This is a genomic window from Curtobacterium sp. MCLR17_042, assembly GCF_003234695.1.
Classification (GTDB): Bacteria; Actinomycetota; Actinomycetes; order Actinomycetales; family Microbacteriaceae; genus Curtobacterium; species Curtobacterium flaccumfaciens.
Map to the genome: position 1 here is coordinate 1 of NZ_QKTD01000020.1, position 47500 is coordinate 47500.

Below are 47500 nucleotides of genomic sequence, written 5' to 3' on the forward strand. Positions count from 1 at the left end.
CGAGAGGGAAACGCCCGGTCACATTCCGAACCCGGAAGCTAAGCCTCTCAGCGCCGATGGTACTGCAAGGGGGACCTTGTGGGAGAGTAGGACGCCGCCGGACTTAACGTAGAAACACCAGGGAACCCCTGACCATTCGTGGTCAGGGGTTTTCTGCGTTCACGGCCCGTTCGGGGTCCTTGTCGAAGGGGTCCGGTGAGGCCGTAGGATCAGCCGACGACGGAGGAACGATGACCGAAGCCTGGCCGGCCCTGCCCGATGGCTCCCGACTGGCGCTGCGGGAGATCCTCATCCACGGGGTGCTCTCCCGCGCCGAGATCGCCCGGTCACTCGGGCTCTCGCGGGCGAGTCTCACGCGGGCCATGCGCATCCTCGTGTCACAGCGGCTCGTGGTCGAGGTCGGCACTGATGTGCGCGGTGCCACCGGTCGCCCGTCGGAGCTCCTGCAGGTGAGCAGCGGGCAGTGGGAGTTCCTCGGCATCAAGCTCACGAAGGACCGCCTGTACGCCGCGGTCACGGACCTGGGCGGACGGGTCCTCGCCCTGCACGAAGAGGCGATCGACGACACCGCCGCCGAGCCGCTCGCGGAGCAGATCACCCTGGTGCTCGCCCGGCTCCGGGATGCGCACCCGGCCATCTGTGCGATCGGAGTCTCCCTGCCCGGCGACGTCATGGTGCGCGCGGGGGAGTCCGTCGTCGCGGCGTCGGTGTTCCTCGGGTCGCACGAGGTGCCGTTCGCCCGGATGCTCGAGGAGCGGACGGGGATCGCCACGTTCACGGCGAACGACGTCCACGCGCTCACTGCGAAGGAGCACTGGTTCGGTGCGGGTGCCGGTCGCGGGTCGATGGTGCTCGTGACGGTCGGTGAGGGTCTGGGCCTCGGGCTCATCGCGAACGGGCAGGTCTCCACGGGGGAGCACGGACGGCTGGGGCGCATCGGGCACCTCCCCGTCCTCGGAGGCGGTCCGGACTGTGGTCTCGGTCACGCCGGGTGCGCCTCGAGCTACCTGCCGAGCCCGGTCATCGTGCGGAACGCCGGCCATGAGGGGAAGACGTACGACCAGGTGGTCGAGCTCGCCCGGGACGGCGACGAGGGGGCCCTCGCTGCGTTCGAGGATGCCGGCCGCGCCCTCGGGGTCCTGCTCGCCACCGCGGTGCACATCGCGGACCCATCGGCGATCGTGCTGACTGGTGACGGGCTGCCCGTGTACGACCTGGCGCGGGCGACCGTCGACGAATCGATGCGAGCCGCACTGGCGCCGTACACCGAGCCGGTCACGGTCGAGGTGCAGCCGTTCGAGTTCTCGGAGTGGGCACGTGCCGGGGCGGTCCTCGCCATCCGTCGGCTGCTGGGGGAGTGAGCGGTCGAGGGATCAGGCAGAGGTTTCGACGCGTTAGTTACACACGTTGACAAACGCCGACGCAGACGGGAGGCTTGAGCGGTCCACACCATCGAAGGAGATGCCGTGACCGCTGCCCCCACCGTTCCGTGGCCGACCGACGGCCTGTCGTTCGGCGGCGACTACAGCCCCGAGCAGTGGCCCCGGGAGACCTGGCTCGACGACGTTCGCCTGATGCGCGAGGCCGGGGTGAACCTGGTCACCGTCGGGGTGTTCTCGTGGGCACTGCTCGAGCGGTCGCCGGGGGACTTCACGTGGGAATGGCTCGACGACGTGCTCGCACTGCTGCACGAGCACGGCATCGCGGTGGACCTCGCGACGCCGACCGCTGCCCCGCCGAACTGGCTGCTGACCGCACACCCGGAGATCCTCCCGGTGGACGCCACGGAGCGGCGAGAGCGACCGGGTGGACGACTCGGGTGGTGCCCGGCCTCCGAGCTGTTCCGCGAGCACGCGCTCCGCATGGTCGACGCGCTGGCGGAGCGGTACGGCCGACACCCCGCCGTTCGGCTCTGGCACGTGAGCAACGAGCTCGGCGGCGGCAACGGCCGGTGCTACTGCGAGGAGTCGGCAGCGGACTTCCGGCACTGGCTCGTCGCGAAGTACGGCGACGTCGAGGCCGCGAACGATGCCTGGGGCACGGCCTTCTGGGGGCACACGTACACCTCGTTCGACGAGGTCTCGCCGCCGCGCGGGGTGGGCGGGGCGCCGAACCCCGGGCTCGCGCTGGACTTCGAGCGGTACTCGTCCGACGCCCTGCTCCGCCACTACGACGCCGAGAGGGCCGTCATCGAGCAGCACTCGGACGTGCCGGTCACGACGAACTTCATGGTGGGCGCCGGGTCGCAGGTCGTCGACTACGCCGGGTGGGCGAAGCACGTGGCGATCGTCGCGAACGACCACTACACGCTCGTCGACGACGCCCGCCGCGAGCAGGACCTCGCGCTGGCCGGTGACCGGATGCGCGGGATGTCGGCGGACCGCCGTCCGTGGCTGCTCATGGAGCACTCGACGGGTGGCCCGAGCTGGCAGCAGCGCAACCGCGCCAAGGAACCCGCGGAACTCGTCCGGAACGCCCTGGCGCACGTCGCGCACGGGTCCGACGGGGCGCTGTTCTTCCAGTGGCGGGCCTCCACCGCGGGCGCGGAGCAGTTCCACTCGGCGATGCTCCCGCACGCCGGCACCCGCACTCGCATCTGGCGCGAGGTGCTCGCCCTCGGCCGGGCACTGCAGGCCCTCGCACCCGTCCAGGGCACCCGCGTCGAGCCGGCCCGGGTCGCGATCGTCGTGGACGAGGCCTCTGGGTGGGCCGTGCAGTCGGGGCTCAAGCCGCACCGGGGCCTGCGCTACGGTCGGGAGCTCCGCGCCTGGCACCGCGCGTTCCACGACCGGCAGGTGCTCACGGACGTGGTCCCCGCCGACGCCGACCTGGACGGCTACGACGTGGTCGTCGTGCCGACGATGCTCATCGTCGACGACGCGACCGCCGCGCGGCTGTCCGCGGTGGTGGACCGCGGCGCGACCCTGGTCGTCACGTACCTGTCCGGCGTCGCCGACGAGACCGCACGCATCCGCACCGGCGGCTACCCGGGCGCGTTCCGCGAGGTGCTCGGCGCCTGGAGCGAGGAGTTCACCCCGCTGCAGCGCGACGAGCGCTGGACCCTCGACGACGGCGAGATCGTCACCGACTGGGCCGAAGCGGTCGTACTCGAGGACGCCGAGTCCGTGCTCCGGTACACCGACGGCCCGCTCGCGGGCCGGCCCGCCGTCACGCGCCGCGCCGTCGGCGGCGGCGGCGCCTGGTACGTGTCCGCGATGCTCGCGGACGACAGCATCCAACGGCTCGTGGACGGGGTGATCGCGGAGCGGGGGATCCTGCGGACGGTCACCGGGCCTCCCGGCCTGGAGGCGGTGCGTCGCGTCGGCGACGACGGTTCCGCCTTCCTGTTCCTCGTCAACCACCGCGCTGACGACGTCACGGTCGTCGCGTCCGGCACGGACCTGCTCGACGGGTCCGGCCACGGGCCGGACACCGTCGTACCGGCCGGACGCGTCCGCGTGCTGCGCGAGGAGCGGGTCTCGTGACCGTCGTGGAGCGCGAGTCGACAGCCGTCGGTGCAGGCGATCGACGCGTGCACGTGCTGCGAGCAGCCGGGGTGTCGCTGGTGCTGGCGTCCGCGGCGGACGGACTGCCCGAGGTGCTGCACTGGGGGCGGGACGTCGGGCCCGTCGCGCCGGACGACGCGGCCGACCTGCTGCTCGCACTCGGCCGGCCGCTCGGACCGAGTGCGCTGGACGCGCGGTGGCCGCTCACGGTGCTGCCGACCGAGCGCGACGGGTGGGAGGGGCGACCGGGGATCGCCGGGCACGTGGACGGGATGCCGCTCGTGCCGCGGTGGCGTGACGTGGTGGTGATCGGTGACGACGAGCGGATCGTCGTGACCGCCGGGTCGGACTCGTTGGCGCTCCGGAGCGAGTTCACGCTCGACTCCGCGGGGGTGCTGCGGGTGCGACACACCGTGACGAACACCCACGCCGAGGCCGTGCACGTGCAGGCGCTCGAGGCGACGCTGCCCGTGGGGGAGCGGATCACCGAGGTGCTCGACCTGGGCGGACGGTGGACCCGTGAGCGCACACCGCAGCGCCGGGCGGCGACGGCCGGGAGCCACGCGCGGGAGAGCCGTCGCGGGCGGACGGGCCACGATTCGCCGACGTTGCTCGTGCTCGGGACGCCCGGGTTCTCGGACGCCGAGGGCGAGCTGTGGGCGGTGCACCTGGCCTGGAGCGCGGACTCCGTGTACCGGTACGACCAGCTCGCCGAGGCGCGACCGCTGCTCGGTGCCGGAGAACTGCTGCGTGCCGGCGAGGTCGTGCTCGGCGAGGGGGAGTCGTTTACCGCCCCCGACGCCGTGTTCGTCTGGAGCGACACCGGGATCGACGGGCTGTCCGACCGCCTGCACGACTCGTTGCGCAGCCGCCCGGGGCACCCGCGACGACCCCGGCCCGTGGTGCTCAACACGTGGGAGGCCGTCTACTACCGGCAGGAGCTCGAACCCCTGGTGGCGCTGGCGGAGACGGCGGCGGACATCGGCGTCGAGCGGTTCGTGCTCGACGACGGGTGGTTCCTCGGCCGGCGGTCGGACTCGACCTCGCTCGGGGACTGGCGCGTCGATCCGACCGTGTGGCCGGACGGGCTGGCACCGCTCGTCGACCGGGTGCGTGCGCTCGGCATGGAGTTCGGCCTGTGGTTCGAGCCCGAGATGGTCAGCCCGGTGTCCGAGCTGGCGGAGGCACACCCCGAGTGGATGCTGCAGCGCCCCGAGGACGACGTCCGGACGTGGCGGAACCAGTACGTGCTCGACATGGCGAACCCACTGGCCCGGCACCACGTGCTCGAGAGCATGTCCCGGGTGATCGGTGAGCACCACGTCGACTTCGTGAAGTGGGACCAGAACCGGGACATCGTGCACGCGGTGCACGCGGGACGCGCCGGCATCGACGCGCACACCCGCGGCGTGTACGCGTTGATGGACGAGCTGCGTGCGCGGCACCCGTGGCTCGAGATCGAGGCGTGCGCGAGCGGCGGTGCCCGGATCGACCTCGGCGTGCTCGAGCGCACCGACCGGGTCTGGCCGTCGGACTCGAACGACGCCTTCGAGCGACTGCCGATCCAGCGGTGGACCGAGGCACTGCTCCCGCTCGAGCTGATCGGCTCGCACGTCGGGCCGGAGATCTCGCACACCACGGGCCGGCACCTCGACCTGGACTTCCGGATGGCGGTGTCGCTGTTCGGCTCGGCCGGCATCGAGACCGACATCACGAAGCTGTCGCCCGAGGAGCTCGACCGGCTCCGGGCCTGGACGGCGCTGTACCGACGGGAGCGCGGGCTGCTGCACTCCGGGCGGCTGCGGCACCTGGACCTCGGGGACCCGGGGACGATGGCGACGTCGGTCGTGGCCACCGACCGTTCGCGGGCGCTGGTGCGGGTGGCGCGGACGGAGACGGGGCCGAGGTCGTTGCCGGTGCCGCTCCGGGTGCGCGGACTCGACCGGTCGCGGCGCTACCGGCTCGCTCCGGTGTCCGGGCTCGCTGTGCCGCGTGGGCTCGACATGGTGCCGCCGGAGTGGCTCGTGCGCGGACACCTGGAACTGACCGGCGCCGTGCTCGAGGACGTCGGCGCACGGCTCCCGCTGCTCGCACCCGCGACCGCGATCGTGCTGGAGCTCCGCGCGATCGACTGAGCGCCGTCAGCCGCGCTGCTTCGGCGGGAGAAGCGTTTCCTGACCGGCGACGTGACGGTTCCGGTTCGCGAACCCGGGGGATCGTGAACCGGAACCGTCAGCGGCGCCAGTGTCAGGGCAGGAGCGAACCTGCGTGGCGGAGGACGAGCGGGTGGACGAGCTCCTGTGCGGCGATGCGCGGCGCGCCCGTCACCGTGAAGGTCACCGACTCGCCGGGGAGCAGGGACACCAGGCCGTCGTCGACCCGGGCGGCCGCATCCACGCGGTCGGGGAACAGCGAGACGTCGCGCGCGTACCCCGTCGCCGTCACGGTGACCGTCGCGCCGTCGTCCGTCGCCGACACGACCGTCGACAGGGGCGAGGGGTCGAGTGCCTGGTCGACGACCTCGGCGAAGTCGTGCACGGTGCGGGTGCCGGCTCCCGTGACGACGAGGACCTCGGAACCGGCGTCGCCCGGCACCGCGAGTGACGACGGCAGCGGCACCCGGTCGGCATCGGCGGGGGCGGCTGCGAGCGTGAACGACGACGACTCGTGCACGGTGCCGTCGAAGGCGACGCGGGAGACGGTGACCTCGTCGGCGACCGGCGCCCCGGACGCATTGACGAGGACGACGTCGAGACCTCCGTCGCCGTCGCCGCCCTGGGCAGCGGACGACGGCTGCACGGTGAGCAGCACGGGCTGGTAGGCCTGCCGGACGGCGTACCAGACGGGCTTCCGTATGCCGGCGTGGTCGACGAGGGCCCACGACACCACGGGCCAGTCGTCGTTGAGCTGCCAGACGACCATGCCGGTGTTGTCGGGTGTGCGGGAGCGGAACCACTCCATGCCGAAGCGGATCGCGTGCGCCTGGTTGAGCTGTGCGGCGAAGTGCCAGTCCTCGATGGAGGTCGGCTCGGGCAGGTGCCCCCGCATGCCGTCGGCGAGCTTCCGGTTGCCCTGGTCGGCCTTCTGGTGCACGAGCATCTCGTGGCCGTCCGGGTCGAGGGGCTCGTCGTGCACCACCGCGGTCAGGGTCGACCACGCCGGCGGACCCTGGAACCCGAACTCGGCGACGAACCGCGGCTCCCAGTCGGCGTAGGCGCGGTAGTCGAGCCGGTTCCACACGTCCCAGATGTGCACGCTGCCGTTCCGCTGGTCGTTCGGCGTCAGGTACTCGTCGAACGAGAACGGGCTGCCCGGCGTGTACGGCCGGGTCGGGTCCAGCTCGGCGACGACCGCCGGCAGCAGGGAACGGTAGTAGCCGTTGCCCCAGGTCCGGCCGACGAGCGACTGCCGCCAGCCCCACTCGGCGTAGGCGACGAGGTTCTCGTTGTTGCCGTTCCACACCACGAGCGAGGGGTGCGGGCTGAGGCGGGTGACGGCCTCGCGGACCTCGGGCTCGACCTCGTCGGCGAGCCAGGGTTCCTCGGCGTACGCGGCACAGGCGAACAGGAAGTCCTGCCACACCAGGACGCCGAGCTCGTCGCACCGGTCGTACAGGTCGTCGGACTCGTAGATGCCGCCGCCCCAGATGCGGAGCAGGTTCATGTTCGAGTCGATCGCGTCCTGGATCCGGTCCGCGTACCGCTCGGGCGTCATCTCGGTCAGGTAGGCGTGGTCGGGGATCCAGTTCGCCCCGCGCACCATGACCGGACGGCCGTTGACGCGGAGCAGGAACGGCGCCCCGCCGGCGTCGGCGGCGGTGTCGAGCGTGACCGTGCGGAAGCCGACGCGGCCGGTCCACACGTCGTCGCCGACCTCGACCCGGACGTCGTACAGCGGCTGGTCGCCCTCGCCGCGAGGCCACCAGACGGCGACGTCGGGGACCTCGAGGCGGACGGTCGCGGCGCCGTCGACGACGGGGCGCGCCCCGACCACCCGGCCGGCGGTGTCGGAACCGGTGTGTCCTGCGGACGCGGGGTGCGGGGCCAGGGTGATCCGGGCCTCCAGGCCGGTGCCCGCGGAACCGTCCGCGGACGCGACGGGCGCGCTGCCGATGGCCTGCGAGAAGGCGCCCGTGGAGCCGGCGTGCTCGACGTCGACGTGGGCCGTCAGCACCCCGGTGGTGCCGTCGAGGTCGACGAGCGGGCGGACGGCCGCGATACGGACGCCGCTCCAGGACTCGATGCCGATCGACTTCCAGATGCCGCTCGTGGCGACGTCGACGCCCCAGTCCCACCCGAAGTTCGACGCGTTCTTGCGGAGCGCGTTGTAGGGGTGGTGGTTGACGTGCGGCAGCTCGCCGCCGTGCAGGGCGGACAGGCGCTCGGCGGCGGGGACGGGCGCGTCGAACGTGACGACGAGCTCGTTCGCGCCCGGTCGGAGCAGGTGCCCGACGGGGAACCGGTACGAGCGGTGCTGGTTGGCGGTGGTCGCGACGACGATGCCGTTGAGCTCGATCGTGGCGAGGGTGTCGAGGCCCTCGGCGACGAGGTCGTGGCGGGTCTCGTCCGGCGCGGTCCACTCGAACGTGCGGCGGTAGCGCCAGACGGTGTCGCCGATCCACTGGGTGGCGGCCTCGCCGTCGCCGTCGAACGGGTCGGGGATCCGGCCGCCCCGCAGCAGGTCGGTGTGCACGCAGCCGGGGACCTGCGCCTCGATCGGTTCGCGGTGCTCCGCCGACTGCTCGGGCCCGGTCACCGCCTCGAGGGTCCACGTGCCGTCCAGGGTGGTCCGCTCCATTGCGTCTCCTCATCGTTACGGGGCCGTGACCCGACCCCTTGACCGCCTTAGTTTACGCGTGTAACAATCACGCTCACAACGTGGACCCTGCGACGACGCAGACCGAGAGGACAACGATGTTCAACCCAACCCGTTCACGGCTCGCCATCGGCGGCGCCGTTCTCCTCGCAGCCGGCCTCGCGCTCAGCGGCTGCAGCTCCAGCGGCACCGCCAGCACGAACGACGCCGCTGCCTCGACCCTGGTGGCGTACACCGGCCAGTCCGGCGACTACCAGATCAACTTCAACCCGTGGTCGCCGTCCAACATCGGCGGCGTCGGCACGATCTACGAGTCGCTCTTCTTCATCACCAACGTCAACACGAAGGACCCGAAGCCGCTGCTCGGCAAGTCCTCCGAGTGGAACGACGACGGCACGCAGCTCACCATCACGCTGCGCGACGGAGCCACCTGGAGCGACGGCGAGCCCTTCACCTCGAAGGACGTCGTGTTCACGCTCGACATGCTCAAGAAGCAGAAGGCCCTGAACTCGATCGGCTACGACGGAACCGCGAAGGCTGACGGCGACGACAAGGTGGTCGTCTCGTTCGACAAGCCGTCGTTCGTGCTCGGCCCGAACCTGCTCGGCAAGACCTGGATCGTGCCCGAGCACCTGTGGAAGGACATCGACCCGACCACCGACGTCGTGCGCGAGCCCGTCGGCACCGGCCCGTACACGCTCGGCACCTTCAAGGCGCAGGCGTTCACCCTCGAGGCGAACAAGAAGTACTGGGACGGCGCCCCGGCCGTGAAGACCATCCGCTACCTGTCGCTCTCCGGCAACACCGCCGGCGCCGACGCACTGAAGCAGGGGTCGATCGACTGGCAGACCGGCCCGGTGCCGAACATGGACGACATCCCCGCCAACTACAACGGCTACGACGGCATCACCGTCGGCCAGAACCAGATGGCCCTGCTGACCTGCGCGAACACCGACCTGGGCTGCGCCGGCCCGCAGACCGACCCGGCCGTCCGCCACGCGATCGCCGACGCCATCAACCGCAAGCAGCTCAACTCGCTGGCGTTCGAGAACACCGCCAGCGAGATCTCGCCGACCTTCGCGCTCACCACGACGCAGAAGGACACCATCTCGAAGGACATCGAGCCGGCCGTGATGCCGGAGACCGCCGACACCGACGCGGCCGCCTCGACCCTCGAGGACGCCGGGTGGAAGAAGGGCTCCGACGGCATCTACGCCAAGGACGGCAAGAAGCTGTCGCTCACGGTCGAGGTCGTCACCGGGTGGACCGACTACATCACCGCGATCGACACGATGACGCAGCAGCTCAAGGCCGCGGGCATCGAGCTCAAGGCGCAGCAGTCGTCGTGGAACGAGTGGACCGACAAGAAGACCAAGGGCAACTTCGAGCTCGCGATCGACTCGCTCGGCCAGGGCCCGACGGCGAACCCGTACTACCTGTACAACAACTACTTCACGACGGCGAACACCGCGAAGGTCGGCGAAGCAGCCCCGATGAACATCTCGCGGTACAGCAACCCCGACGTCGACAAGGCCATCGCGAAGCTCGCCACGATCAACCCCGAGGACACCGCGGCGACCCAGCCCGAGCTCGACACGATCCAGGAGCACATCGTCGAGGACCTGCCCTACATCCCCGTGATGACCGGCGGCACGACGAGCGAGTTCCACGCGGCGAAGTTCACCGGCTGGCCGACGGAGGACGACCTGTACGCGTTCCCGGCGGTCTGGGCGAGCCCGGACAACGCCGAGATCTTCAAGGCGCTCAAGCCGGCGAAGGGCTGACACCGATGGGATCGCGACCGAGGGGCACTCGACGATGACCTACTTCCTGCGCAAGATCGGCTTCTACGTCGTCGCACTGTGGGCGGCCCTGACGCTGAACTTCATCATCCCCAGGCTCCTGCCCGGCAACCCGGTGGACATCCTGCTCGCCAAGCTCCAGCAGCGCGGCGGGCAGGTGACCCCGGCGACCCGGGAGGCGTACGAGCTGCTCCTCGGTGGCGATTCCTCGGAGCCGCTCATCTCCCAGTACGGCCACTACCTGGTCAACGTGTTCCGCGGTGACCTCGGCGTGTCCGTCAGTTACTTCCCGGCACCCGTCACCGAGGTGATCGGCAGTTCGCTGCCGTGGACCATCGCCCTGGTCGGGATCGCCACCATCGTGGCCGCGATCATCGGCGTCGGCCTCGGGGCCTTCGTCGGGTGGCGGCCCGGCACCTGGCTCGACTCGTTCGTGCCGGCCACCACCCTGCTCGCCGCGGTGCCGTACTTCTGGCTCGCGCTGATCCTGGTGTACTTCTTCGCCACCGGGCTCCACCTGTTCCCGGCGCAGGGCGGCTACGACGTCATCCTGACGCCCGGGTTCAACTGGGACTTCATCGTCTCGGCGGTGCAGTACGGGGTGCTGCCGGCGGTGACGATCGTGCTCGCGTCGCTCGGCGGCTGGCTGCTCGGCATGCGCAACATGATGGTGTCGACGCTGTCCGAGGACTACATCACCACCGCGCAGGCCAAGGGCCTGTCGGACGGCAAGATCCTGCGGAACTACGCCGCCCGGAACGCCGTGCTGCCGTCCGTCGCCGGGTTCGCGATCTCCCTCGGGTTCATCGTGTCCGGCTCCGTCGTCACCGAGCAGGTGTTCTCGTACCCGGGCATCGGGTCGAAACTGCTGTCCGCCGTGACGAACAACGACTACGCGCTCATGCAGGGCATCTTCCTGTTCATCACCCTGGCGGTCCTCGGCGCGAACCTCGTCGTCGACCTGCTGTACGGACTGATCGACCCGCGCACGCGGGCCCGGAGCTAGGGGAGGAGACGACCATGACCAACATCCAGCAGGAGACCGAGCCCACCATCGGCGCGCTGACCGAGGAGGCCGACAGCACCACGTCGATCGCCACCCGGCGCGCGTCGAAGGGCGGCATCCGTCGGTTCCTCCCCACCCTCACCCCCTGGCTCGTCACGGGCATCGCGCTCGTCGCCGGCGTCACGCTGTTCGGGGTGATCGGACCGCTGCTCGTCGGCGACCCGACCACCATCCGCGACACCGGGCTGCAGGGACCGAGCGGCTCGAACGTCCTCGGCACCACCCAGACCGGTCAGGACGTCCTGGCCCAGCTCGCCTTCGCCACCCGGGGCAGCCTGCAGATCGGGCTCATCGTCGGTGTCCTCGCCACGGTGCTGTCCGCGTTCTTCGGCATCCTCGGCGCCTACCTGGGCGGGATCATGGACGAGGCGTTCTCGCTGTTCTCGAACGTGTTCCTCGTCATCCCCGGCCTGCCGCTCGTCATCGTCATCTCCGGCCTGGTGCCGCGTGAGGCCCGCGGGCTCTGGACCATCGCGGTCGTCCTGGCGATCACGTCGTGGGCCGGGTCCGCCCGGGTGCTGCGCGCGCAGACGATGTCGATCCGCAACCGCGACTACGTGTCCGCCGCCCGGGTCGCCGGCGAACGGCCCTGGCGGGTCATCGCCGTCGAGATCCTGCCGAACCTGCTGCCGGTGCTCGCGTCGCAGTTCGTGTTCGCGGTGATCGCGGCGATCCTCGGGGAAGCGGGGCTGTCGTTCCTCGGGCTCGGGGCGTCGAACTCCTCGACGCTCGGCACGATGCTCTTCTACGCCCAGAACGGCTTCGCGCTGGCGAACGGCGCCTGGTGGTGGTTCGTGCCGCCGGGCCTGCTCATCGCCCTGCTCGGCATGGGCCTGTCCCTGGTGAACTTCTCGATCGACGAGGTCATCAACCCGCGACTCGCGAACGTGCGTGCGCAGCGACGGCGCGACCGTCGTGCGAAGCGTGCGGCCCGCTCGGGAGGCCCGGGCCGCGTCGCCACCGCCGGTCACGACACGAAGGGGGTCGCCCGATGAGCGCCACCGACACCGCACGACCGGTCACCTCCGGCGCCACGGGCGACGGCCGTCGGCCGGCCGTGCTGACCATCGACCACCTCGACGTCGTCTACGAGACCGAGCACCCCGTGCACGCCGTCAAGGACGTCTCGCTCACCCTGGCGCCCGGCGAGATCCTCGGGCTCGCGGGGGAGTCGGGCTGCGGCAAGACGACCCTGGCGTACGCCATCACCCGGCTGCACCGGCCGCCGGCGAAGGTCTCGTCGGGCAGCATCACGTTCCACGACCGCGACGGCACCGACGTCGACCTGCTCGGCCTGCCGCACGAGCAACTCCGGGCGGTGCGGTGGTCGAAGCTGTCGATGGTGTTCCAGGGAGCCATGAACGCGCTCAACCCGGTCACCACGATCCGCGCCCAGCTCGACGACGCCCTGGTCGAACACCGCAAGGGCATGCCCCGCAAGGAACGACGGGCCATCGCCGAGGACGCCCTGCGCCGCGTCGGCGTCGACCCGTCCCGCATCACCGCGTACCCGCACGAACTGTCGGGCGGCATGCGGCAGCGCGTGATGATCGCGATGGCGATGCTGCTCGAACCGCAGATCATGATCATGGACGAGCCCACCACCGCGCTCGACGTCGTGGTGCAGCGGGAGATCCTGCGCGAGATCGTCCGACTGCGGGACGAGCTCGGGTTCGCCGTCGTGTTCATCACGCACGACCTGCCGCTGCTGCTCGAGATCAGCGACCGGATCGCGATCATGCTCCGCGGCGAGGTCGTCGAGTGCGACCGTGCCAGCGTGATCCAGCACGACCCGCAGCACCCGTACACGCGGAAGCTGCTGCAGTCGTTCCCGAGCCTGTCCGGAGCCCGCGGCGCGTTCATCCGCACCGGGGTCGAGGACGGCGCCGAACCCGAGACCGACACCCGGGCCGTCGTGGTCCAGGCAGCACAGGAGACGGACCGATGACCAGTGTGACCGTCAGCCACCTCGGCAAGGACTTCCACACCCGCAAGGGCCTGAAGCGCACCACCCTGCGGGCCGTCGACGACGTGTCGTTCGACCTGCTGCCCGGCCGGACCGTCGCACTGGTGGGGGAGTCCGGCTCGGGCAAGTCCACCATCGCGCGGATGCTCGCCAAGCTCGAGACCCGGACGCGCGGCTCGATCGACGTGCGGCTCGAGGACGGCACCCCCGTCGAGGGCAGCATGTACCGGCGGCACGTGCAGATGGTGTTCCAGGACCCGTTCGCCTCGCTCAACCCGTTCCACTCGATCGAGCACCACATCGCCCGACCGCTGCAGCTGCACCACCGGGCCCGCGGCGCCGACGAGACCGCCGACAAGGTGCGGGAACTGCTCGGCCGGGTGAACCTCGACGAGGACTTCGCGTCGCGGCGGCCGCACGAGCTCTCCGGCGGGCAGCGGCAGCGAGTCGCCATCGCCCGCGCACTCGCCCCGGGCGCCCAGGTGCTCATCGCCGACGAACCCGTGTCGATGCTCGACGTCTCGATCCGCCTGAGCGTGCTCAACCTGCTCGGCCGGCTGCAGCGCGAGGACGAGCTCGCCGTGCTCTACATCACGCACGACCTGGCGACCGCGCGGCACTTCTCCGACGAGATCCTGGTGCTCTACCGCGGCCGGGTCGTCGAGCGGGGACCGTCGGACGCCGTCATCCTCGACCCGCACCACGACTACACCCGGCTGCTCGCCGAGGCCGCCCCCGACCCGGAGCGCACCGAGCGCCGGATCACCGCGGGGCCGCCGCTCGACCGGACGAAGATCGACAACACCACCTGCTACGACCACACGGTCGGGGACTGGTTGTCGAGCGAGCCCGCACCGGTCGGGGCGCGATGAGCGACGGGCCGACGTTCGTCGACTGGGTCACCGACGGGTTCGCGGCACGGTTCCGGGTCGGTGCGGACCTGCCCGCGGCGCTCGTGTCGTTCGTGCCGGCCGGTGGCACGCTCGCCGACGGGCCGGACGACCCGCAACCGCTCGTCGAGCTGACGACGATCGGGCACGGGCGGTTCCCGGGCGGGTTCCGGCACGTGGACTCCACGATCGGGGCGCGACTGCGCCCCGTGTCGCACCACGTGCACGACGACGGGACCGACCTCTGGTTCCGGATCGTGCAGGCGGACGCGACCACGGGCCTCCAGGCCGAGTCGGTGTTCCGGGCGCGCGCCGGCGTGCCCGCGTTCCAGACGTGGACCGAGGTGTCGGCCGAACGCGGTGAGCACGTCGTGGACTCCGTGTCGTCGTTCGCGACCGGGGCGTTCCTGACCGACTCGGGCGCCTCTGTCGACGAGCTCGCCCTCGTGCACGCCGACAACGACTGGGCAGCGGAGAGCCGGTGGCGGACCGATCCGCTGCGGTCGATCGGGCTCGCGGCGATCGACCGGGACGCCCAGCACCACCCGCCCCGCAGCCGCGCCGTCGTGCAGAACCGCGGCTCGTGGTCGACCGGCGAGGCGCTGCCGATCGGGGTGCTGCTGGCGGAGCACGCTGTGTCGCTTCCGTACGCGCTCGTCTGGCAGGTCGAGCACAACGGGCCGTGGCTGTACGAGCTCGGCGAGACCCGGCGGCACGCGTACCTGCTGCTGAGCGGCCCCACCGACCAGGAACACCAGTGGACCACCGTCGTCACACCGGAGCGGCCGTTCACCTCGGTGCCGGTGTCCGTCGGCATCGCCGGGTCGATCGACGACGCCTTCGGGGTGCTCACCCGGCAGCGTCGGGCGTTCCGGCACGTGCGGGAGGCCGACCGTGCCCTGCCCCTGGTGTTCAACGACTACATGAACACGCTCATGGGCGACCCGACGACCGAGAAGCTCCTGCCGCTCATCGACGCGGCCGCCGACGCCGGAGCGGACCTGTTCTGCATCGACGCCGGCTGGTACGCCGAGGGACACTGGTGGGACACCGTCGGAGCGTGGGAGGAAGCAGCGTCGCGGTTCCCGACGGGGCTCGGATCCGTCATCGACCACATCCGTGCGCGCGGCATGCAGGCCGGCCTCTGGCTCGAACCCGAGGTCATCGGCATCCACTCTCCGCTGGCCGCGACCCTGCCGTCGTCCGCGTTCGTCGAGCACCACGGGGTCCGGGCCGCGGAGCACGGGCGGCACCTGCTCGACCTGCGCTCGCCGGAGGCCCGCGCACACCTCGACTCGGTGGTCGACCGGCTCGTCGGGGAGCTCGGCGTGACGTTCTTCAAGATGGACAACAACACCATGACGGGGCCGTTCGCCGGGATGCTCGACCACGAGCGGGCGCTGCTCGACTGGCTCGACGCGGTGCAGGAACGGTACCCGGCACTGCTCATCGAGAACTGCGCCTCGGGAGCGATGCGCGCCGACTGGGCCGTGCTGTCCCGCCTGCACATGCAGTCGACGTCGGACCAGCAGGACCCGGTGCTGTCCGCCACGATCGCCGCCGCCGCTCCCGCCGCGATGCTGCCCGAGCAGGCGGGGAACTGGGCGTACCCGGCGCCGACGATGGACCCGGAGCTGTTCACGCTGTCGCTCGTGAACGGAGTGCTCGGCCGGATGTACCTGTCCGGGTACCTCAACGAGATGTCGTCGTCGCAGCGTGCGGTGGTCGGTGACGCGATCGCTGCGCACCGGCAGGTCCTGGACGTCGTCGAGGCGTCCGTCCCGGTCTGGCCCCTCGGGCTGCCCGCCTGGGAGGACCCCTGGGTCGCACTCGGCCTGCACGCCACCACGGGCGACCTGTACCTGTCGGTGTGGTCGCTGCCCGGTGCGTCGGCGTCGGTGTCGTTGCCGCTACCGGCGTTCGCCGGGCAGGCGGTGGTCGTCGAGCCGCTGTTCCCGACGGCACTCGGGTCGTGGTCCGTGGCGTGGGACGCCGCTTCGGGCTCGCTCGAGGTCGCGAACGGTGGATCGACCCCCACAGCGCGGGTGCTCCGCGTCCGGTCGCAGGAGGCGGACGCGGGGGCCTGAGCGGGCGCGCGTCGCGATGGCAGGGCGCGCGCTGGAGCGGACGGGAGGCACGGTGCGGGCAGGCACCGTGCCTCCCGTTTCATCCGTGGTCGCGTCCACGGCGCGGGGGACGCGGGTTCGTGTCCGCGCGGTGACGGTTCTGGTTCAGGATCCTCGGGAATCGTGAACCAAAACCGTCAGGAGCGAAGCAGCGACAGACCTCGCTGCTCACACGTGACCGGGGTGTGAGCGATTCTGGTGTCGGCGCTGCACGCTACGGTTCAGTCCATGGGGCCCTTAGGAATTCTCTCGTGGATTACATCGCGAGTGCTCGATCGCACCGCGGAGCTTCCGCACGCACTGTCGTTCTTCGTCGTGGTGGCGGCTTGGGTGTTCATTGTTTCTCTGGTGGCGAGTTCGATCACGACCCCGATCCAACGCGCCGTGTGGGGATGTGAATACCGACTTGGCGACCGAGTGCGCGCAAAGTACCGTCGGTTCGGGGAAACCGGAGCGCATTTCGAGCTCGAGCCGCTCGTGACGGCCGCAGTTCGGCGCGTGCTGATTCTCGATCGGGTCGTCGAAGTTCTCGCGTTTTTCGGTGGTGTGTCCTTGTACTGGGTCGCGCGTTTGAGGATCCGACAGATGATTCGCCCAGGTGCCCTTGCGGCAGCTGGTGCCCTCGCGATCTGGTCTTGGCCCAGTGGTTCAAGGTGGACGCCCGGCGACCTGCTCAGGGACTGGGCCACATTGATGCCGGCATGGAACGATGTTCGTCTTGCTCTCCCGGTGGCGGTGATCATCGTCGCCATCGTCGTGGTGTCCCCCCGAGTGCCACTGCTCGATCGGATTCGTGCGCGGGATGAGGCAGCGAAAGACGCGAACCGTCTACTAGCGAGATGGGCCTTCGCCGCGGGCGAGCTTTCATCGTCTGGGCATGAGCGAGGCCTTGAGGTTTTCGTGCACAGCGGGAATCTCGCTTCTGAACGGGTCTCCGAGCTTTCGGCACACCTCTACTTCTCGCTCGCTCAGCTCCGCGACGCACGTGACGAAGCTCAGTGGGGGGATCGGTTTGTTCCCCGTGTGACAGATGAATATCGTGTGGACGCCCTACAAACCGACCTCACAAGACTCGAGGAGTGCAACCGAGCTATACGCGAGGCGGGCCTTCGATTCGTAGCTACGGCGTTAGTCCCGCGGACCGCAACGCTGGTAGAGCTTTCTGGGGTCAGCTGGCATTTCCAAGAAGGAAGCCTGAGAAGCAGTCTTTTCTTGAAGCAGAGCCGTGTTCGAGAAATCATGGAGGGTCGTGTGACGAGGTGGGACATCGACAAGTACGAGCGTGAGCGTGGAAGGTCTGAGAGCCGCGATGCGCTTGAGGAGCTCGAGAACGAGGTGATCGGGTTGGAGACGGTCCTTCGAGGAGCTGGAGTGACGACGATGTTTCGTGCGGAATGCCTACGGCAGGCCCACAACCAGATCAGCCGACGCCTGCTCGGAAGCACGCTCACCCGGGTGCTCGGGGCGGCGAAGAGCTAGCGGAAGCAGGGTTTGACGATCGTGACGCAGGTTGTCCTCTGCTTTCTGGGGACTGCCCAAGTCAGAGGCAAAGTCAACCTCAGAGGAGGATCTGGAGCTCCATCGCGCGGGTCACGGCGCGGGTGCGGTCGTTCACGCCGAGCTTCTCGAAGACGTGGCCGAGGTGCGTCTTCACCGTGGCCTCGCTGAGGAACAGCACGCGGCCGATCGCCGGGTTGCTGTTGCCCTGGGCGACGAGGCGCAGGACGTCGAGCTCGCGCGGGGTCAGCGACGGGCCGGCCGAGGCGGGGAGCGAGCCCGTCGCGCGGCGGACGAGCGCTGCGGCCGCCGAGGGGGCCAGCGCCGTCTCGCCCCGTGCGGTCGCCCGGACGCCGGCGAGGATCTCGGATTCCGGGGCAGCCTTGAGCAGGTAGCCGGTGGCACCTGCTTCGATGGCGGCAAGGATCTGGTCGTCGGACTCGTACGTGGTCAGGATCAGGACGCGGACGCCGGGGTCGGCGGCGAGGATCTCCGCCGTCGCCGCATCGCCGTCGAGCACGGGCATCCGGAGGTCCATGAGCACGACGTCGGGGCGTTCGGCCAGTGCCACGGTCACCGCGGCGCGGCCGTCGCTGGCCTGGCCGACGACCTCGACGTCGTCGGCGTCCTGCAGCAGGGCCACGATGCCCGACCGGACGATCGGGTGGTCGTCGGCGACCACGACGCGGATCACCGGGTCACCTCTGCGACGGGCTGACGATCGGCGGACGGGAGGCCCGGCTCGGCTCCGGTGGGCAGGCTCGCGTCGACGACGGTGCCCCCGCCCGGGGTGCTCGTGATGGTGCAGGCGCCGCCGGAGAGCGCCAACCGTTCGTGGAGGCCCCGGAGACCGTGCCCGGCCGTCGGGAAGACGGTGTCGAAGCCGACGCCGTCGTCGGTCACACGGACGCCGACCCGTTCGGGCGCGTGCTGCAGGACGATGCGGACGGAGCCGGCGTCGGCGTGGGCACGGATGTTCGCGAGGGACTCCTGGACGACCCGGAGCAGCACGACCTGCGCATCGCGGTCGAGCGGGCCGTCGGTCGCGTCGACGGCAACGGGCGTGCCGTTCTCGCGGGTGTAGCGCTCGGCCAGGCGGTGCAGGGCCCCGGCCAGGCTGCCGCTCGTGGCACCGGCGACCCCGGCGGCGATGAGGGCGCGGGAGTCCTCGAGGGCGGCGCGCGCCGACTCCTCGAGGACCGCCAGCCGTTCGTCGAGCGCGGCACCGCGGTCGTTCGCCAGGTCCTTGCGGGCACGTTCGGTGAGCATGACGATGCCGGCGAGGTTCTGCGCGACGGTGTCGTGGATCTCGCGGGCCAGGCGCTCCCGTTCGCTCGCGACGCCCGCGCTGCGGTGGGCATCGGCGAGGGACTGCTGGGTGGCGCGGAGTTCGTCGAGGAGCTGGCGGCGCTCCTCGGACAGGCCGGCGACGCTCGAGATCCACACGCCCATCGCGCAGGCTCCGATGACGCTGATGCCCTCGATGAGCAGGGTGCTGACGAGGGCGTCCGGGCCGCCGGAGACCTGCAGGCCGATGCCGCTCGCGACGCCGACCGCGACCGAGAGCAGGACGGCGGTGCGGACCCGTTCGGACTGCACCCAGACGAGCGGGAACGCGATGCACTGCACGAACGCGGTGCTCGGCACGACGGCGGGCAGCACCAGGGCGGCGACGAGGACCAGCGGCAGGAAGGCCGCGGCGGCACGGGGGCTGTCGTAGCCGCGGTGCCCGAACACGGCGTAGGCGACGACGAGCACCACGACCGCGGTGAACGCCGGCCAGCGGGTACCCCACGGCGACCACCCGAACGCGGTGATCACGGCGGTGAGGAGCATCGTGCCCGCGAAGAAGACGTGCAACCACCGGTTGCGCATCCACGTCTCGCCGTTCATGTGCCCAGCATCCCACCAGCGGGGCGCCATCAGGCGTCCTTGCGGTTCCACCGGAACGTCAGCAGGCAGGCCACCGTGCCCAGGACCAGCCACGCGGCCAACACGAGGGCGCCGAGGCCGAGGTGCCACGCGCCTCCCGGCTCACCCGACTCGAACGCACCGGGCAGGAAGACGGACCGCATGCCGGAGGCCATCCAGCGCAGGGGGAAGACGGACGCGACGTCCTGCAACCAGGTGGGGAGCTGCGTGAAGGGCAGGTAGACGCCGGAGATGAACTGCAGCACCAGCACGATCGGGACGATGGTGGCGGTGGCGCGCCGGCCCTCGCTGGGGAGCGCCGAGACCGCGATGCCCAGGACACAGCTGGTGGCGATGCCGAGGACCATCACGCCGGCGAAGACACCCCACTTGCCCGCGTCGGTCGGCAGGTCGACGCCGAACACCAGGCTCGCGATCGCCAGCAGCAGGGCCGTCTGCACGAGCGTGGTGACGAGGACCATGCCGATCTTGCCGACGAAGTACGACAGGACCGGGAGCGGTGTGCCGCCGAGACGCTTCAGCGTGCCGTCGCTGCGTTCGGTGGCGATGTCGACGCCGAGGGACTGCGTGCCGGAGAGCAGGATGCCCGTCGCGACCAGGCCGGGCAGGTAGTAGGTGGCGTAGTCGACGCTGACGTCGGGACCGGCCTGGATGTCGGCGGCGCCGGAGAACGCCACCGAGAAGAGCGCCAGCATGATGATCGGGAACAGGAAGGTGAAGAAGACCGCGTCGGGAGCGCGGAAGTAGGTGCGGATCTCGTACGAGATGCGGCTGGTCGCTGTCTTCACTGATGTCCCACCATGTCGAGGTAGACGTCCTCGAGGGACGGACGGATGACTTCGAGGTCGTGCATGGGCGTGGTGCTGCTGCGGATGAGCGCCGTCGGGTCGGTCGTGCGCTCGTCGTGGTGTCCGCCGTCGTCGTCGCGCCAGCGGACCCGGGGCGTGCGGGCCTCGGCGCCGCCGATCTCGTCGATGGGTGCGAGGTCGAGGAGCTTCCCGTCGGCGATGACCGCGGCCCGGTCGGCGAGCTGGGCGGCTTCGTCGAGGTAGTGCGTGGTGAGCAGGATCGTCGTGCCCTCGTGCTGCACCTGCCGCAGGAGGTCCCAGAACTGCCGGCGAGCCTCGGGATCGAAGCCGGTCGTCGGTTCGTCGAGGAACAGGACCTCGGGGCGGCCGATGATGCCGAGGGCGACGTCGACGCGGCGGCGCTGGCCTCCGGACAGTCGGCTGATCCGGGTGTTGCGCTGCCTCTCGAGCCCCGTCGCGGTGAGGAGCTCCTCGACGCTGCGGTGCTTCGGGTACAGCGTCGCGAAGTGGTTCAGCTGCTCGGCGACGGTGACGCTCGGGGACTCCGCGCTGGTCTGCAGGACGATGCCGATGCGTGCGTTGTGGCTACGGCTCGTCCGTGCGGGGTCGTGGCCGAGGACGCGGACCTCGCCGGCGGTGCGGGAGCGGTACCCCTCGAGGATCTCGACCGTCGTGGACTTGCCGGCACCGTTCGGGCCGAGGAGCGCGAAGGTCTCGCCCCGTTCGATCGTGAAGGAGACGTCGTCCACGGCACGTTTGCCGGTGGGGTACTGCTTGCCGAGGTGCTGGACCTCGATGGCGGGGGACTCGGGCATGGGTCCAGCTTCGCCGTCCGGTGGCCGTGGGGGATCGGACGGGGCGGTGGTCTCGGCATCGTCCGATCGGGGGATGGTGCCGGCGGGGGAGGTGGTTCGCTTTCCGGCCCGTGACGGTTCTGGTTCGCGATCGTCGGGGATCGTGAACCAGAACCGTCACGACTTCAGTACTGCGGGCGGATCCAGTCCGTCGGTTGCACGAAGCGGGCGCGGGGCAGGACCTCGTCCGGCTCGGCGGTCCGCACGCTCGTGATGATCGTGTCGTCGCCGTACTCCGACAAGCGGCGGGCGATGCCGTCGCGTTCGTCGATCACCAGTGTCGCGCGGGTCGCCGGGTTCTCGCGGTGCTCGAAGGTCACCAGGATCGAGTGTTCGCCGATGTGCTGGACCAGGATCGGGTGGAAGCTCTCGGGGCCGCGGCCCCATCGGAGCATCAGGTCGGGCACGGCCATCCGGACGACGGGATCGGAGACCATGCTCCGGGCGAACGAGATCTCGTCCGGACCGTCGTCGGGGTCGTGCAGCACGCCGTCGCGGTAGGAGACCGGCTTGGCGCGCTGGCGCACGAGAGCCCAGGTCTGCGCGGCCTCGTCGATGTCGACGCGGAACTGCCAGTACTTCTGCCGGGACTCCTGGTGGATGCCCTCGAGGACGTACCGGGCGGGTCGGCGGAGAGCGGCGAGCTCCTCGGCGATCGCGGGACCGTCGGACCGGGTGAGGAGTTCGTCGAAACGCACGGTGCCAGCATGGCGCACCACGTGCCGTGGACCGCGCCCCCTGACGGGCGGGAGGCGCGGGGCGGGGTGGTGCCGGGCCTCCAGGCCGTGGGGTGGTCGCGTCAGGTTGCGTCAAGCAACGTGCGCGTAGACCGGGAGGATGCAGGTCGTCGGAGTCGAACAGTTCGGAGGGCCCGAGGCCCTCGCCGTCCACGAGGTGCCGGAGCCGCACGCCGGTGCGGGTTCCGTGCGGATCCGGGTGCAGGCGTTCGCCGTGAACCCGACCGACACGGGGGTGCGTGCAGGGCAGCGGGACAGCTCGCAGGCCTCACCGCCGTACGTGCCGGGGATGGATGCCGCCGGCGTCATCGACGAGGTCGGGCCCGACGTCACCGGATGGCAGGTCGGCGACGAGGTCATGGCGATGGCGCTGCCGCTCAGTGCCCACGGTGGCGCCTACGTGCAGGAGCTCGTCGCGCCGGTGGGGTCGTTCACGCGGATTCCTCGCGGGACGTCTCTTCCGCTCGCCTCCACGGTGCCGATGAACGGGCTGACGGCGTTGCAGATCCTTTCGCACGCCTCCCTCGCGCCGGGGCAGACGCTCGCCGTGACCGGGGCCGCTGGGCTGCTCGGGAACTACGTGGTGCAGTTGGCGAAGGCCGCCGGGCTGACCGTGATCGCGGATGCTGCTCCGGCGGACGAAGCCCTCGTGCGGTCGCTCGGGCCGGACCACGTGGTGCCGCGTGGTGCTTCCTTCGCCTCCGCTGTCCGTGAGCTCGTGCCGGACGGGGTCGATGCGCTCGCCGACGCTGCCGTGCAGCGCGACGAGGTCGTGGACGCCGTTCGCGACGGGGGAGTGTTCTTCGACGTGCGGGGGTGGCAGGGGAACGGGGACCGGGGGATCGAGTTCGTGCAGGTGATGGTGTTCTCGGAGTACCGGTCGTTCGACAAGCTCGAGCAGCTGCGGCATGCGGTGGAGAGTGGGACGTTGACGCCGCGGGTGGCCGAGGTGCTGCCGGCTGCGCGGGCTGTGGAGGCGCATGAGCGGTTGGAGGCTGGGGGGACGCGGGGGCGGTTCGTGCTGACGTGGTGAGGTGACGTCGGAGTGAGGGACGGGAGGCGCGGTGCCGGGTGGCGCCGCGTCTCTCGTCGTTCGGTCAGTCGACTCCGGCGTCAAACGGGTTGCACTCCACGCCCGGCCTCGTACTCCCACCGCTTACCGAGTGCGTCCGTGAAGGACATCGACACGAGGGTCCACTTCTCGGCCACGGTGAAGGGGCGCATTCCGTGGTCGCTCCGAACCAGCTCGGAGCAGCTCGACAACAGTGCCCAAGCGCGGGTCTTGTGGGGACGCTTCCTTGGATGGATCCACTCGGAGTAGGACTCCCCGGGAGGGCAGACCTTCGCGCTGAACTCGACTTCGTCGGAGCCGTTCATGACGGCTCTCGCGCGGACGTTGTGGATGACGGCATCAGACGCGTTACGGATGACGAGGACGTTCTTCCACTGCGATCGGTCTTCGCCGTCCAGGTTCGAGAACACGAACGACACCCAGGCGCTCACCCGCGCTGCTTCCCGCTCGTCGCGATCAGAGCGAGCGGTTCGACCGGCGCGCTGGGCTACGACGAGGCTGCAGATCGAGATCGCAAGCGTCACGGCGACGCCGAACCATGCGGCGAGAGCTTCGTTGCTCATGGGGCTCCTTCGTTACGTCCGGACCCCAGCGTATCTGATGTATCGCAGGTTGTACTCCGCGAAAGCGCGGCGAGACTGTATGCTACTCGGCCAATACATCAGTACATTGGGCGTGACCAGAGAGGGTTGAGCGTGGCCGAAACTGACGAGGTGTTCAACAGCCCGGCGGATCGCGAAGCCGTGATCGGGGCGTTCTTCGTCTTCATCCCCGCTGCAGCGATGTGTGTCGCGGGAGCCGCGGCACACGCATTCGACGCTTTGTCGCTCATCGTTCTCGGCCTCGTCTTCGGGTCACTCATCTGGGCGATGGTGCTCGTTACGCGAACGGCGGCCTTCATCGAGCTTTCGCCGGAACAGATCACCGTTGGGTTGGCGCCGTTCTGGAAGACGCGGCTGCGTCGCCGTGAGGTTACGCAGATCAAAGTCGCGCAAGTGGACACCTATGGCGAGTACGGCGGATGGGGCATCAAAGGTTCGGCCGGAAGCTCACGGGGGCGGCTCTACTCAGTGGGCGGAGACACGGCCGTTCGGATCGAGATGCGGGACGGACGGGCGTACGTGGTGGCGTTCAAAGACTCGAAGGCGGTTGAGCGTGTGCGGAGGGCGTTGCACGCTGAGAGCTGATGGCGTTCGGCGGGAGGTGTTCGCCGTCGTCAGCCGTTCATGAGAGGGAACGCGACTCAACGAACCGTCGGAGCGAGTCCGGCGCGATCGTCTCGCGACCACGAAGGGCGTCCTCGATGCGGATTCCGTCCACAGCGTCGTAGATCGAGACGCGAGCCAGCTGGACAAGTCCAGCTGCGGCTGCAGCATCCTTGATCGCGTCGTACAGCGCTCGCTGCTTCCATCGCGGAGCTCCGCCGTCGTCGAACACCCAGTGCTCGCCGGCTGGCCCGAACATGCGCTCGGCTGGGGGACTGGTCCATCGTCTGCCACCGATCCCCGCGCGGCCTTCGTGGGCTCCAGCGTGCTGACGGTAGGCCGCCGCCCACGGAAGTGCCGCTGCAAACGGCGCTTCAAGGGTCAGTGCTCGGTACCGGTTGAAGTGCATGTCTTCATCAAGTTCGACGATCACGTTCGAGTACGGCAAATCCCAAGGGCCCGGTCGAAAGACCGGGGCATCGAGTTGGCCACCGAGCTGGCGGTAGAGGTCGAGGACCTCGCTCCGCAGCGGCACGGGAAGGTCCGCGAGCCGCGGTGGTCGCGGTCGTGCGGAAGCCCGTGCCAATCCAGTTTCGATGAGCACCTGGTCCAGCACGGACGCGCGTGCGCCTGCCGTCACCATCTGTTCAGTCTCTCCGCTGGAGTGCCAAGTTGTCGGTCACTCGTAGTCTGCGATGTCGCCTATGCCGCAGGCCGACTGAACCTCGATGGAGACTCGTCGAGGACTGGCGTTGACCGAGATCGATTCCACCGCTTGTCCGGTGGTGACCGCGGACCAGAGCGGCCGACCGTCGTCGATCGTGTCCTGCCGAATGGTCACGTCGTAGTCATGCTGCTTCCACGTCTTCGCGACCGTACGGACGAGCGCTTCTGGGTCTTCGGCACCGGTGCGCTCCTGGTCCCACGAGAACGTGACGCCTGAGCTGCCGGCGGCCGACGAGCATTCCGAGGATGCGGGTTCCTCCGAGAGCGACTTCCAGTCACCGCCGGCAGCGTCCATCGTCTGCCGAACCAGGCTCACCATGCCGTCTCGTGCCTGTTCGGCGTCCATCTCACTGCCTTTCGGTTGTTGGGTACATCCGGCCAGCAGCACCGAGGCGCACACCAAGCTCAGGGTCACTTTCGTGGTGCGTGTCTTCATCGGTCGCTGACCTTCCCGGTGGTCGCGCGAGCGATGTTGTCGAGTGATTCAGTGTTCTTGTCGAAGTACCCGTACTGGCCGGCGTGATCAGTCGCGTTGTTCCAGATCGGGTCGTGACGGTTCACACCGTTCATCATCGGGTCGTGTGGGAGTCCAGCTGTCGGCAGGTACGTTGCGCCGAACGATGGGCTAGCTGGGTCTCGGCGAGTCATGCTGAAAGCCTGCCCGATCCACGACCAGTTGTCGCCCGGCAGGCCGGGGATCGAGCGCGGTGCTTGCGCAGCGAACACCTGATCGGAGTGGATGTCGTCAACGGTCTTGATCTCGCGTTCCAGCCCGGCCGATCCGGCCGTCACGTAAGCGTTTACCCCGTAATCCCTGTCAGCAAGGGTGAGCGAGGAAGTCGTCGACCCGTAGGAGTGCCCGACCACGTTCAGTGTCCCCTTGGTCGAACCACGAGCAGCGTTGAACCCAGCGAGGTCCTGCCCGAGTCGTTCGCTCCCCGCCCGAGCGAGATCGCCGTGCAGAACGGTCTTCGTCGTCGGGGTCTCGTAGTTGATCCACGCGACGACTGCCGCATCTTTTACGTAGTCCTGTTGGCGGACCCGGAGGTTGTAGGCGGCTCGCTCCACCACCGTCATGTTCCTGGTGTCCGAGTCCATCCCGGGGACGAGGTAGGTGACGTCATGAGCCGTGTCGAGGTCACCGATCGACACAGCGGCCAGTGGTGGATGCTGAGGAACGAGCGAGGTCAGCTGGACACCCTTGTACTTCCCGAGGGACGCGCGGATGTTCTTGTAGGCGGTAAGGTCTTCACCCGACGCGGACTTGATAAGAGTCTTGAGGTTCGACCGGTTCGCCCGGTCGCGTGCCCAGTAGGCAACGCCGTTGAGATTGCCGATCACGGCGGGGAACGCTGCGATCAAGGCATCCTGCTCCGGAGAGTGCTCGTCGCTGCTTCCCCGCTCGTGTGCCCCGCCCGCCGACGACCACCAGTCGGCGATCATCTCGGGGTCCGAGACCGAAGCCAGCCGATCGGCGATCGCGGGATCGTCGCGTAGGGCGAGAAGTTGGTCAGGCTTCAACGAACTCAGCCAACTCAGGACTTGAAGATCCGACATTCGGCCCACTGAATGTGCCTGCGCGGCCACGATGCCGACGGATTCGATTCCGGAGAGCTCCGCAGCGGTCCTGTCGTCCAGTCGTGTCCGCTCGGCGACGAGCTCGTCCCATCGCGTGGACAGTTGAGCGTCCTCGTCGTCCTGCTGCGTCAGCGCGTGAGAGACCCTGCGGAGCATGACGTGGTCGGATTCCACATCCGTCCCTGCGTCGACAGACTCATTGAGTCGAGAGCGGTTCGTGACCAGCCGCTCGCGATCGCTTGCAGCGCTGTCCTGTGCGGACCGGATGCGGGCGGCTTCGTCCTGGATGCGTTCGACCTCGTCTGCGTACCGCGACAGCGTCTGCGCAACGTGCTCGATGAGGGAAGCCGTCCGTGAGTAGGACGGTCCGAGGGTTTCAGCCGCCGACGTGAACCGCCGTTTGGCCGAGCCGGACCACTCGCCGGCGCTCAGATCTCCCGCTGTGCGCTCCAGACGAGTCTGCTCGTCCCGGAGCACCTGGGCACGTGCTTCGTGCTGCCGCGAGGTAGCCCTGATGGATGCCGGCGCGCCGCGAGTCGGATCGCCCGTCATTCGACGGCGCTCGCGAGGTCAGCGTCGCGGCAGCTGAACTCTTCAGCTGCAGTCCGCACCCACCCGCCGATGGTGCCTGTCATCTCGGCGATTGCTCGCACAGATCGCTCGTGTGACGCCGAGGAATCGCTGTGAGCCGCTGCGACCGCGTCGCTTCCGAAGTCCGCCGACATGCCGGCAGAGCCAACTTCCTCGTTCAGCGCTGCGCTGATCTTCGTGATGGTTCTACTCGCTGCGTTCATCGCTGCGCCGTCGACGATGAGATTCCCCAATGTTGCCCCCTCCGCCGGTGACAATATCAGATGCTGGACGTGCTCTGACGGACTGATCCGACACCTGGTGTCGACTCAGCGGCTGCGTGTTGCTCCGCTGCGGACGCCGACCCACAGGCCGTCCCTCGCCCGGGTCATCCCCACGTAGAGCTCGCGGCGCCCTCGCTCCCGGCGCTCTCGTTCAGTCTCCGACGGTTCGGCCGGTGCAGCATCGAGCAGCCGGGGATCGACGTGCGCGAGCAGCACCTGCTTGAACTCGAGGCCCTTCGCACGCTTCACCGTCCCCACGCGAACCGCGTCCGAGCTCCGCCCCGCGTACTGCTGCAGTGAGACGGTCGCGACGCCGGCGCTTGCAAGCGCCTGCATGACGTCGTCCGCCTGCCGGTTCGTCGCCGTGAGGATGCCGACGTCACCGCGACCGGTCCCGACGAGTCGGAGGACCTCGGCCAGCCGGTCGAGCATCGCACGGTCGTGCTCGGCGCGACTGGCGAAGCGGGTCATCGTCGGAGCAGCACCGGAGCGTGAGACGTCGGACACCGCGTCGCCGGCCCCGTCCACGCCCTCGATGTCGACGAACTGGTCGTCCGCCACCATCTCCTTCGCGAACTCGAGGATCTCGGCGGTGTTCCGGTGGTTCACGTCGAGCACGACACCGCGTCCGGACAGGCTGATGCCGACCTCGCCAAGCGTGTACCCGCCGGGGTAGATCGTCTGCTGGCCGTCGCCGATGAGCGTCAGGCCGTCGGTCCGGTCACCCACGAGCTGGTGCACCAGCGAGACCATCGCGCAGGACAGGTCCTGCGCCTCGTCCACGATGACCGCGTCGTACCGCTCGAGCGGCACCGCGCGGACCGCGTCGCGAGCGAGCAGGACGATGTCCTCCCAGTCGTGCGCCCGTCGCTCGCGCAGCCCGCGCGCGTACGCCTCGTACAGGTCCCAGACGGCTTGCCGCGTCTCCAGCGGGAGCGCGTGCTTGCGCCCGACGCGAGCCAGGTCCGCGTACTCGTCGAACCGCGTCAGGCCGCGGCCCTTGATGACGTGGCTGATCTCGTCTTCCCAGTACGAGCGCGAGAATCGCGACGACCGCAACGGACTGGAGGCGCGGATCGCGTTCCACGCGTCGTCGAACGCAAGCTGGGCCTCCCGTCCAGGAGTGCGGAACGCGATGCCGCGTTCCTTCAACAGGCGCGTGGCGAACGCGTGGACGCCCATGAAGTCGACGCGACCGACCATGTCGGGCGCGAGGCGTTCGAGGAGGGACTCGAGGACCTTCGGCAGAGTGCTGATGTACGTCGTGAACAGCACGCGACCGCCGGTCGCGCGTGCGAGGTACGCGGCCCGGTGCAGGCCGACGACGGTCTTGCCGGTGCCGGCAGCGCCGCGGATGCGTGCCGGGCCGTTGAAGCTGCGGCGGACGAGCTTGGCCTGTGCCGGGTCGAGGAACGCCATCCAGTCCTCGATCGGCGCTTCGAGCACGCCGTCGAGGAGCTGGTCGGTCAGCTCGTCGTCCGCGGTGTCGACCGTCGGGACGAGGACGTCGGGTTCGCGGGGGAGTACCGGTGCCGGGACGACGACCTGTGGCGGTGTTGCTCCGCCGTCGCCGATCACGGGGAAGTGGTGCAGCATCGCGGCGAGGACCTCGTCGACGCGGGACGCGGACAATCGGGCTCCACGCTTCGTGATGTGGCCGACGAGGTCGTGCGCCCCGATGACATCGACCGAGGCGACGCGAGCGTGCATGCGCTTCTGGCCTGCGAGTGCGGCGACCGCATGGACCTCGCCGGGCGCCAGGCCCGTGTCCGCCAGTGCTGCCTCGGTGCTGTACGCGAGATCGGCGAGTCGGGCGATGTCGTCGGTGACGTCCTCTTGGCCGCGGGTGATCCGGTTGCCGTAAACCGCGACCTCGCGCCAGGCCTTCGTGTCGACGATGAAGACGCCGGCGCGGCCGACGACGACCATGTCGACCTGCGCTGTGCGGCTGCCTGGCCAGCTGCGGTCCGCGAGCAGGTGGTAGCCGATGCCGGCGAGGGGGGCGAGGATCCGCGCGGTCTCGCTCTCGGTGCGGTGGGCGACCTCGAAGCGGGCAGCGCGTTGCTCGGCGTCGTCCGCCTGGCGGCGGAGTTCGCGTGCATGGCTGCGCTGGCGGTGTGCCTCGACCCCTGCGGATTCTCCGGCCATCGTCATGGTGTTGCCCCTCGGAGGATCTGTTCGTCTCGACCGTCCGCCGTCCCCGGAGCGTGCGTTGCTGATTCATCCTCGTGGATGCGATGCCGTCCCGGGAGCACCTGTTCTGGGGTGCTTCGGCGCGACGGCTTTCCAATCGATACGTTACACATCAGTAAACGATCGCTTGCGGGTTCCCGCCGAAGTGCCGAGACGAAGCGTGGACAGCGGCCGCCATTGTCGAGAAGGACTCGGTTCTGTCCCTAGGATCTCGATGACGGAGGACGACACATGGACGTACGTGAAACCACCCTGCAGGAACTGCTCGGCGGACCCAAGCAGTACCTGGTGCCGCTCTACCAGCGGCCCTACGCGTGGGAGGTGCGTCAGCGGAAGCGCCTGTGGAGCGACATCCTCGAACTCGCCGAGACCCGCCGGACGAACCCGAGCGCGACGCATTTCATGGGCTCACTCGTGCTCTCGACCGGAGCAATCGTGCCGACCGGCATGGAGTTCCTCGTCGTTGATGGCCAGCAGCGGCTGACGACGTTGTCGATCCTGCTGTGCGCGCTCCGGGACTACCAGCGGATGCACCAGACCGACCAACCAATGCTTGCCGAGAGCATCCACGAGCAGTACATCGCGGACCGCTTCAAGCCCGGCGACGCCCGACTCAAGCTCTTGCCCACGCAGGCGGATCGCGACTCTTTCCGAGCCGTCGTCGACGGCGCAGTCGGTGCCGACTCCACGTCCGGGGTGGGCGACGCCTACTCGTTCTTCCGTCGCGAGCTCGAACTCGCCGACGACCCGGATGATCCCCACGACATCGAACGGATCCGCGAGGCCGTCCTCGGCGGTCTGAGCTTCGTGTCCATCACTGCTCGCGACGAAGACAACGTCTACCGGATCTTCGAGTCGCTCAACAACACGGGCCTCCGACTGACGCAGGGTGACCTCGTCCGCAACTACCTGTTCATGCGACTCGGGTCCCGTGGGGAGTCGGTGTACACGTCGTGGTGGCTCCCGATGCAGCGCCGGCTCAGCGTCAACGACCTCGAGCTGATCTTCTGGCTCGACGCCGTCGCAGACGAACCGCTGCTCAAGCAGGGCGACATCTACAGCTACCAGCAGGCGCGGCTTGCCAAGATGGACGACGAGCAGATCCTCGCAGAGATCGAACGCTTCAGCCGTTTGTCCGAGCAGCTCGAGGTGATCCGGGAGCCTTCCCGCGAGCCTGACGCCGGTGTTCGCAAGCACCTGCAGCACCTGGCGGAGTGGGGATCGACGACCACCGTGCCGCTCACCCTTCGACTCCTCGCACGGCGCACCGCCGGCGCCAGCAGCACGGAGCAGGTCGCGGGCGCGCTCGCAGCAGTCGAGTCCTACATCGTTCGCCGGACCATCGGTGGGCGCTCGGGCCAGGGCCTCAACCGCACCATCCTGCAGGCGTGCGGCGTCCTTGATGATCGACCGGTCGACCAAGTTCTCGTCGACTACTTCTCGACCGGGCGAAAGTACTTCTCGACCGACGACCAGATCCGCGACGCGGTCCGCACCCAGCCGTTCTACCTACGTGGTCTGCGGACTCAGCAGAAGCTGATTCTGAAGTGGGTGCAGGAGGAACTCAACGCGAAGGAACCGGTCGACGTCGAGAAGTCGACGATCGAGCACATCTTGCCGCAGACGCTGACCCCAGAATGGCGTGCAGCACTCGATGTCAATCTCGCCGACGACGAGACGGTCGACCTCGTGCACGAGCAGCTCGTGCACTCGCTCGGCAACCTGACGCTGACCGGGTACAACTCCGAGCTCAGCAACCGGCCCTTCCCCTCGAAGCAGGAAGATTTCCGAAAGAGCAGCTTCAGCGGTCTGAACCGGCTTGTCCTTGAAGCCTCGACGTGGGGGCGCGCCGAGATCCTCGCTCGCGGAGAGTGGTTCGCCGAACGGATCGTCGAGCAGTGGGCCGGCCCGAACGAACGGCTGCAGTCATCCGACACCGGCCGCGACTGGTCGCTCGTGCACCAAGCGATCATGGCGATCCCGGCCGGGCACTGGTCGTCGTACGGTGACGTCGCTGCTCTCGTCGGCACGCACCCGGTCCCGCTCGGCGTCCATCTAGCGAGTCACGAAGTGATCGGCGCACACCGGGTGTTGCAGGGCGGCGGCACGATCTCGCCTGGATTCCGTTGGCCGGACCCGTCCGACGAGCGTGACCCTCGAGCGGTCCTGGAAGAAGAAGGGCTGCGATTCTGGACCAACGGCGCTGCTGACGAGGCTGCCCGGCTCTCGACCGCGGCGCTCGCCGAGCGGGTGGGTCTGGTCACTGACGGAGTCAACGGCACGGATGCGGTGTCAGACGGCACGTTCATGGGGCAGTTGTCGAGCGCGAACCCGCCGACGACGTTCCACGCCGTCTCCGAGCTCTTCGCCGCATGGAAGGAACTCGGCGGCACTGTCGAGTTCGGGTCGAACCGGGAGAGCAGCGCGTTCATGACGGCACCGCGTCGCTCCGAGGAAGGGCCGTCGCACTGGCCCTTCGCGATCTACCCGATCTCCGGGAGCGTCGAGGTGGTGTTCCAGCACCTACGAGTCCGCCCGCCGTTCGATGACCTCGCGCTGCGGCAAGAGTTCCGTAGCCGACTCAATGCCGTGCCGGGGATCGACCTCGCCGCCAGCAGGATCGACAAGCGGCCGTCGTTCGCGATCGATGTGCTCAACGCGACCGCTGCCCGCGAGCAGGTCGTTGACGCGCTGCGGTGGTTTGTCGACCAGCTCAACCCCAACACACAGAACGCTGAAGGAGACACCGATGAGCGATGAGCTCCACGACGAAGTGCACGAGGATGAGTCACAGAACGACGAGGCACCCTCGTCGGCGCTGGTCGAGTTCGAGGACGGTCTCGCCATCTTCTTCGGCACCGATGTCCCGGATGGACTCGAGGTCGTTCCGTTTTCGTTCATCGACGAGCCAACGCTGCGCGCAGTCTCGACGGCCGTCGGGAACGCCGTCGGCCTTGGAAGCGTCGGCGCGCAGGGCGTCAACGCAGCGATGCAGGCCCAGGGACTCGTGCGACTGGCACCTCAGACTCTCGAGGCGCTCAAGACGGCGACACCGATAGTCAAGGACGGCTGGAACCTTGGGACCCTCGCGAGCGGCGGCGGTTCGTTCACAGCGTCGGTCCGCTGGCTCCCCGCCACTGCAGCGACGACTGCCTCGGTCCTCGCCTCGATGGGGCCCGCGATCACGTTGATGGTCATCCAGTTCCAGCTGAACCAGATCGCTGCCGTTGCCCAGCACAATCTGGAACTGACCTCGAAGGTGCTGCAGGTCGTGCGCCAGGGCCAGTGGTCCGCGGTGACCGGACACTACGAGACCCTCATCCGCGAACTGCGGCACGCCCGACGGATCGGGGAAGTAACCGACGCCGTCTTCGCTGAGGTGCGTGGCTACCAGGGTGAGCTCACGTCGCAGTGGGATGCGAACAAGCACGCAGTCCAGCGATACGTCGACGAGCTCGAGAAGAAGATCGGGCACAAGGACCGCCAGCAGTACCTCGCCGACAACGGGCAGGCGATCATCGCCGATGTCCAGGCGCTGCTGCTCTCGCAGACATCCTGGTTCGTCTACCAATCCCTCCGCGCAGGCCACCTGTTGCGGAGTGCGAAGACGAACGAGGCAGACGCCAAGCTGCTCGACGGATTGGTGACCGACGCGCGCGATCTGCACGAGCAGTCGCTTGCCCAGACAGACGAGCTGCTGGACCAACTCGCTCGAGAGTTCGCGATCATCGCCGAACTGCCGGGCAAGCGGACGTTTAAGATCGGGGGTACCGCACGAGCGGCGAAGGAGTCGCACCTCATGGTGCGCGAGCTCCAGGACGCCCTCGGGCACATCCGAGGCCTCGAGGCGGCCCGCGACCGAGAGTCCCTCGAGCTTCCGTCGTTGCTGGTCTTCGAGGACGACGTTCCGGAGGAGCTCGTTCGGATCCTCCCGTTCCGCCTCCAGCCGGGGGAGCAGGTGCTCGCCCTGGCGGACGTCTCGTTCGACCGGATCACCCTTCCCCGATTGAGCGACGGTTGGGTTGCCGTTACCGACCGACGTCTGCTCCTGACCAAGCAGGACTCGTTGCGACGGGTTGGTGCGATCGACTCCGAGTTGAGCCTCGCGAATATCCGGTACGTCCGTCGTTCGGACGCTCCGCAGCGGCCACCCGTCGTCGAGATCATCACCAAGGACGCGGACGTGACCCTCCGCTTCCCCGCGTGGGCGAAGACGGGTGCAGCGCGCCGATCCGCGGCAGCCTTCGGGGAGTTGATCGCCACTTTCATGAACTTACCTCCGGAGGAGATCCCCGCGACCAATGTCAACGAGCACACTGCCGCAAGCGGGGATGGCGTCACACCAAGAGAGGATCGATCCATTCCCGCAAATGTGGCAAGAAGCCGGATCATTTGATATGGAATGAGCCAATGCCCGCTTCCTGTTAAGCAAAGGCGGGAGCCAACGACGCTGGCCAGCATGAAATTACTCCAACGGCCATAGACTCAAAACTCGGATTCATAAAGAGGGGTCAGCTGAGCGAGTGCCTTGGGGGTTCGCCTGCCCCTTCCAGCATCAGCGGAACTAGTACCGGGCAGTTCGACTGGGGTCTACCGTTTGACGGTTTATGAGTTTAGCAGTGCCTCACCGCACCGCTAACAGCCAGGGGTGCCGTGAAGAAATTAATTGAAAGAGCTCATTTTTGGATAGATTCAACCCAAGGCATGAGGATGTTCCAACTTTCATGGCGACGCGAACTGTTGAAAAAACGGGAGCCAGGGCGCGGTGAAGTCTTGTCACCCTGCCTTGCGGCAACGAAAACACGCCGCTGGACCGCGACTTCGTGAGTGGCCCGTTCGCAGGCCATGCCGACGACCCGCTCGGTCGACGGGTAACATAGTTTCCGACGCGATCTCGCCGACGGGGTATCCTGACGCTGTGAGTTCCGTCGCAGCCACCTCGCCTCGCTTCGTTCGAGAAGGCTGGATTTTGCTCAACGGACTCGCAGAGGGGCGCCTGATGCAGGGCAGGCGTCGGCTGGCAAGCCAGCCCCGGAGCTCGGCGGAGGCAGCCGCCAGGTTCCGGCCACACATCAGTCTCGATGGCGTCGCGAGTGAGCGACTACGTCCGGTCTGCTTGAGTCGATTGAACACTGTTCCAGAAACTGAGGGGTCGCCGCGGAATTGATGCTTCGAATTGAAGGGGATGCGTGAGATGCCTATTCCGACACGGGGAAGTTTGGGGTTGAATTGGGTTGGCAAGGGGTCCAGCCTTGTCAGCACGGAGGATGGTCAATACGGGTACGACTGGGTCAGCGACAGTGATCCCCGGGTTTCGGAAGTCCGAAGAATCGAGGTTGTCCGTCGTATCGGTGAAGCTGACGGCGAAAATGGCGCTTCGTCCAATCTGTTGATTCTCGGAGACAACGTCGATGTTCTGCGCTCCCTGAATCGGGTGCCTGAGCTATCTGCTAAGTATCTGGGAAAGATCAAGCTGTGCTATATCGACCCTCCATTCAACACGGGTGGGGTTTTCGGCACGCACTACGAGGACGCCCTCGAACATTCGATCTGGCTGAGCATGATGAATGAACGACTACGTCTGATCCAGCCTCTTCTTAGTCGTGATGGTTCAATCTGGGTGCACGTAGACGAGAATGAAAGCCACCGTATGCGGTTGCTCCTCGACGAAGTGTTCGGCATCGACTCTTATGCAGGCGAGGTAGTGTGGCAAAAGACCTACGCTGCAAAGATGGACGCAAAACACGTTCCAGGTTCTCACGATACTATTTTCATCTATAGGCAGCGAGGTGGCACCTGGGAACCCAAGCCCATCAAGGGAAAAGCAAAAGTGAAATTTCCCTTCGTGGAAAGCGATGGGCGACCCTATGCAACCTTCCCCCTGCGGAAGTGGGGGTCGAATTCCTTGCGTACGGAAGCGCCATCGGGATGGTTCCCTGTCGCCGCCCCTAACGGTGAGGAGGTTTGGCCGATCAGGCCCGATGGAAAGCAAGGTACGTGGCGCTGGGGGCGCGACAAAATACAAACGCATTCACATCTCCTTGAATGGAAAAAGGATCGTGGCGGTAATCTCCAGCCCTACGTGAAGCAGTATGCTCAGGAGGCCGGAGAGGAACAGATTCCCGTGGATTCCTGGTGGGATCGTTTCAAAGCGGGCACAAACAAAGAGGCAAAACGTCATTTACGCCAGCTGTTCCCAGAAGGGGAAATATTCTCGACTCCAAAGCCGGAGCGATTGCTGGCAAGGATCATCGAAGTTGCTACCGACGAGGGCGATATGGTCCTCGATTGTTTCGCTGGATCGGGCACGACTGCTGCGACGGCTCACAAACTCGGCCGCCGCTGGATTACTTGTGAGTTATCTGAGTCGAACATCGAGAGCTTCATTCTTCCTCGTCTTCGAGCTGTGATTGATGGTGTAGACGAGGGTGGCATTAGCCAAACGACGACACTTAGGTTTGTGACTCAGTCTGCCGTTTCGGACGCATTCTCGCCTGAGCAAGCCATCGAATTCAATCGCATGCTGCGACTCCTTGCGGGCGAGCTAAATCTCTCAAAAGATCCCGCGCTGAAGCTCCTGCGAGAGATGACGAAGACGGTAGAAGAGACCGACGTGCGGTGGGATGGGGGCGGAGGGTTCACTTACGCGCGGTTGGCGGACCGAATGTACGAGTCCTTCGACGGCTCGACCGTATTGACGGCGGCTGCCAAGGGCGAGAATTTTGCGGCTCACGTTGCCGGACAACTCGGCTTCTTCAATATGCCGCGTGGTCTCTTTGCGGGAAAGCGGGGAAACTACTGGCTTGCGGTCATTGACGGAGTCGTGTTCGACGAGGATCTCAAGCAGATAGTGCGAGAATTGGATCCGGAGTGTTCCACTCTAGTTGTCGCCGGAGGAATTGACGAGTCTGCGCGTCGGTACGCATCTTTAAACAGTTCTCGATTGCAGATAGTCCGCTCGCCCGATTACCTAAACTCTTGGAAGGCTTCTCGTGCTTACTTATGACCCGGCTCTCATAGAGAGAATCGCCGCTGCTTTCAGATTGCGGGAGCCGAATAAGCGGGCTCTTGCGCGTATCATCTCTTCGATGGACGGGCGCGAAACCGGGCGAGAGCTGGTCGCGGATATAGCGACTGGTGTCGGAAAGACGTTCCTCATGGCTGCGTTGGTGGAGTACGCCTCGGAGCAAGGGTGCAAAAATATTCTCATTGTTACGCCAGGTCGAGTCGTTCAGTCTAAGACTGAAGACAACTTTAGACCAGGGTCGCGTCGGTTCGTTCAGGGAGCGGAACGAGTACCAGTCGTTCTAACTCCTTCGACCTACAACGCGCAAGGCGCGGATCTGGCCGACACCGAGCGGACGCATGTCTTCATATTCAATATTCACCAGCTCCTCTCGTCCAGAGAAGGAGTGAACCTGGGGACCCGTAAGATTCAAGAGGAATTCGGCGCTAGCCTCTACGAATATTTGCAGAACGCACCAGATTTGTTGGTGTTAGCAGATGAGCATCATCTCTATCATTCCAAAGCAAAAGCGTTTAATGCCGCTATTCGCGAACTTGGAGCTCAGTATGTCGTCGGACTGACCGCGACGCCCGAACCCGCAGACCGCGAGAAGATCGTCTTCGAGTACACCCTCGGGGATGCTATTGCTGACGGATTCGTGAAACGGCCGGTAATTGTTTACCGCCCGAATGGTACTTCGTCCGAACGACTACAGCTCCTAGATGCGGTTGACGTACTGAGGGCGAAAGAAGTGGCGTATGCAGCGGAGTCCGCGGCTCGCGGTCAGAGCACAAGGCCAGTGATATTCATCGTGGCGTCGTCCATCAACCATGCAAATGATGTCGGTTCCCTTCTCGCTGGTCCGGATTTCTTCGGTGAGCGCGAAGCAATACTTGTAGTGACATCTGAGTCCAGCCAAGAAGATCTTGAGGCTCTCGAAGCGGTCGAGGATGTTGAATCCCCCATACGAGCGATCGTTTCCGTTAATAAGCTGCGGGAAGGTTGGGATGTAAGTAACATCGCGGTACTGGTTGCCCTCCGGAAGCTCGCTTCGCAGGCTCTTACCGAACAGGTGATGGGCCGTGGTTTACGTCTTCCCTTCGGAGAGCGCACGGGGCGGGCGATGGTGGACTCTCTCGATATCGTCGCTCATGATTCATACCGTGCACTGCTTGCTCAGAAAGATCTTTTGGCGGCGCGGACCCTCCGGGATCGGCCGATTGGTCAAGACCAGAGTGTGGATCCTCAGGGGTACGCGGTCGTTCCAGCTTCGGTGATCGAGGCGGTCGAAGGCGATACCGAGGATGCGGAATGGGTATCAGCCGAAGGTCTTTCGGTTCCGTCCCGCGGCTCAGCCGGTTCAGGTCCTTCTGAGGTTCTCACCGTCGCGAATGCAGATGGTGTTCCGGTGATTGAAGCTGCTGAACTGGACGATCGCACTAGCGAAGCCGGTGATCAATCAACGCCGGCTCGGGAGATCGGGCCATTTTGGTCTTTTAGCTTTCCGCTCCCGAGGGTGTCCCGTGATGAAATGCCGTTTGAACTGGTCTCGATTCCCGACCAAGTGATCGATATTGCAGGGCGACAGCACCGTGCCAGCGTAGAGGCGGATGAGGTCAAACGGACTGAATTGACGAGTCACCGAGAGGCGGATCGAACGGTCATCGGCACCAGGGACGAAGAGAACCTGAAGGTCACGCATAAGGACATTGCTAGTCGAGACGATGTGGTACGGATTCTCAGACAGGCTGTGATTGATGCTGCGCCCGAGGTGCCTAGGACCGCGTCGACGATCTCTCGCGTAAATAAGATGGTTGACCGCTATCTCAAAAGTGCCGGACCGGCGGAGCATTGGACGCGTTCGTGGATGGAACGGGCGCGGCAAGGGATTGTTGGCGTCATTCGAGCGCAAACGGCAGAATATAAAAGGTCACTCAAGTGGTCGGTGGACTTGGAGCGCTTAGAGGTCCCCCGGCGTGTTGATGTTGTCTACGGGAACGAGAAAAACGCGCATGAGGGTAGCGAGCCGCCCGCGCCGCGGGCCGCAGTGGGTGGATGGTATAAGCACGCGATGTCCTTGGCTCGATTTGATGCGATCTCGACCGAGTGGTCTATCGCACTTATTCTCGATAAGGCTCCGGGGATCGTCCGATGGCTTCGTCTTGAACAGCGAGACGGCGTCGTTGTACAAGGTGGGGCAGGTTTCGTGCGTTATTTCCCCGACTTTATTGCGCTCGATGACAACGGCGTGTTTTGGATGATCGAGGGTAAATCTGAATCCTCGGCGGGTTCAGATTCCGTGCAGTCGAAGAAGGCAAGTGCAAACGAATGGGCGAGGCGTGCATCCGACTCTGAACTATTCTCCGAAGAATGGAGATATATGTTTGTGACGGAGAGTTCAATCCGGGCTTCCGGTGACACTTGGCCCGGCCTCAAGTCCAGTTCTGAGGTCGGCGGCGAGTAGGCGTAGTTGGGCCTTGGGCCTTGGGCCTTGGGGGTGATTAGCGTCCGCGGAAGAAAATGCTTCCGCGTAGGTGCAGTGTTTGCTGGTGTCAGCGGTATTTTTGCCAGGCGCGTCGGCATTATTCAGCTGAGCGAGGTGGAGGGGGCACGAAGATGCTATGACCTCGCGGGGTGCCTGAGTGATTTTCGGGAGTGAGGTTAAAGGTTCGCTATCGACTTACCGGCTGGGATATCAACACATCCGTAATACGTACTCTACTGAGGTCCCTAAGTTTGCTACGCCCGACGGAGCAGGAGCCAGGTGTTGCTTGTGCCCAGCTCATCAATGCGTAGTTTTTCCGGATACAGCCGGTGTGACCTGCACATTGAGAGGAGCGTCCGGAGCCACCGCCTCGCCGGGCGCCTTGTCTGACTCCGCCACCAGATCCGCCTGCACGGAATCAGACACCCCGAACAACAACGTCGCCACGAACCCCACCGCGTACGCCACCACGAGCCCCGACCCGTACCCGAGCAGCGCCCACCCGTACCCGGACGACCCGTTCAGCAGCGGGATGAGCGACAGGTCCGAGGCACCGATCGCGATCGCCCCGACGGAGTGCCCGAGCTGGTCGAACAGCCCGACGACCCCGCCGCCGAACGCTCCACCGATGCACGCGGTGATGAACGGCCGCCCGAGGGGGAGCGTCACGCCGTAGATTAGGGGCTCGCCGACACCGAGGAACCCGGCCGGGAGCGCCCCGCGGATGGTCCGCACCAGCGAGGCGTTCGACCGGAACCGCACCCACAGCGCGATGCACGCACCGATCTGCCCGGCTCCACCCATTGCCAGGACGGGCAGCAGCACGGTCCACCCGGTCTGGTCGATCAGGGTGGTGTGGATCGGGATGAGCCCCTGGTGCATCCCGGTCATGACGAGCGGGAGGAAGAGGCCTCCGAGCACGAAGCCGGCGAAGGCTCCACCGTTCGCGAGGAGCCAGGTCGCCGCGGTACCGATCGCGACCGAGACGACACCGGCGACGGACATCAGGATCCCGAGCGTGATCGAACCGGCAACGAGGACGGTCACGGTCGGCACGACGATGAGCGCGATGACGTCGGGCGTGACCCGGCGCATGAAGCGCTCGACGTACGCGGCGAGGATGCCACCGGCCAACGCGCCGAGCACACCGCCCTGCCCGGGCGCCAGGGTCTCGCCGAACACGGTGACGTTCGCGACGCCGGCCGCGACGATGATGCCGCCGACCGCACCACCGAGGATGGGCGTTCCGCCGAACTCCTTCGCGGCGTTCATCCCGACGAACACGGCGAGCAGCGACAGGAAGCCGGACGAGAGCACGCCGAGGAACGGCGTGAGCGCAGGCACCCACCCCAGGTTCGTCAGGATGCCGTTGATCCCGGCGATCAGCCCGCAGGCGATCAGTGCGGGGATGAGCGGGATGAAGATCGCGGAGATCTTCCGGATAGCGCGCATGGTGCGGCCGTCGGAACGGGACCGCGCGGTCGCCTTGATGGACGCACCGCGAGCAGCGAGCTCCTCAGGCGACGCACCAGACCCACCAGCCGTAGCCGACGGGGCGGCCGCGCGCAGGGCCTCCAGGCCGTCGGCCACGCGGTCGACGAGACCCGGGCCGAGCACGATCTGCAGGTTCGAGCCGGCCGCGATCGCGGCCATGACGCCGTCGGTGGCCTTGAGGTCTTCGAGCGCGACGGAGGAGTCGGACACGACCTCGACCCGCAGGCGGGTCATGCAGTTCTCGACGTCGGCGATGTTCGCGGAACCGCCGACGGCGTCGAGGATCTGCTGGGCGAGTTGCTGTGCATCGGGCATTGCTGTGCTCCTCGGGGGAAAGGAAACGGAAAAGGGGAACGAGCTCTACAGCACGGCGCGCAACGAGCCGGCAGCAGCATCGAGGCGCTCGCGGGCATCGGCAGCCGAGGCGCCGGTCAGGATCACGGCGATGGCGGTCTTCACCTCGCCGTCCGAGGCTTCGAGCGCTGCCTGGACCTCGGCGGGGGGAGCACCGGTGACGTCCTGCACGAGTGAGAACGCCCGCGCGACGAGCTTCGCGTTCGTCGCCCGCACGTCGACCATGCGGTTGCCGTACGTCTTGTGGCTGCGCACCATCGCGAGCGTGGTGAGCATGTTCAGGACGAGCTTCTGCGCGGTGCCCGCCTTCAGGCGGGTCGATCCGGCGATGAACTCGGGGCCGACGACGACGTCGATGGCGATGTCCGCCTCCCGCCCCGCGGCCGAGTCGGGGTTGCACGCGACGGAGACCGACAGGGCGGAGCGGCGCCGGGCCTTCAGGATGGCTGCGATGACGTAGGGCGTCCTGCCGGACGCGCTGATCCCGACGACCACGTCGTCGGCTGTCAGGCCGAGCGCGTCGAGGTCGCGGACGGCGGCTGCTTCGTCGTCCTCCGCGCCCTCCACCGCGGTGGTCAGGGCGGGGGCGCCGCCGGCGATCACGCCGACCACTTGGCTCGGGTCGGTGCCGAAGGTGGGCGGGCACTCGCTGGCGTCGAGGACGCCGAGCCGGCCCGGCGTGCCGGCGCCGACGTAGACGAGTCGGCCGCCGCGCGCGAACGCTGCGGCGATCGAGTCTGCCGCCAGGGCGATGGCCGGGAGGCACGGCTCCAGTGCCGCAGGCACGCTGCGGTCGCCGGCGTTCATGCGCTGGGCAGCTTCGAGCGTGGAGATCGTGTCGATGTCGTCCAGTGAGTGGTCGGTCGCCTCGGTGGTGAGGGCCGCGAGTTCGTCGCGGAGGGCGTCGTGGGTTTCGTGCGTCTGGTTCATGGTGGTGCTCAGTTCCGGTGGTGGGTGCGGACGGCGTCGCGGCTGCGGGCGAGGAGCGGCTGGGAGCGCTCGTCGGTGCGCTGCGCGACGACGATGAACAGGGTGTCGACGATGGCGAGCTGGCTCATCCGGCTGCCCATCGCCGCGGGGCGCAGGGCACTCTCGGCACCGGCGACACCGAGCAGGACGTGGTCGGCGGTGGTGGCGAGAGGGGCGGCGGCGTGGCCGGTGATCGCGATGATCGTGGCGTGTTGGGCTCGGGCGGCGTGGGCGACCTCGAGGGTCTCGACGGTGGAGCCCGAGTGGCTGACGAGCACCAGGACGTCGTGCTCGCCGATCACGCTCGCCAGTGTCAGGGCGTTGTGTGGGTCGTCGGCGATCGAGCTCACGATGCCGATGCGTTCGAGCTTGAGGTGTAGGTCTCGGGCGACGATGCCGCTCGCGCCGACGCCGTACAGGACGACGCGGCGGGCGTCGCTCACGGCTGCTGCCGCTGCCTCGAGCGCGTGCGGGTCGAGTGCGGCGCGGGTGTCGGCCATCACCGCTCGGACGTCCTCGGTGACCTTCGCGATGACGGTGGCGACGTCGTCGTCGACCGCGACACCGGCGTGGATTTCGGTGGACTCACGCTCGTGGATACCGCGTTCGACGGCGCGGGTCATGCTGCGCTGCAGGGCGGCGAAGTTCGCGAAGCCCAGGTGCTGGGCGAAGCGGGAGACCGTGGCGGGGGAGACCCTGGCCCGGCCGGCGAGATCGGTGGCGTTCGTGGTGGCCGCGGCAGCCGGGTCCTCGAGGACGGCGTCGGCGATGGCGCGCATGCTCGACGGCATGCTCGCCGACTGAGTGCGGACGAGGGCGAAGGCGTCGGCGCGCTCAGATCGCTCGGGCCGCTCGGTGATCGTCATTCCGCCATGAAAGCGTCTTTCGTAGGCGAGCGCCAGTGCTGAAAGTAAATTGCGTGTTACGTCGTTGTGCCCGACCGTGTGCCAGCGAACCGACGGTGGCGGCGATCACGACGGGGAGGACGAACGCCCACGACGCCGGGTCGGTGTTCGTCGACACGACTCCGGCCCATCCGGCTGGGTGGCCGGGACTCCCGCGACCGAACAGCGCAGCGATGAACAGGTAGAGCACGCCTGGCACGGACTGGTACCGGCCGCCGAGTACCGCTCGGCTGACCAGTGCGAGTGCGCAGAACACGATCGTGTTCCGGGCGGTCGCGACCGCGGCCTCGGGTTCGGCGCCGACCGCGAGGCCGATGCTCGCGGTGGCGGTCACCAGCGCGACCACGGCGATGACGGTGGCCAGCTCGAGCAGGTCCGTCCGCCGAGTGGGCGCGGGGAACGGTGCGCGGGTGATCGAAGCGCTCGTCGCGATGGCGATCACCAGCGGGAGCACGGCCGCGACGGGGATCAGTGCGAACGGTGCGCCGCCGCCGAACGAGGGGAAGAGCATGCCGATCGGGCCGAGCGTGATCGAGAGCACCGTCAGGGCGGTCGTGAGTCCGAGCAACGGCAGGGTGCGGTGGACACGCAGCCACCAGATCACGAGGACGGCACCGGGATGTGGCCGACCGAGCAATCCGTCAGCCGGTCGATCGTCGCGCTGACCCACGCGGCCTGAGCGGGGACCGGAGCACGACGGAGGGCTCGCAGAACGTCGGGGTCGTCCAGCTCGAGGGCGGGTTCCACGTGGTCGGCGTTCACGATGCCCTCGGCGGCGACGTCGATGAGCCATCGGTTGGCGACGGCGGCATCGTTGAGGCGTTCGGCATCGTCCTCCTCGGCGCCGCAGTACGCCACCTCGGCGTCGCCGAGCAAGGAGGTGGTGATGCTGTGGAGCACGTCGGCGTCGGTCATCCGGACCTGGACGATCACGTTCAGGACGTCGGGCGTCGACGGCGCGTTGCTCGCGCGGATGGTCGGCGGCACCGTGATGCCCGATCGGCCGAGGTTCTCCGCAGCCTTGCGGATGACGGATTCTGAGTTGCCGCTGTCGCGTTGCTCCGGGAAGAGGCAGATCGTCGGCGCCGCGCCGCTGCAGATCGCCTGCGCTTGCGGGCGGTCGACGATCGGTGCCGCGCCGAGGCCGGAGCCGGCGGTCAGTGCGACGATGGTGATCACGACGAACGAGCTCGCGCCGATCTGGAGTCCGAACCGGCGCGCACGGTCACCACTCGAGCGTCGGGCGACCGCGATGACGAGCAGACTGCACCCGGCGAGCACACTGAACGCCGTCGCGATGATCGGTGCCCGGACGTCGAGCGCGGTCTCGACCGAGCAGCAGTCCGCCATCACGAGACCGGCGAGGTACCGGAGCGGGAAGTAGTCCACGGACCAGGTGAAGCCGAGCCAGCTGTACGAGACGAGCAGGCTCAGCGGGATGGACACCACCGGCGGGAGCCACCGCCCCAGTGCGAACCCGATGCAGCTGTGGAAGAACAGGATCCCCGCGAAGGCCAGGCCGATGAGGGGCGACGGGCCACCGGGAGCGCCCCAGGTGTCCCGGCTCATGAGTGCGACCGCGACGAGCTGGAGCAAGAGACCGGCGGCCAGTGGTGTCCACAGGTGATCGGCGATGACTGCTGCGCTGGATCGGCTGCTGGTCTCGATCACGGGCGCCCCAGCTCGGAAGCGCTTCCCTTCCCAGGCGCCGGCCGTGGCCGCAACGCCGCACGAGAACACCAGGTAGATCGCGGAGCCCGCTGTAGCGGCGGGCCAGTAGCCGTCGACGCTCGTCTCATCCGCGAACTGCACGCTGTACGCGACGACGCCGAGCAACCCAGGAATGAGGAGCCACACTGCCGCTCGGCTGCGCCACGGGATGATCGGGCGCATCAGTCGTCCTCGCTCGTGAACCGCGCGTACGAAGCGTTGATCGCCTCGGCGGGCGAGAGGTCTGCGAACGGCTCGGTGAACGACGCGACCGAACCAGCGAACGGCACCCGGCCGTCGACGAGGACAGTCACATGGTCGTAGGTCGCGGCGACGTCCTCGGTCTGGTGCGTCGAGACGACGACGGACACTTCCGTCGGCAGGTTCTGGATCACCCGAGCGAACCGCGCGCGCTGTGCCGGATCGAGTCCGGCCGTCGGTTCGTCGAGCAGGATCCACTGCGCGCCGGACACCAGCGCGCCGGCAACGCCGAGCCGCCGGATCTGGCCGCCCGACAACGAGGACGCTCGTGCGTCGGCTCGCGTGGCGAGATCGACGGCGGTCAGGGCAGCCGTCGAGCGATCCCAGGCGTCGGCGCGCGACAAGCCCTTCAACCAGCCGCAGTAGGCGACGTGCTCTCGAGCGGTCAGGCCGGGGAAGGCGCCGCTCCGCTGCGGAAGCCACGCGACGCCGCGGCGGTACCGTCGGCGGTCTCCGCGCGTCCCCGGTTCCCCCAGTCCCTCGATGCTGATCGTCCCGGCGCGGGGGCGGAGCGTGTCGGCGACGAGCCCGAGCAGGGTCGACTTGCCAGCGCCGTTCGGCCCGAGCAGGACGCTCGCTCCGGTCGGGAACACCGTCGACAACCCGGAGAGCACCGTGTGGTCGCGCCGGTACCCGAAAGTCAGTTCGTCGATCTGCATGCCCACTGCGCCCCCCTTGAAACCTTGTACTGGTGTTTCACCGTACAGGGCGAAGGATTGCCTCAGGAGCACGAGGTGCGGCAGGCCGACTGAGTCAGCGCTGGCGGGCGGCTGCTTCGGTGGCCGCCTGCACGTAGCGTCGTGCAGCCCGGGTCTGACGCAGAATGACGGGGGACATGGCGGCAGCCACGACGAGGAGTGCTCCGCAGATGATGCGACTGAGGCCAGCTACGAACGAGTTGTCGTCGAACAGGTTCGGGATCTGCGGGCCAGCAATCCCCACGTAGAGCAGCAGGAACTGGCCGAGCGCGACCGGTTGGTAGGCAGCGCGAAGACGGGCGAGGTCAAATGCCCGTCGTGCGAGGTCGGAGTCGGCTGGTTCGACCGGGGTCCCGCTCGCGATCGCCTGCGCGAGCGTCTTCCGGCCGAAGCGTGAGAGCCCATCGATCGGCGCCTGCATGTCGGAGGATCGGCGGAGCGTCGTGGTGAGCATCGAGAAGGTGCCGAGAAGACCACCCACTCCTGCAGCGATGCCGACGATCGCGAGGGTGGTCTCGAGCGCGCTGTCCTGCCGTGCGAAGAGCGACCCGCCGACCGCACCGAGGACCACGCCGATCGTGACGATGACGGCGGTTCTGCGCCAGGCTCGGCGGGCGATCGTCTCTGGTGCCTCCGTCGCGGTGGTCATACGACGGAGACCGGAGAGTCGGTGCGGCGTTCGTTGTCGGCGGTGGCGGCATCCGCGTAGCGCCGTGCTCGGCGGCCTCGGGCTACCAGCAACGGCGCGACGAACACCATTTCGATGACGAAGAGCGCGAGGAAGATCCGGCTGATGATCGCGTTGCCATCGCCGGTGACGACCCGGGCGAACTGGGGAGCGGCGGCTCCTGCGAACAGCAGGAGGTTCTGGACGAGGATCAGCCCGTTGAACGCGGCGGTCCCGCGGGCGACGGTGAGCGCGCGGTGCTGCAGCTCCGGGCCTGCGTCGTCCGCGAGCGGAACGCCCGAGCGGATGGCTCCCTTGATGATCCTGCGGCGGTCTCTCGTCAGGTCCTCGGTCGCCTGCGTGATGATCGACGACGCGCGTGCTGTCGCGGGGAGCAACGAGAGCATCCCGGCCACGCCGACCAGCACGGCGACGCACGTGCAGATCGCCAGGGCGACGGTCCAACCGTCCTCGTCCCGCGAGGTTGCCCAACCTGCCACCGCTCCCGCGACCGCGGCGATCGCCACGACCAGGGCGGTACGACGCCACGCGCGCCGGATGATTCGTTCGTCTTCCCCCACCCGCTCACCCTACGGGGCGGGGCAGAGCCGTGTTCTGGAGCCGAGCACCTGTCGGACGCTGGCGGTGCGATCGAGGCGAGGCGGGCCTCCAGGCCGGACGCCGTCAGGCGACGCCGCGCCGCGGACGGAAGACGCCCGCCCGAACCAGCCACACGTAGAGCAGGCAGCCGATGCAGACGTCGAAGACGGCGTTGAGGAACGCGGCGACCAGGGCGACCGCCGCACCGATCGGGGCGGCGTACGGCACGCCGAGCAGCGCGAGGAGCAGTGCGACCGCGGTCACGAACAGGCCGACCTGCTGGGCGAAGGTCGGGGGTTCCGGAGCCTCGAGTTCGGCGGGCGGGGCGAGGCGGGGGCGGACGACCCGTCGGAAGAGTGCGCCGTAGGGGTGGCGGCGGATGCCGGCGATGCCTCCGACGGCGAACAGCGCGACGATGACCGCGAGCAGCACGATGCCGGCAATCCACGTCTCGGGGATGAGCGTGAGGACGATCGTCGCGGCGAGGAGCACCGAGGTGATGGCGGCGCCGAAGCGTGGGGAGCGCGGGTCGATGCCGCGGTCGGTGTCGGTCGTGGTGGTCATCGGGACTCCTGGGTGCCGGTCGTGTCTGCGGTGCCTGTGGTGCCTGCGGTTCCTGTACTGCCTGCGGTCAGGACGGTGGCGAGGGCTGCGGCGAGCTCGGGTGGGCGGGGTGGGCCTCCGAAGCGGGTGGGGGCGGTGCCGGAACGATCGACGAGGAGG

At 67.9% G+C, this 47500-nt stretch carries 37 protein-coding genes and 1 rRNA gene; 17 read left to right on the plus strand and 21 right to left on the minus strand.

The genetic code is table 11. The annotated features are described in order from the left end of the window. The 4 genes from rrf to DEJ02_RS16445 all read left to right on the plus strand — a co-directional run. Positions 1 to 103, plus strand: a 5S ribosomal RNA gene (gene rrf / locus DEJ02_RS16430); the annotation flags it as partial. A gap of 127 nt (positions 104 to 230) precedes the next feature. Beyond that, positions 231 to 1361, plus strand: a complete 1131-nt coding sequence (locus tag DEJ02_RS16435; RefSeq protein WP_111033825.1) for an ROK family transcriptional regulator — start codon at positions 231 to 233, stop codon at positions 1359 to 1361. Positions 1362 to 1466: 105 nt separating this feature from the next. Next, positions 1467 to 3485: a beta-galactosidase gene (locus DEJ02_RS16440; protein WP_111033826.1), complete on the plus strand. Its 2019-nt coding sequence runs from the start codon at positions 1467 to 1469 to the stop codon at positions 3483 to 3485. Continuing rightward, complete coding sequence (locus tag DEJ02_RS16445; protein ID WP_258378767.1) at positions 3482 to 5641, plus strand: alpha-galactosidase; 2160 nt, start codon at positions 3482 to 3484, stop codon at positions 5639 to 5641. The genes DEJ02_RS16440 and DEJ02_RS16445 overlap by 4 nt, the downstream gene beginning before the upstream one ends. Positions 5642 to 5753: 112 nt before the next feature. Here DEJ02_RS16445 and DEJ02_RS16450 read toward each other — a convergent pair whose 3' ends face one another. Continuing rightward, the gene (locus tag DEJ02_RS16450; RefSeq protein WP_111033827.1) at positions 5754 to 8303 is read right to left on the minus strand and encodes a glycoside hydrolase family 2 protein; all 2550 of its coding nucleotides are present in this window, start codon (positions 8301 to 8303) and stop codon (positions 5754 to 5756) included. A 116-nt stretch (positions 8304 to 8419) separates the two neighbouring features. Here DEJ02_RS16450 and DEJ02_RS16455 point away from each other — a divergent pair, with 116 nt between their 5' ends. The 7 genes from DEJ02_RS16455 to DEJ02_RS18340 all read left to right on the plus strand — a co-directional run bounded on the left by DEJ02_RS16455 (position 8420) and on the right by DEJ02_RS18340 (position 17650). Further along, positions 8420 to 10105, plus strand: a complete 1686-nt coding sequence (locus DEJ02_RS16455; RefSeq protein WP_111033828.1) for an ABC transporter substrate-binding protein — start codon at positions 8420 to 8422, stop codon at positions 10103 to 10105. A 34-nt stretch (positions 10106 to 10139) separates the two neighbouring features. Next, positions 10140 to 11129 carry an ABC transporter permease gene (locus tag DEJ02_RS16460; protein WP_071247140.1) on the plus strand — a complete coding sequence of 330 codons (990 nt, stop codon included), beginning with the start codon at positions 10140 to 10142 and terminating at the stop codon, positions 11127 to 11129. A 14-nt stretch (positions 11130 to 11143) separates the two neighbouring features. Then, positions 11144 to 12184 carry an ABC transporter permease gene (locus DEJ02_RS16465; RefSeq protein ID WP_111033829.1) on the plus strand — a complete coding sequence of 347 codons (1041 nt, stop codon included), beginning with the start codon at positions 11144 to 11146 and terminating at the stop codon, positions 12182 to 12184. After that, on the plus strand, positions 12181 to 13137 hold the full coding sequence (locus DEJ02_RS16470) for an ABC transporter ATP-binding protein (RefSeq protein ID WP_111033830.1): 957 nt from the start codon (positions 12181 to 12183) through the stop codon (positions 13135 to 13137). Before DEJ02_RS16465 ends, DEJ02_RS16470 begins: the two co-directional genes overlap by 4 nt. After that, positions 13134 to 14027, plus strand: a complete 894-nt coding sequence (locus DEJ02_RS16475) for an ABC transporter ATP-binding protein (RefSeq protein ID WP_111033831.1) — start codon at positions 13134 to 13136, stop codon at positions 14025 to 14027. The genes DEJ02_RS16470 and DEJ02_RS16475 overlap by 4 nt, the downstream gene beginning before the upstream one ends. Continuing rightward, positions 14024 to 16132, plus strand: coding sequence for a glycoside hydrolase family 36 protein (locus DEJ02_RS16480; RefSeq protein ID WP_111033832.1), 2109 nt, complete (start codon positions 14024 to 14026; stop codon positions 16130 to 16132). The genes DEJ02_RS16475 and DEJ02_RS16480 overlap by 4 nt, the downstream gene beginning before the upstream one ends. A gap of 306 nt (positions 16133 to 16438) precedes the next feature. Beyond that, positions 16439 to 17650 (plus strand): hypothetical protein, encoded by a 1212-nt coding sequence (locus DEJ02_RS18340; protein WP_146249318.1) that lies wholly within the window; start codon positions 16439 to 16441, stop codon positions 17648 to 17650. 79 nt (positions 17651 to 17729) lie between these two features. On the opposite strand, the gene DEJ02_RS16490 is transcribed toward DEJ02_RS18340, so the two are convergent. The 5 genes from DEJ02_RS16490 to DEJ02_RS16510 all read right to left on the minus strand — a co-directional run bounded on the left by DEJ02_RS16490 (position 17730) and on the right by DEJ02_RS16510 (position 21961). Continuing rightward, entirely contained in the window at positions 17730 to 18362 is a 633-nt protein-coding gene (locus tag DEJ02_RS16490; protein WP_111033834.1) for a response regulator transcription factor, read from the minus strand. Further along, a complete protein-coding gene (locus DEJ02_RS16495; RefSeq protein ID WP_181440407.1) occupies positions 18359 to 19561 on the minus strand; it encodes a sensor histidine kinase in 1203 nt (400 codons plus the stop codon). The genes DEJ02_RS16490 and DEJ02_RS16495 overlap by 4 nt, the downstream gene beginning before the upstream one ends. Positions 19562 to 19590: 29 nt before the next feature. Next, positions 19591 to 20388: an ABC transporter permease gene (locus DEJ02_RS16500; RefSeq protein WP_111033836.1), complete on the minus strand. Its 798-nt coding sequence runs from the start codon at positions 20386 to 20388 to the stop codon at positions 19591 to 19593. Further along, entirely contained in the window at positions 20385 to 21224 is an 840-nt protein-coding gene (locus DEJ02_RS16505) for an ABC transporter ATP-binding protein (RefSeq protein WP_181440408.1), read from the minus strand. Before DEJ02_RS16505 ends, DEJ02_RS16500 begins: the two co-directional genes overlap by 4 nt. Before the next feature lie 164 nt (positions 21225 to 21388). Beyond that, positions 21389 to 21961: a hypothetical protein gene (locus DEJ02_RS16510; protein WP_111033838.1), complete on the minus strand. Its 573-nt coding sequence runs from the start codon at positions 21959 to 21961 to the stop codon at positions 21389 to 21391. Between the two features lie 139 nt (positions 21962 to 22100). On the opposite strand from DEJ02_RS16510, the gene DEJ02_RS16515 reads away from it, so the two are divergent. Then, on the plus strand, positions 22101 to 23033 hold the full coding sequence (locus DEJ02_RS16515) for an NADP-dependent oxidoreductase (protein ID WP_111033839.1): 933 nt from the start codon (positions 22101 to 22103) through the stop codon (positions 23031 to 23033). Positions 23034 to 23113: 80 nt separating this feature from the next. Here the strand turns inward: DEJ02_RS16515 and DEJ02_RS16520 are convergent, their stop codons facing one another. Beyond that, positions 23114 to 23635, minus strand: coding sequence for a hypothetical protein (locus DEJ02_RS16520; RefSeq protein ID WP_111033840.1), 522 nt, complete (start codon positions 23633 to 23635; stop codon positions 23114 to 23116). A gap of 132 nt (positions 23636 to 23767) precedes the next feature. On the opposite strand from DEJ02_RS16520, the gene DEJ02_RS16525 reads away from it, so the two are divergent. Further along, the gene (locus DEJ02_RS16525) at positions 23768 to 24259 is read left to right on the plus strand and encodes a hypothetical protein (protein ID WP_146249319.1); all 492 of its coding nucleotides are present in this window, start codon (positions 23768 to 23770) and stop codon (positions 24257 to 24259) included. A gap of 37 nt (positions 24260 to 24296) precedes the next feature. Here the strand turns inward: DEJ02_RS16525 and DEJ02_RS18345 are convergent, their stop codons facing one another. The 5 genes from DEJ02_RS18345 to DEJ02_RS16545 all read right to left on the minus strand — a co-directional run bounded on the left by DEJ02_RS18345 (position 24297) and on the right by DEJ02_RS16545 (position 29589). Then, a complete protein-coding gene (locus tag DEJ02_RS18345) occupies positions 24297 to 24920 on the minus strand; it encodes a hypothetical protein (protein ID WP_146249320.1) in 624 nt (207 codons plus the stop codon). Between the two features lie 36 nt (positions 24921 to 24956). After that, positions 24957 to 25439 (minus strand): hypothetical protein, encoded by a 483-nt coding sequence (locus DEJ02_RS16535; RefSeq protein ID WP_146249321.1) that lies wholly within the window; start codon positions 25437 to 25439, stop codon positions 24957 to 24959. After that, positions 25436 to 27133, minus strand: coding sequence for an alpha/beta hydrolase (locus DEJ02_RS16540; RefSeq protein ID WP_111033844.1), 1698 nt, complete (start codon positions 27131 to 27133; stop codon positions 25436 to 25438). Before DEJ02_RS16540 ends, DEJ02_RS16535 begins: the two co-directional genes overlap by 4 nt. Then, positions 27130 to 27405, minus strand: a complete 276-nt coding sequence (locus DEJ02_RS18350) for a hypothetical protein (RefSeq protein WP_146249322.1) — start codon at positions 27403 to 27405, stop codon at positions 27130 to 27132. Before DEJ02_RS18350 ends, DEJ02_RS16540 begins: the two co-directional genes overlap by 4 nt. Positions 27406 to 27480: 75 nt before the next feature. Beyond that, positions 27481 to 29589, minus strand: coding sequence for a nuclease-related domain-containing DEAD/DEAH box helicase (locus tag DEJ02_RS16545; protein WP_220038396.1), 2109 nt, complete (start codon positions 29587 to 29589; stop codon positions 27481 to 27483). Between the two features lie 270 nt (positions 29590 to 29859). On the opposite strand from DEJ02_RS16545, the gene DEJ02_RS16550 reads away from it, so the two are divergent. From DEJ02_RS16550 to DEJ02_RS16565, 4 genes are all read left to right on the plus strand, one after another. Next, a complete protein-coding gene (locus DEJ02_RS16550; protein ID WP_111033845.1) occupies positions 29860 to 32388 on the plus strand; it encodes a DUF262 domain-containing protein in 2529 nt (842 codons plus the stop codon). Further along, entirely contained in the window at positions 32378 to 34024 is a 1647-nt protein-coding gene (locus tag DEJ02_RS16555; protein WP_111033846.1) for a hypothetical protein, read from the plus strand. The genes DEJ02_RS16550 and DEJ02_RS16555 overlap by 11 nt, the downstream gene beginning before the upstream one ends. A gap of 789 nt (positions 34025 to 34813) precedes the next feature. Further along, a complete protein-coding gene (locus DEJ02_RS16560; protein WP_111033847.1) occupies positions 34814 to 36634 on the plus strand; it encodes a site-specific DNA-methyltransferase in 1821 nt (606 codons plus the stop codon). Further along, positions 36621 to 39098, plus strand: coding sequence for a DEAD/DEAH box helicase (locus DEJ02_RS16565; protein ID WP_111033848.1), 2478 nt, complete (start codon positions 36621 to 36623; stop codon positions 39096 to 39098). The genes DEJ02_RS16560 and DEJ02_RS16565 overlap by 14 nt, the downstream gene beginning before the upstream one ends. A gap of 321 nt (positions 39099 to 39419) precedes the next feature. Here DEJ02_RS16565 and DEJ02_RS16570 read toward each other — a convergent pair whose 3' ends face one another. The 9 genes from DEJ02_RS16570 to DEJ02_RS16605 form a co-directional block, all read right to left on the minus strand. Beyond that, positions 39420 to 40928 (minus strand): PTS transporter subunit EIIC, encoded by a 1509-nt coding sequence (locus DEJ02_RS16570; RefSeq protein WP_111033849.1) that lies wholly within the window; start codon positions 40926 to 40928, stop codon positions 39420 to 39422. A 45-nt stretch (positions 40929 to 40973) separates the two neighbouring features. Continuing rightward, on the minus strand, positions 40974 to 41897 hold the full coding sequence (gene murQ / locus DEJ02_RS16575; protein ID WP_111033850.1) for an N-acetylmuramic acid 6-phosphate etherase: 924 nt from the start codon (positions 41895 to 41897) through the stop codon (positions 40974 to 40976). Between the two features lie 8 nt (positions 41898 to 41905). Further along, positions 41906 to 42802: a MurR/RpiR family transcriptional regulator gene (locus DEJ02_RS16580; RefSeq protein WP_111033851.1), complete on the minus strand. Its 897-nt coding sequence runs from the start codon at positions 42800 to 42802 to the stop codon at positions 41906 to 41908. Continuing rightward, positions 42771 to 43445 carry a hypothetical protein gene (locus tag DEJ02_RS18355; protein ID WP_146249323.1) on the minus strand — a complete coding sequence of 225 codons (675 nt, stop codon included), beginning with the start codon at positions 43443 to 43445 and terminating at the stop codon, positions 42771 to 42773. The genes DEJ02_RS16580 and DEJ02_RS18355 overlap by 32 nt, the downstream gene beginning before the upstream one ends. After that, positions 43442 to 44734, minus strand: coding sequence for a hypothetical protein (locus DEJ02_RS18360; RefSeq protein ID WP_146249324.1), 1293 nt, complete (start codon positions 44732 to 44734; stop codon positions 43442 to 43444). The genes DEJ02_RS18355 and DEJ02_RS18360 overlap by 4 nt, the downstream gene beginning before the upstream one ends. Then, positions 44734 to 45471: an ATP-binding cassette domain-containing protein gene (locus DEJ02_RS16590; protein WP_111033857.1), complete on the minus strand. Its 738-nt coding sequence runs from the start codon at positions 45469 to 45471 to the stop codon at positions 44734 to 44736. The genes DEJ02_RS18360 and DEJ02_RS16590 overlap by 1 nt, the downstream gene beginning before the upstream one ends. Positions 45472 to 45565: 94 nt before the next feature. Further along, complete coding sequence (locus DEJ02_RS16595; protein WP_111033852.1) at positions 45566 to 46159, minus strand: hypothetical protein; 594 nt, start codon at positions 46157 to 46159, stop codon at positions 45566 to 45568. Beyond that, entirely contained in the window at positions 46156 to 46605 is a 450-nt protein-coding gene (locus tag DEJ02_RS16600) for a hypothetical protein (RefSeq protein ID WP_146249325.1), read from the minus strand. The genes DEJ02_RS16595 and DEJ02_RS16600 overlap by 4 nt, the downstream gene beginning before the upstream one ends. A gap of 256 nt (positions 46606 to 46861) precedes the next feature. Beyond that, positions 46862 to 47341 (minus strand): DUF4395 domain-containing protein, encoded by a 480-nt coding sequence (locus DEJ02_RS16605; RefSeq protein WP_111033854.1) that lies wholly within the window; start codon positions 47339 to 47341, stop codon positions 46862 to 46864. Between the last annotated feature and the right edge of the window lie 159 nt (positions 47342 to 47500).

What these genes read in the sequence shown, in the direction of transcription:
- DEJ02_RS16595 (WP_111033852.1), bottom strand. Translation starts at nt 46,159, where the DNA reads ATGACCACCGCGACGGAGGCACCAGAGACGATCGCCCGCCGAGCCTGG.
- DEJ02_RS16480 (WP_111033832.1), top strand. Translation starts at nt 14,024, where the DNA reads ATGAGCGACGGGCCGACGTTCGTCGACTGGGTCACCGACGGGTTCGCG.
- DEJ02_RS16465 (WP_111033829.1), top strand. Translation starts at nt 11,144, where the DNA reads ATGACCAACATCCAGCAGGAGACCGAGCCCACCATCGGCGCGCTGACC.
- DEJ02_RS16435 (WP_111033825.1), top strand. Translation starts at nt 231, where the DNA reads ATGACCGAAGCCTGGCCGGCCCTGCCCGATGGCTCCCGACTGGCGCTG.
- DEJ02_RS16505 (WP_181440408.1), bottom strand. Translation starts at nt 21,224, where the DNA reads ATGCCCGAGTCCCCCGCCATCGAGGTCCAGCACCTCGGCAAGCAGTAC.
- DEJ02_RS18360 (WP_146249324.1), bottom strand. Translation starts at nt 44,734, where the DNA reads ATGCGCCCGATCATCCCGTGGCGCAGCCGAGCGGCAGTGTGGCTCCTC.
- DEJ02_RS16545 (WP_220038396.1), bottom strand. Translation starts at nt 29,589, where the DNA reads ATGACGATGGCCGGAGAATCCGCAGGGGTCGAGGCACACCGCCAGCGC.
- DEJ02_RS16555 (WP_111033846.1), top strand. Translation starts at nt 32,378, where the DNA reads ATGAGCGATGAGCTCCACGACGAAGTGCACGAGGATGAGTCACAGAAC.
- DEJ02_RS16515 (WP_111033839.1), top strand. Translation starts at nt 22,101, where the DNA reads ATGCAGGTCGTCGGAGTCGAACAGTTCGGAGGGCCCGAGGCCCTCGCC.
- DEJ02_RS16580 (WP_111033851.1), bottom strand. Translation starts at nt 42,802, where the DNA reads ATGACGATCACCGAGCGGCCCGAGCGATCTGAGCGCGCCGACGCCTTC.
- DEJ02_RS16470 (WP_111033830.1), top strand. Translation starts at nt 12,181, where the DNA reads ATGAGCGCCACCGACACCGCACGACCGGTCACCTCCGGCGCCACGGGC.
- DEJ02_RS16450 (WP_111033827.1), bottom strand. Translation starts at nt 8,303, where the DNA reads ATGGAGCGGACCACCCTGGACGGCACGTGGACCCTCGAGGCGGTGACC.
- DEJ02_RS16570 (WP_111033849.1), bottom strand. Translation starts at nt 40,928, where the DNA reads ATGCCCGATGCACAGCAACTCGCCCAGCAGATCCTCGACGCCGTCGGC.
- DEJ02_RS16590 (WP_111033857.1), bottom strand. Translation starts at nt 45,471, where the DNA reads ATGCAGATCGACGAACTGACTTTCGGGTACCGGCGCGACCACACGGTG.
- murQ (WP_111033850.1), bottom strand. Translation starts at nt 41,897, where the DNA reads ATGAACCAGACGCACGAAACCCACGACGCCCTCCGCGACGAACTCGCG.
- DEJ02_RS16540 (WP_111033844.1), bottom strand. Translation starts at nt 27,133, where the DNA reads ATGACGGGCGATCCGACTCGCGGCGCGCCGGCATCCATCAGGGCTACC.
- DEJ02_RS16550 (WP_111033845.1), top strand. Translation starts at nt 29,860, where the DNA reads ATGGACGTACGTGAAACCACCCTGCAGGAACTGCTCGGCGGACCCAAG.
- DEJ02_RS16455 (WP_111033828.1), top strand. Translation starts at nt 8,420, where the DNA reads ATGTTCAACCCAACCCGTTCACGGCTCGCCATCGGCGGCGCCGTTCTC.
- DEJ02_RS16605 (WP_111033854.1), bottom strand. Translation starts at nt 47,341, where the DNA reads ATGACCACCACGACCGACACCGACCGCGGCATCGACCCGCGCTCCCCA.
- DEJ02_RS16520 (WP_111033840.1), bottom strand. Translation starts at nt 23,635, where the DNA reads ATGAGCAACGAAGCTCTCGCCGCATGGTTCGGCGTCGCCGTGACGCTT.
- DEJ02_RS16460 (WP_071247140.1), top strand. Translation starts at nt 10,140, where the DNA reads ATGACCTACTTCCTGCGCAAGATCGGCTTCTACGTCGTCGCACTGTGG.
- DEJ02_RS18345 (WP_146249320.1), bottom strand. Translation starts at nt 24,920, where the DNA reads ATGGTGACGGCAGGCGCACGCGCGTCCGTGCTGGACCAGGTGCTCATC.
- DEJ02_RS16475 (WP_111033831.1), top strand. Translation starts at nt 13,134, where the DNA reads ATGACCAGTGTGACCGTCAGCCACCTCGGCAAGGACTTCCACACCCGC.
- DEJ02_RS16560 (WP_111033847.1), top strand. Translation starts at nt 34,814, where the DNA reads ATGCGTGAGATGCCTATTCCGACACGGGGAAGTTTGGGGTTGAATTGG.
- DEJ02_RS16535 (WP_146249321.1), bottom strand. Translation starts at nt 25,439, where the DNA reads ATGAAGACACGCACCACGAAAGTGACCCTGAGCTTGGTGTGCGCCTCG.
- DEJ02_RS16495 (WP_181440407.1), bottom strand. Translation starts at nt 19,561, where the DNA reads ATGAACGGCGAGACGTGGATGCGCAACCGGTGGTTGCACGTCTTCTTC.